60 protein-coding genes (2 of these 60 running past the window's edge) are annotated in these 55720 nt (G+C 64.7%); 29 read left to right on the forward strand and 31 right to left on the reverse strand.

Annotated features, from left to right (window positions below; genetic code table 11):
* Positions 1–1294, reverse strand: partial view of an alpha/beta fold hydrolase gene (locus BMI90_RS07750; RefSeq protein WP_246831507.1) — the 5' portion only. 494 nt of this gene lie to the left of the window's left edge; only the first 1294 of its 1788 coding nucleotides appear in the window; it begins with the start codon at positions 1292–1294; the stop codon falls past the left edge of the window.
* A 251-nt stretch (positions 1295–1545) separates the two neighbouring features.
* On the opposite strand from BMI90_RS07750, the gene BMI90_RS07755 reads away from it, so the two are divergent.
* The 6 genes from BMI90_RS07755 to BMI90_RS07780 all read left to right on the forward strand — a co-directional run bounded on the left by BMI90_RS07755 (position 1546) and on the right by BMI90_RS07780 (position 8459).
* Complete coding sequence (locus BMI90_RS07755) at positions 1546–2829, forward strand: FAD-dependent oxidoreductase (protein ID WP_078527866.1); 1284 nt, start codon at positions 1546–1548, stop codon at positions 2827–2829.
* A gap of 403 nt (positions 2830–3232) precedes the next feature.
* On the forward strand, positions 3233–3400 hold the full coding sequence (locus tag BMI90_RS07760; RefSeq protein WP_246831508.1) for a DUF3096 domain-containing protein: 168 nt from the start codon (positions 3233–3235) through the stop codon (positions 3398–3400).
* Between the two features lie 72 nt (positions 3401–3472).
* A complete protein-coding gene (locus BMI90_RS07765) occupies positions 3473–4912 on the forward strand; it encodes an MFS transporter (RefSeq protein ID WP_246831521.1) in 1440 nt (479 codons plus the stop codon).
* Positions 4913–4982: 70 nt separating this feature from the next.
* On the forward strand, positions 4983–5465 hold the full coding sequence (locus BMI90_RS07770; protein WP_078528135.1) for an Lrp/AsnC family transcriptional regulator: 483 nt from the start codon (positions 4983–4985) through the stop codon (positions 5463–5465).
* A gap of 103 nt (positions 5466–5568) precedes the next feature.
* Positions 5569–7044, forward strand: a complete 1476-nt coding sequence (locus tag BMI90_RS07775; RefSeq protein WP_078527870.1) for an NAD-dependent succinate-semialdehyde dehydrogenase — start codon at positions 5569–5571, stop codon at positions 7042–7044.
* Between the two features lie 44 nt (positions 7045–7088).
* Positions 7089–8459: an aspartate aminotransferase family protein gene (locus BMI90_RS07780; protein WP_078527872.1), complete on the forward strand. Its 1371-nt coding sequence runs from the start codon at positions 7089–7091 to the stop codon at positions 8457–8459.
* A gap of 7 nt (positions 8460–8466) precedes the next feature.
* On the opposite strand, the gene BMI90_RS07785 is transcribed toward BMI90_RS07780, so the two are convergent.
* The 14 genes from BMI90_RS07785 to pyrH form a co-directional block, all read right to left on the reverse strand.
* A complete protein-coding gene (locus tag BMI90_RS07785; protein WP_078527874.1) occupies positions 8467–8742 on the reverse strand; it encodes a hypothetical protein in 276 nt (91 codons plus the stop codon).
* Positions 8742–9893 carry a lipid-A-disaccharide synthase gene (gene lpxB / locus BMI90_RS07790; protein WP_078527876.1) on the reverse strand — a complete coding sequence of 384 codons (1152 nt, stop codon included), beginning with the start codon at positions 9891–9893 and terminating at the stop codon, positions 8742–8744. Before lpxB ends, BMI90_RS07785 begins: the two co-directional genes overlap by 1 nt.
* Entirely contained in the window at positions 9890–10705 is an 816-nt protein-coding gene (gene lpxI / locus BMI90_RS07795) for a UDP-2,3-diacylglucosamine diphosphatase LpxI (protein WP_078527877.1), read from the reverse strand. Before lpxI ends, lpxB begins: the two co-directional genes overlap by 4 nt.
* Positions 10702–11499: an acyl-ACP--UDP-N-acetylglucosamine O-acyltransferase gene (gene lpxA / locus BMI90_RS07800; protein WP_078527879.1), complete on the reverse strand. Its 798-nt coding sequence runs from the start codon at positions 11497–11499 to the stop codon at positions 10702–10704. Before lpxA ends, lpxI begins: the two co-directional genes overlap by 4 nt.
* A gap of 5 nt (positions 11500–11504) precedes the next feature.
* A complete protein-coding gene (gene fabZ / locus BMI90_RS07805; protein ID WP_078527880.1) occupies positions 11505–11966 on the reverse strand; it encodes a 3-hydroxyacyl-ACP dehydratase FabZ in 462 nt (153 codons plus the stop codon).
* A gap of 105 nt (positions 11967–12071) precedes the next feature.
* On the reverse strand, positions 12072–12893 hold the full coding sequence (locus BMI90_RS07810) for an OmpH family outer membrane protein (protein WP_078527882.1): 822 nt from the start codon (positions 12891–12893) through the stop codon (positions 12072–12074).
* 1 nt (position 12894) lies between these two features.
* Complete coding sequence (bamA, locus tag BMI90_RS07815; protein WP_078527884.1) at positions 12895–15243, reverse strand: outer membrane protein assembly factor BamA; 2349 nt, start codon at positions 15241–15243, stop codon at positions 12895–12897.
* Between the two features lie 188 nt (positions 15244–15431).
* Complete coding sequence (locus BMI90_RS18720; RefSeq protein WP_158521663.1) at positions 15432–15605, reverse strand: hypothetical protein; 174 nt, start codon at positions 15603–15605, stop codon at positions 15432–15434.
* A 126-nt stretch (positions 15606–15731) separates the two neighbouring features.
* Positions 15732–17081 carry an RIP metalloprotease RseP gene (gene rseP / locus BMI90_RS07820; protein WP_246831509.1) on the reverse strand — a complete coding sequence of 450 codons (1350 nt, stop codon included), beginning with the start codon at positions 17079–17081 and terminating at the stop codon, positions 15732–15734.
* The gene (dxr, locus tag BMI90_RS07825; protein ID WP_246831510.1) at positions 17082–18260 is read right to left on the reverse strand and encodes a 1-deoxy-D-xylulose-5-phosphate reductoisomerase; all 1179 of its coding nucleotides are present in this window, start codon (positions 18258–18260) and stop codon (positions 17082–17084) included. It abuts the gene before it with no gap.
* Positions 18261–18262: 2 nt separating this feature from the next.
* Positions 18263–19060, reverse strand: coding sequence for a phosphatidate cytidylyltransferase (locus tag BMI90_RS07830; protein ID WP_078527886.1), 798 nt, complete (start codon positions 19058–19060; stop codon positions 18263–18265).
* Positions 19057–19815 carry a polyprenyl diphosphate synthase gene (gene uppS, locus BMI90_RS07835; protein WP_078527888.1) on the reverse strand — a complete coding sequence of 253 codons (759 nt, stop codon included), beginning with the start codon at positions 19813–19815 and terminating at the stop codon, positions 19057–19059. Before uppS ends, BMI90_RS07830 begins: the two co-directional genes overlap by 4 nt.
* 42 nt (positions 19816–19857) lie before the next feature.
* Positions 19858–20421: a ribosome recycling factor gene (frr, locus tag BMI90_RS07840; protein WP_078527890.1), complete on the reverse strand. Its 564-nt coding sequence runs from the start codon at positions 20419–20421 to the stop codon at positions 19858–19860.
* A 105-nt stretch (positions 20422–20526) separates the two neighbouring features.
* On the reverse strand, positions 20527–21258 hold the full coding sequence (pyrH, locus tag BMI90_RS07845) for a UMP kinase (protein ID WP_078527892.1): 732 nt from the start codon (positions 21256–21258) through the stop codon (positions 20527–20529).
* A gap of 119 nt (positions 21259–21377) precedes the next feature.
* On the opposite strand from pyrH, the gene miaA reads away from it, so the two are divergent.
* Both miaA and BMI90_RS07855 read left to right on the forward strand, forming a co-directional pair.
* Positions 21378–22268, forward strand: coding sequence for a tRNA (adenosine(37)-N6)-dimethylallyltransferase MiaA (gene miaA / locus BMI90_RS07850; RefSeq protein WP_078527894.1), 891 nt, complete (start codon positions 21378–21380; stop codon positions 22266–22268).
* Positions 22269–22369: 101 nt separating this feature from the next.
* Positions 22370–23290, forward strand: coding sequence for an AraC family transcriptional regulator (locus BMI90_RS07855; RefSeq protein ID WP_078528137.1), 921 nt, complete (start codon positions 22370–22372; stop codon positions 23288–23290).
* 82 nt (positions 23291–23372) lie between these two features.
* Here the strand turns inward: BMI90_RS07855 and BMI90_RS07860 are convergent, their stop codons facing one another.
* The 6 genes from BMI90_RS07860 to BMI90_RS18725 all read right to left on the reverse strand — a co-directional run bounded on the left by BMI90_RS07860 (position 23373) and on the right by BMI90_RS18725 (position 31340).
* A complete protein-coding gene (locus tag BMI90_RS07860; protein ID WP_168172738.1) occupies positions 23373–25574 on the reverse strand; it encodes a methyl-accepting chemotaxis protein in 2202 nt (733 codons plus the stop codon).
* 217 nt (positions 25575–25791) lie between these two features.
* Positions 25792–27318: an aldehyde dehydrogenase gene (gene adh / locus BMI90_RS07865; protein WP_078527898.1), complete on the reverse strand. Its 1527-nt coding sequence runs from the start codon at positions 27316–27318 to the stop codon at positions 25792–25794.
* Between the two features lie 311 nt (positions 27319–27629).
* Entirely contained in the window at positions 27630–28601 is a 972-nt protein-coding gene (locus tag BMI90_RS07870) for a GAF domain-containing protein (RefSeq protein ID WP_078527900.1), read from the reverse strand.
* A gap of 123 nt (positions 28602–28724) precedes the next feature.
* Complete coding sequence (locus BMI90_RS07875) at positions 28725–29459, reverse strand: RlmE family RNA methyltransferase (protein WP_078528139.1); 735 nt, start codon at positions 29457–29459, stop codon at positions 28725–28727.
* Positions 29459–30604 carry a Ppx/GppA phosphatase family protein gene (locus BMI90_RS07880; protein WP_078528141.1) on the reverse strand — a complete coding sequence of 382 codons (1146 nt, stop codon included), beginning with the start codon at positions 30602–30604 and terminating at the stop codon, positions 29459–29461. The genes BMI90_RS07875 and BMI90_RS07880 overlap by 1 nt, the downstream gene beginning before the upstream one ends.
* 295 nt (positions 30605–30899) lie before the next feature.
* Positions 30900–31340, reverse strand: coding sequence for an EF-hand domain-containing protein (locus tag BMI90_RS18725; protein WP_158521664.1), 441 nt, complete (start codon positions 31338–31340; stop codon positions 30900–30902).
* Between the two features lie 322 nt (positions 31341–31662).
* Here BMI90_RS18725 and BMI90_RS07890 point away from each other — a divergent pair, with 322 nt between their 5' ends.
* The 11 genes from BMI90_RS07890 (at position 31663) to BMI90_RS07935 (ending at position 41637) form a co-directional block, all read left to right on the forward strand.
* Positions 31663–31971, forward strand: coding sequence for a virulence factor (locus tag BMI90_RS07890; RefSeq protein ID WP_078527904.1), 309 nt, complete (start codon positions 31663–31665; stop codon positions 31969–31971).
* Between the two features lie 13 nt (positions 31972–31984).
* The gene (locus BMI90_RS07895; RefSeq protein ID WP_078527906.1) at positions 31985–32869 is read left to right on the forward strand and encodes a 5,10-methylenetetrahydrofolate reductase; all 885 of its coding nucleotides are present in this window, start codon (positions 31985–31987) and stop codon (positions 32867–32869) included.
* A complete protein-coding gene (locus BMI90_RS07900; protein WP_078527908.1) occupies positions 32866–33849 on the forward strand; it encodes a methyltetrahydrofolate cobalamin methyltransferase in 984 nt (327 codons plus the stop codon). The genes BMI90_RS07895 and BMI90_RS07900 overlap by 4 nt, the downstream gene beginning before the upstream one ends.
* A 489-nt stretch (positions 33850–34338) precedes the next feature.
* A complete protein-coding gene (locus tag BMI90_RS07905; protein WP_246831511.1) occupies positions 34339–35817 on the forward strand; it encodes a DUF2927 domain-containing protein in 1479 nt (492 codons plus the stop codon).
* Positions 35818–35854: 37 nt separating this feature from the next.
* Positions 35855–36022: a hypothetical protein gene (locus BMI90_RS18730; protein ID WP_168172739.1), complete on the forward strand. Its 168-nt coding sequence runs from the start codon at positions 35855–35857 to the stop codon at positions 36020–36022.
* 14 nt (positions 36023–36036) lie between these two features.
* Complete coding sequence (locus BMI90_RS07910) at positions 36037–37218, forward strand: VWA domain-containing protein (protein ID WP_078527910.1); 1182 nt, start codon at positions 36037–36039, stop codon at positions 37216–37218.
* Positions 37215–37589 carry a hypothetical protein gene (locus tag BMI90_RS07915; RefSeq protein WP_078527912.1) on the forward strand — a complete coding sequence of 125 codons (375 nt, stop codon included), beginning with the start codon at positions 37215–37217 and terminating at the stop codon, positions 37587–37589. Before BMI90_RS07910 ends, BMI90_RS07915 begins: the two co-directional genes overlap by 4 nt.
* Positions 37586–38191 (forward strand): DedA family protein, encoded by a 606-nt coding sequence (locus tag BMI90_RS07920; protein WP_078527915.1) that lies wholly within the window; start codon positions 37586–37588, stop codon positions 38189–38191. Before BMI90_RS07915 ends, BMI90_RS07920 begins: the two co-directional genes overlap by 4 nt.
* A gap of 49 nt (positions 38192–38240) precedes the next feature.
* Positions 38241–38933, forward strand: a complete 693-nt coding sequence (locus BMI90_RS07925; RefSeq protein ID WP_078528145.1) for a M48 family metallopeptidase — start codon at positions 38241–38243, stop codon at positions 38931–38933.
* 56 nt (positions 38934–38989) lie between these two features.
* Positions 38990–40264, forward strand: a complete 1275-nt coding sequence (locus tag BMI90_RS07930) for a hypothetical protein (protein ID WP_078527918.1) — start codon at positions 38990–38992, stop codon at positions 40262–40264.
* Positions 40261–41637, forward strand: a complete 1377-nt coding sequence (locus tag BMI90_RS07935; RefSeq protein WP_078527920.1) for a cytochrome P450 — start codon at positions 40261–40263, stop codon at positions 41635–41637. The genes BMI90_RS07930 and BMI90_RS07935 overlap by 4 nt, the downstream gene beginning before the upstream one ends.
* 109 nt (positions 41638–41746) lie before the next feature.
* Here BMI90_RS07935 and BMI90_RS07940 read toward each other — a convergent pair whose 3' ends face one another.
* Entirely contained in the window at positions 41747–42421 is a 675-nt protein-coding gene (locus tag BMI90_RS07940; protein WP_246831512.1) for an AAA family ATPase, read from the reverse strand.
* Between the two features lie 8 nt (positions 42422–42429).
* Positions 42430–43047 (reverse strand): thiamine phosphate synthase, encoded by a 618-nt coding sequence (locus BMI90_RS07945; RefSeq protein ID WP_078527923.1) that lies wholly within the window; start codon positions 43045–43047, stop codon positions 42430–42432.
* A gap of 100 nt (positions 43048–43147) precedes the next feature.
* Here BMI90_RS07945 and BMI90_RS07950 point away from each other — a divergent pair, with 100 nt between their 5' ends.
* The 6 genes from BMI90_RS07950 to BMI90_RS07975 all read left to right on the forward strand — a co-directional run bounded on the left by BMI90_RS07950 (position 43148) and on the right by BMI90_RS07975 (position 47780).
* Positions 43148–43894: an RNA methyltransferase gene (locus BMI90_RS07950; protein WP_078527925.1), complete on the forward strand. Its 747-nt coding sequence runs from the start codon at positions 43148–43150 to the stop codon at positions 43892–43894.
* 39 nt (positions 43895–43933) lie between these two features.
* A complete protein-coding gene (locus BMI90_RS07955; protein WP_078527927.1) occupies positions 43934–44644 on the forward strand; it encodes a hypothetical protein in 711 nt (236 codons plus the stop codon).
* Between the two features lie 52 nt (positions 44645–44696).
* Positions 44697–45746, forward strand: a complete 1050-nt coding sequence (alr, locus tag BMI90_RS07960) for an alanine racemase (protein ID WP_078527929.1) — start codon at positions 44697–44699, stop codon at positions 45744–45746.
* 2 nt (positions 45747–45748) lie between these two features.
* Positions 45749–46534 carry an ABC transporter permease gene (locus BMI90_RS07965; protein ID WP_078528150.1) on the forward strand — a complete coding sequence of 262 codons (786 nt, stop codon included), beginning with the start codon at positions 45749–45751 and terminating at the stop codon, positions 46532–46534.
* Positions 46531–47277: an ATP-binding cassette domain-containing protein gene (locus tag BMI90_RS07970; RefSeq protein WP_078527931.1), complete on the forward strand. Its 747-nt coding sequence runs from the start codon at positions 46531–46533 to the stop codon at positions 47275–47277. Before BMI90_RS07965 ends, BMI90_RS07970 begins: the two co-directional genes overlap by 4 nt.
* 65 nt (positions 47278–47342) lie before the next feature.
* Entirely contained in the window at positions 47343–47780 is a 438-nt protein-coding gene (locus BMI90_RS07975; RefSeq protein ID WP_078527934.1) for a paraquat-inducible protein A, read from the forward strand.
* Between the two features lie 37 nt (positions 47781–47817).
* Here the strand turns inward: BMI90_RS07975 and BMI90_RS07980 are convergent, their stop codons facing one another.
* Both BMI90_RS07980 and BMI90_RS07985 read right to left on the reverse strand, forming a co-directional pair.
* Positions 47818–48045 carry a DUF1150 family protein gene (locus tag BMI90_RS07980; protein ID WP_078527936.1) on the reverse strand — a complete coding sequence of 76 codons (228 nt, stop codon included), beginning with the start codon at positions 48043–48045 and terminating at the stop codon, positions 47818–47820.
* A 34-nt stretch (positions 48046–48079) separates the two neighbouring features.
* A complete protein-coding gene (locus tag BMI90_RS07985; protein ID WP_078527938.1) occupies positions 48080–48490 on the reverse strand; it encodes an Hsp20 family protein in 411 nt (136 codons plus the stop codon).
* Between the two features lie 227 nt (positions 48491–48717).
* Here BMI90_RS07985 and BMI90_RS07990 point away from each other — a divergent pair, with 227 nt between their 5' ends.
* From BMI90_RS07990 to BMI90_RS08000, 3 genes are all read left to right on the forward strand, one after another.
* Positions 48718–48936: a DUF465 domain-containing protein gene (locus BMI90_RS07990; RefSeq protein ID WP_078528153.1), complete on the forward strand. Its 219-nt coding sequence runs from the start codon at positions 48718–48720 to the stop codon at positions 48934–48936.
* Between the two features lie 71 nt (positions 48937–49007).
* Positions 49008–49493, forward strand: a complete 486-nt coding sequence (purE, locus tag BMI90_RS07995) for a 5-(carboxyamino)imidazole ribonucleotide mutase (RefSeq protein ID WP_078527940.1) — start codon at positions 49008–49010, stop codon at positions 49491–49493.
* Positions 49486–50550, forward strand: a complete 1065-nt coding sequence (locus BMI90_RS08000; RefSeq protein ID WP_078527942.1) for a 5-(carboxyamino)imidazole ribonucleotide synthase — start codon at positions 49486–49488, stop codon at positions 50548–50550. Before purE ends, BMI90_RS08000 begins: the two co-directional genes overlap by 8 nt.
* A gap of 86 nt (positions 50551–50636) precedes the next feature.
* Here BMI90_RS08000 and BMI90_RS08005 read toward each other — a convergent pair whose 3' ends face one another.
* Complete coding sequence (locus BMI90_RS08005; RefSeq protein ID WP_078527944.1) at positions 50637–51440, reverse strand: VOC family protein; 804 nt, start codon at positions 51438–51440, stop codon at positions 50637–50639.
* Between the two features lie 12 nt (positions 51441–51452).
* Entirely contained in the window at positions 51453–51854 is a 402-nt protein-coding gene (locus tag BMI90_RS08010; RefSeq protein ID WP_078527946.1) for a DoxX family protein, read from the reverse strand.
* A gap of 140 nt (positions 51855–51994) precedes the next feature.
* On the opposite strand from BMI90_RS08010, the gene BMI90_RS08015 reads away from it, so the two are divergent.
* A complete protein-coding gene (locus BMI90_RS08015; RefSeq protein WP_078527948.1) occupies positions 51995–52894 on the forward strand; it encodes a LysR family transcriptional regulator in 900 nt (299 codons plus the stop codon).
* A gap of 12 nt (positions 52895–52906) precedes the next feature.
* Here the strand turns inward: BMI90_RS08015 and BMI90_RS08020 are convergent, their stop codons facing one another.
* The 4 genes from BMI90_RS08020 to trpB all read right to left on the reverse strand — a co-directional run.
* Positions 52907–53464 carry a helix-turn-helix transcriptional regulator gene (locus BMI90_RS08020; RefSeq protein ID WP_078527950.1) on the reverse strand — a complete coding sequence of 186 codons (558 nt, stop codon included), beginning with the start codon at positions 53462–53464 and terminating at the stop codon, positions 52907–52909.
* Between the two features lie 21 nt (positions 53465–53485).
* Positions 53486–53965 (reverse strand): hypothetical protein, encoded by a 480-nt coding sequence (locus BMI90_RS08025; protein ID WP_078527952.1) that lies wholly within the window; start codon positions 53963–53965, stop codon positions 53486–53488.
* Between the two features lie 73 nt (positions 53966–54038).
* Positions 54039–54524, reverse strand: coding sequence for a hypothetical protein (locus BMI90_RS08030; RefSeq protein WP_146642532.1), 486 nt, complete (start codon positions 54522–54524; stop codon positions 54039–54041).
* 149 nt (positions 54525–54673) lie between these two features.
* Positions 54674–55720: the 3' portion of a tryptophan synthase subunit beta gene (trpB, locus tag BMI90_RS08035; RefSeq protein WP_078527956.1), read on the reverse strand. 186 nt of this gene lie beyond the right edge of the window; the window shows 1047 of its 1233 coding nt (coding positions 187–1233); its start codon lies off the right edge, out of view; its stop codon occupies positions 54674–54676.

Here is a 55720-nt window from a genome sequence, read left to right on the forward strand (position 1 = left end):
CATCATGGCTCCACGAGGCCAAGGCGCTATCCTCCTCGCGCTCACCCATCAGATAGGTATGCACCGCCTGAGACCACACGAGGTCTTTCGATTTCAGCATCGAGAAGGTTCCGGCCATCGCGGATTTGTCGAGATAGCCCTCTTCCCACATCATGTCTTCGATCAGTGCGAGCTGGTCCTCGTTGGTGAAGAGGCTCAGCTCCCCGGCCTCGGTGAAATCGACCTGAGCGGCGAGCATGGTGAGCGAGGCAAGCCGCGTATCGCCGTCGCGCGCCATCGCTGCGGCGGCCACGGACAGCAAGGTGCCGCCCAGACAATAGCCCAGGCCATGCACCTTCTCGGCCCCCGTGATCTCGGTCACCGCATCAAGCGCGGCCATCACCCCAAGCTCGCGGTAATCGTCGAAACCGAGGCAACGATCTTCTTCGCCCGGATTCTTCCAGGAGACCGTGAAGACAGTAAAGCCCTGCCCCACGAGCCAGCTGATCAGCGAATTGGTCCGCTCGAGATCGAGGATGTAATATTTCATGATCCATGCCGGTACGATCAGCAGCGGCACCGGATGCACCTCCTCGGTCGTGGGCGCATATTGGATCAGCTCGATCAGCTGGTTGCGCAGCACCACCTTGCCGGGGCTGAGCGCGACATGCTCACCGGGGATCAGACTTGGTTCGGGTTCGCCATTGCCGCCCATCGCCTTGAGCATGTCTTCAAACAGGTATGTCGCCCCGCGTACGAGGTTCGCGCCCCCCTCTTTGCGGGTGCGCGCGATCAACTGCGGGTTGGTTGCGAGGAAATTCGACGGCGCCGCCATGTCGAGAAACTGGCGCGCGGTAAATTCCATCATCTGGAGATGACGATCCTCGACCCCGTGAATGCCCGTGGTCGCGTTGTGCCACCATTGCTGCGCGTGAAGGAAGCTTTGCGCATAGAGCGAGAAAGGCCAGTTCTGCCATTCGGGCGCCTTGAAGCGCCGGTCTTGCGGCAGGGGCTCGAGCGGCTGCGCCTCCGGGTCGTCGGCGCGGTGCGGCCCCATCTCGCGCATCAGGTGGAGCCATTTGCGCCCCGCCTTCCAGCCCAGCTCCGACTGTTTGCCGGGGCTCATCGCGAGATGCGTCGCCCAATCGGCCCAGGCCATCCCGAGCGCGACCGGCGAAAGACCGCCCTCTGCCCGCCCGAGAAGCGCGTGAAAAGCCCGATCAAGCCGCGCGAAGGATTCCTCTGCCGCCGCACGCGCCTCTTGCGCCTCGCGCTCTGTCGCGTCGGCGCCTGACCGTTTGCCGAAATCTTTCATCGCTGCCTCCTGCCTACTCATCGCACCCACTCCTGTCGCGCGGGGACTTTAGCACCCATGGGCTAACAGGAGTTTGACATGCAGCAAATACAATCCCTTTTTTCGGCACTGCAGCAAGACGCAGGATCGTCTGTTCACGGCCGATCCCGGCAACTCACAACGCCGGGAGAGCGCTGAAATATCGGAACTGCGACCTTCCCGCATCGGTTTTGATCCCCAGATCAGGCCGAGAAGGCAAAGGAGTAACGACGATGAACAAGCGTTTCGCCAAACCACAGGTTCTTGTTCTCGGTGGCAATTTCGCCGGGCTGGGTGCGGCCCAGAAGATCCGGGATTACGCGGGCGACGCCTGCGACATCACCGTGATCGACCGCAAGGGCTATCTCGATTTCATCCCCAATATCCCGCTCGAGGTCTTCGAGGGGCGCGACCCGGCCGTGACGATGCACATGAACCTCGTCGAGGTGCTCGCCAAGGACGATATCGCCTTCAAGCAGGCCGAGATCACCGGCATCGACATTGCGGCCAGAACGGTCTGGATGCGCCCTTCCGAGCGCCCCGGCGCGCCGGAATACACGATGAGCTACGACTATGTCGTGATCGCGCTCGGCGTGCGTCTCGCCTATGACGATATCGAGGGGTTCGCCGAATACGGCCATACCGTCTCGGACGCCTTCCACGCCAACCGGATGATCGACTACCTGAAACACGACTATCAGGGCGGGCCGATCGTCGTGGGCTCGGACCGGTTCGAACAGGGCCACAAGGGCCGCCCGGACTGGCTGCCCACCGCTCTGGCCGCCTGCGAGGGCCCACCGGTCGAGGTCTCGCTCTCGCTAGCCCATTGGCTCGAGGAAAACGGCAAGGGCGGCGCGAAGGATATCACCATTTTCACCCCGGCTGAGCTGATCGCGGAAGACGCGGGCGAGAAAGTCGTGGGGCAGCTGCTGGACGCTGCGGGCGCGATGGGGTTCGGCTATGTCAACAAGGTCGAGGGGATCAAGCGCCTGACCAAAGACACGATCGAATTCACCGATGGCCGCAGCCTGCCCGCCGAGATGAAGGTGATCTTCCCGAACTGGAAGCCGCATGACTTCCTCAAAGGGCTGCCGGTTTCCGACGAGGTGGGCTTCATCATCACCGACATGCGGATGCGCAACCCCGATCACCCAGAGGTCTTCGCCTGTGGTGACGCGGCCGCGATCACGGTGCCGAAGCTTGGCGCGATCGGCCACCAGGAATGCGATGTGGTCGGTCGTCAGATCGCGGGCGATCTGGGCAAGCTCTCGAGCGCCGAGGCCAACAAGGAATGGCACCCCGAGGTCGTCTGCATCGGAGATATGGGCGGCGGCAAGGCCTTCTACATTCACGCGAACAGCTGGTTCGGCGGCGATATCCAGGAACTCCGCATGGGCAAGATCCCCTATATGCAGAAGGTCGCCTACAAGGAGCTGTTCTTCCGCAATCACGGTCGCGTTCCGGGCTGGGGCGTGCCCCTTGCCGAATGGAGCGCGGAAAACCTGATCCGGGCCTGAGCCCGCACGGATACGGATGCGCGGGGCGGTTTCTCTCTCCCTTTCCACCCCCGGTTACCCAAGGGGACCTCGCGCGCCGTCCCGACCTGCTTCCGGGCGTCTCTCTCGCTCCTGTCTCGCGTCCGGAAGCAGGCTCTCACTCCCAACTCCCCGCCTGTGCAAAGGGCGGGGTTTTGTCCTGCCAAAGCCCTCTTGCGACACGGCTGCGCGCGGACGCACACAACGGCGTGTCCCTCGGGAACACGACCCCCGCTGACCGCTTTTCCTTTCAACACGACCAAGGCTTCGCACCAGGCGTCGGCTCACCCTCGAATCCCGTCCATGGCACAAGCGACACAGATATATCCCCTTGGCAGAAATGCATTTTCTGGCCCTCTCGGGCTGCTAGCAATGGAGTAGCAAGATGATATTCACAGGCTCGATGTTGATGGTCGCGCCGGTTATGGCGCTTTTCGCAGGGGTGCTGATCCTGATCTTCCCGAGGCTCCTAAGCTATATCGTGGCGGCCTATCTGATCGCGATCGGGCTGGCGGGTCTGTTTCCGGTGCTTGCAAGCTCCACGATGGGGTGACGGAAGCGAAAACCGCGCTAGCTTTGCCGGGTCATGCTGTGCAGGCTTCGTGAAAATATCATTCCGTTGACGGTGGCGCTTTCGCTTCTGATGGAGCTGATCGACGCCACCGTCCTGGCCACCGCGATCCCGGTCATCGCGCGTGATCTCTCCGTGCCGGTGCTGTCGCTGAAAATGGCGATGGCGACCTATCTGATTGCGCTTGCGGCCTTCGTGCCGATTTCGGGCTGGATTGCGGATCGCTTCGGCGCGCGCCGCACCTTTGTCGCGGCGATGGGTGTCTTTCTCATGGCCTCGCTGCTTTGCGCCATCCAGACGAGCTTGACCGGGTTGGTGCTCGCGCGCGCGCTGCAAGGGATCGGCGCCGCGATGATGAGCCCCGTGGGGCGTCTGATCGTATTGCGCCACACTTCCAAGACCGAGATGACGCGCGCGATGGTCTATGTCACCTTGCCCGCGATGATCGGACCTGCGATCGGGCCTTTCGTCGGCGCGACGGTGACGACTTTCCTGGGCTGGCGTTCGATCTTTCTGATGAACCTGCCCCTCGGCGCGCTGGCGATCTGGTTGACGATGCGCCACATGTCCGCCGATGGCCCGCCCGAGCCCAAACCCTTCGATTTTCCCGGTTTTCTCCTCTCCGCCCTCGGACTCGCCGCCGTCATGACCGGGTTTTCCGCCTTGGGGGAGCATATCCTCCCCTGGCAGGTGGCCGCCGGGCTGAGCGTGACGGGCGTGGGTCTGCTGATCCTCTACTGGTTGCGTGCGCGGCGCACGCCCGAGCCGCTTTTGGACCTGCGCCTCTTCCGGCACCGCACCTTCGACGTCTCGATCACAGGCGGGCTGATTTTCCGCCTGTCGAACGGAGCGATCTCGCTGCTGCTGCCGCTCTTTTTTCAGCTGGGCCTTGGGGCGTCTGTCATGCTCTCGGGCGCTCTGACCGGGCTCAACGCGTTGGGCGCGGTCAGCTTGCGCAGCTTCGTGCCGCGCATCCTTGACCGGTTCGGTTTCAAATGGGTGATGATCTGGGCGGCGGTGGTCCGCGGTGCCGCGATTTTCGGCTTCGCGACCGTCACCAGCCTCACCGACTGGCAGCTGATCCCGCTCCTGCTGATCGGAGGCGCGGCGCAATCGGTGGTCTTCACCGCCGTGAACTCCATCGGTTTCGCCGATCTCGACACGCACGAGATGAGCCCCGCCACTGCCTTCACCGCGATGAGCCGACAGGTCTCGCTCGCGCTCGGGATCGCGCTGGCGGGCGTGGTTCTCGAACTCACGGCAGGATCAGCGGCGGCGACCACGGGGGCAGAGATGATCCCGGTCTCGGCCTTCGTCTGGGGCTTTTTGATCGCGGGCGCGACCGGTCCCCTCTCGGCCGCCTATTTCCTGCGCTTGCGCCGGGGCGATGCGGACGGTCTGCGCCGCAAGCGCCAGCCGGTCGAACCCTATGGCAGTTCGCGCGAACGGTTCCGCGCACCTGCCGAGGATGAACAGCGCGAGGCGGCGGAATAATCGAGCGAGAAAATCAGGCCGGAAAATCAGGGATGCGGAACGGCTTGACCCGGTGTAGCGTGGCGCCATGATCAAGCTCGACCCCCGCGATATCGAGATCCTGCGCGTGCTGGCGCGCGAAGGCCGCATCACCAAGGCGGCGCTGGCCGAGAAGATCAACCTCTCGCCCACCCCTGCCTGGGAACGGCTGAAGAAGCTGGAAAAAGCGGGGCTCATCGCGGGCTATCGCGCAACCTTCAACCTCAAGAAACTCGGGCCGCATGTGACGCTGTTCGTGGCCGCCGAACTGGCCGATCACACCGCCGCCAGCTTCCAGACCTTCGAGCGTTCGCTCGATCAGCACCGAGAGGTGGTGGGGTGCTGGGCTTTGGGCGGCGGCTTCGATTACCTGATGCAGATCGTCACGCGCGATATCGACGCCTATCAGAGGCTGATCGACTCGATGCTCGACGCCCGGATCGGGATCGCGCGTTATTTCACCTATATCGTCACGAAAGAGGTGAAATCCGCAGCGATCCCGCCCTTCGAACTCTTTGCAGACCAAATGGACTAGGGCGGGCGCGTATTTCAGCCCAAATTGGGCGCATCGACAGCCCATTTGGCCTGATCTTCTGGCCGGGCCGGGCGAGAGTGATCTCATCAAGGAGGTCCCGCCCATGCTCGACACCGCCATTTCCGCCCGCCCCGACATTGCCGACAAGCGCCTGCTGCGCAGCTTTGCCTATGTGAACGGCCGCTGGATCGCGGGGGAGACGGGCGAGGCGATCCCGGTCACCAACCCCGCCAATGGTGAGCGCCTGGGCGACGTCACGGCGCTGAGCCGCGCCCAGTCCCGCGCGGCCGTGGACGCCGCGCAGACGGCCTTTCTCGACTGGTCGCTGACCCTGCCGCAAGAGCGCGCAAGCATCCTGCGCCGCTGGTTCGATCTGATCATTGCGGCGAAGGACGACCTCGCCCGGATCATGGTGCTCGAACAGGGCAAGCCACTGAGCGAGGCGCGCGGCGAGATCGACTATGCGGCAAGCTTCATCGAATATTACGCCGAAGAAGCGAAGCGCCCGAATATCGAGGGCGTCACCTCGCATCTGCATGATGCCGAGGTCGAGCTGTGGCTGGAACCCGTGGGCGTCGTGGGCCTCATCACCCCGTGGAATTTTCCCGCCGCGATGCTGACCCGCAAGGCTGCCGCCGCGATCGCGGCTGGCTGCACCGTGGTCGCGCATCCTTCGCATGAGACGCCCTTTTCGGCGCTGGCACTGGCGGAACTGGCCGAACGCGCGGGCCTTCCGGCGGGCGTGTTCAACGTGCTGACCGGCCATGCGCCGAACATCGTCGAGCCGTGGTGCGAAGACACCCGTGTGCGTGCGCTCTCCTTCACCGGCTCGACCGAGGTGGGCCGCCTACTCTATCGTCAATCGGCTGACACGGTGAAGCGGCTCGTGCTGGAACTGGGCGGCCACGCACCGGTGATTGTCTTCAAAGGCGCGGATCTCGATCAGGCGGTCGAGGAAGTCATCAAGGCGAAATTCGCAACCTCCGGGCAGGACTGCCTTGGCGCGAACCGGATCTATGTCGAACGGCCCGTCTATGAGGAATTTTGCCGCCGCTTCACCGAGGCCACGCAAGCGCTTACCGTCGGCATCGGCATGGACGACCCCGATATCGGCCCGCTGATGAACGAGAAAGCCATGGCCAAGCAGGAGGAACATGTCGCCGACGCGCTCGCGAAAGGCGCGAAGCTCGCCTGCGGTGGCAAGCGGCTGGATCGCGGCTCTCTGTTCTTCGCGCCGACCGTGCTTATCGACGTGCCGGACGAGGCAAAAATAATGCGCGAAGAAACCTTCGGCCCGGTCGCGCCCATCGCGCCGTTTGACACCGAAGAAGAGGTCTTCGCCAAGGCCAACGCCACCGAATACGGGCTCGTGGCCTATGTCCACTCCCAGAACCCAAAACGCATCTACCGTGCCACGCGCGCGCTGCAATTCGGCATGGTCGCGGTCAACCGCACCAAGGTCACCGGCGCGCCCATCCCGTTCGGCGGCATGAAGCAATCCGGCCTTGGCCGCGAAGGCTCCCGCCGCGGAATGGAAGAGTTCATGGAAATCAAATACGTCTGTCGAGACTGGGGCTGAAACCCCCGCCCTCCCGGACGCGATACACGAAGAAGGAGAGAAAATTGCTGACCAATGACCAACTCGACAAGTGGGATCGCGAAAGCTTCTTCCACCCCTCGACCCATCTCGCCCAGCACGCGCGCGGCGAGTCCCCGAACCGCATCGTCACCGGCGGCAAGGGTGTCTTCATCGAGGATCGCGACGGCAACAAGCTGCTCGACGGCTTCGCTGGGCTTTACTGCGTGAACGTTGGCTACGGGCGCACCGAGATCTCCGAGGCCATCGCCGAGCAGGCAAAGGAGCTGGCCTATTACCATGCCTATGTCGGCCACGGCACCGAAGCCTCGATCACGCTGGCCCATATGGTCATGGAGCGCGCGCCCGATCACATGTCGAAGGTCTATTTCGGCCTGTCAGGCTCGGATGCGAACGAGACCAACATCAAGCTGGTCTGGTATTACAACAACATCCTCAACCGCCCCGAGAAGAAGAAGATCATCTCGCGCTGGCGCGGCTATCACGGCTCCGGGCTGATGACCGGCTCGCTGACGGGGCTGGAGCTCTTCCACAAGAAGTTCGACCTGCCGCTTTCGCAGGTGATCCATACGGAGGCGCCCTATTACTTCCGCCGCCCCGATGCGGCGATGACCGAAGAGGCCTTCACCGCCTATTGCGCGAGCGAGCTCGAGCAGTTGATCGAACGCGAAGGCCCCGACACCATTGCCGCCTTCATCGGCGAGCCGGTTCTGGGCACGGGCGGCATCGTGCCCCCGCCGGCAGGCTACTGGGACGCGATCCAGAAGGTTCTGGCCAAATACGACATCCTGTTGATCGCGGACGAGGTCGTGACCGGCTTCGGGCGTCTGGGCTCGATGTTCGGCTCGGATCACTACGGCATGAAGCCCGACCTGATCACCATCGCGAAGGGGCTGACCTCGGCCTATGCGCCGCTCTCGGGAACGATTGTCAGCGACAGGATGTGGAAGGTGCTCGAGCAAGGCACCGATGAGAACGGCCCGATCGGTCACGGCTGGACCTATTCGGCCCACCCCATCGGGGCGGCGGCAGGGGTAGCGAACCTCGCGCTGATCGACAAGCTCGGGCTGGTCGAGAATGCGGGCAAGGTCGGCGCCTATCTCAACGCGCAGATGAAGGCGGCGATTGGCGAGCATGTCCATGTCGGCGACATCCGTGGCGAAGGGATGCTCTGCGCGGTCGAGTTCGTCTCGGATCGCGACAAGCGGACCTTCTTTGACGCCTCCGAGAAGGTCGGCGCGAAGATCGCGGGCGCTATGGTCGAGCGGGGCGTGATCGGCCGCGCGATGCCGCAGGGCGATATTCTGGGCCTCGCGCCGCCGCTCTGCCTCACCGAGGCCGAGGCCGACAAGATCGTTGAAGTCACCGCCGATGCGGTGAAAGCGGTTCTGGGTTAAGTCTCTCTCAGGGCTCGTCTTTTCCGGCGAGCCCTGACAGCCACGCGGCAAGCGTCGCACGATCCCCGGCCTTCGGCGAATGGTGTCTGGCGATGAACCCATCAAACCAGTCGGCCCGCGTCTCGGCGGTCTCCGTATCGGGCGCCCAGACCATCTGCGCAACCAGAGCCTCGGCGTTCTTGTGACAGCGGCTACAGGATTTCGCGAAAAGCTGCGCGGGATCGGTTTCAGCCTGTGCGAACACGCCCCAAAGTGTCAGGGAAATCGCCAGAAAGACCCTCATCACACCCTCCCGAGAAATTCCAGAACCGAACGCGCGGCACGAAGCCCCGGCGCCTCGCCGCCCTCGCCCAGACGCCGCATCGTCTCTTCCATGACCGCGAACTGTTCGCCCCGCGAGGCGTCGTCCTCCAGCAATTCGAGCATCTTCGCCGAGATCGCGCGCGGTTTGCAATCCGGACCGAGGAACTCGGGGATCACCCGGGTATCCGAAACGAGGTTCACCAGCGTGACCGTGTCGATCCGCAACATCCGCCAGATGACATGCCACGAGATGAAATTCGCGTCATATGCAATCACCATCGGCACCCGGTTCGCGGCCAGTTCCAGACTGACCGTGCCGCTCGCCGCCAGCGCGATATCTGCGGCGGCAAAGGCCGCGCGCTTGTCCTCGCTGCTCTCGACCACGATGGGCGCAACCGGCCAGCGGGCGGTCATCTCGCGTACCATCGGCGCCACGCCCCGCACCGTCGGCAGAACCACCCGCAGCCCCGGTTCGCGGTCGCGCAGCTGCATCAGCGCCTCGTCGAAACGCGGGCCGAGACGCTTCACCTCGCCCCGGCGCGAGCCCGGCAGGCAGAGCGCCAGCGGTTGATCGGCGTCGATCATGTGCGTCTCGCGGAAGGCCGCCGCGTCGGCCCGATCGGCGCGCGGCTCGGCAACGACCGGATGGCCGACGAAATCGCAGCTCATGCCGACGGCTTCCATATAGGGCGGCTCGAAAGGCAAAAGCGCCAGCACATGATCGACGACCTGCGCCATCTTCGCCGCGCGTCCCGGACGCCAGGCCCAGACCGAGGGCGCGACGTAATGGATCACCTTGAGATCGGGGCGTTTTTCCTTCGCCAGCCGCGCGACGCGCAGGCAGAAATCCGGGCTGTCGATGGTGATCAGCGCATCGGGGGCCATCTCGACCACGGCCTCAGCGGTTTCGGCGATACGGCGCTTGAGGTGGCGGTATTTCGGCAGGACCTCCATCAGGCCCATCACCGAGAGTTCCTCCATCGGAAAGAGGCTGTCGAGCCCCTGCCCGCACATTTCCTCGCCACCGATGCCGCGCCACTCTATCCCCGGCGCCAGTTCCGAAAGCCCCGCCATCAGGGCGCCGCCGAGCTTGTCGCCCGAGGCCTCGCCCGCGATGACGAAAACCCTCATGGCGCGCAGGCCCAGAGGAAGAGACCGGCCTCTTGCGCGGCCTCGACCACTGCGGCCCGGTCCAGAAGCATCACGCCGCCCGCCTCGAAGGCGATGCCGGAGAGCCCCGCAGCGGCGGCATTCGCGACGGTCTGAACCCCGATCGCAGGCAGATCGACACGGCGGTCCTGAGCGGGTTTCGGGGCCTTGTAGAAGACCCCCTTGAGCCCTTTAAGATCCGCCCGCAAGCCTTTGTGATGGCACACGAATTCCAGCATCGCATCGGTGCCCGGAAGGGTCTCGACCGCCACGCAAAGCCCGCGTGCGACGACCGCGCCCTGACCGATATCCGAGGCGCCAAGGGCGGCCACGATCTCGGCCGCGCGCTGCGCGTCATGTTCGTCCACCGCGCTCGGCTTGCCGCAAAGCACGCCTGCCTCGGGCAGCAGATCGGGCGCGATATCCTGCGCACCAATCACCTCGAACTCCCATTCCTCGAAAACCTCGATCACCGCGCGCAGCGTCGCATCATCGCCCGCCTGCATCGCCATCGCCAGACGCGGAACAAGCTGCGCCGAGCGCGGGTCGAACTGTTCGGGATCGATCGCGGGGCGCTGCATCGCGCCAGCAAAGACCACCCGCTTGATGCCGCGATCTGCCAATTCGTCGAGGAAGGGCACCAGCCGCTCGATCCGGAAGCGCAGATGATCGCCCTTCAGATCGCAGGGCGCGCCGATCATCTCGCAGACCAGAAGATCGGGTTCCGCCTCTTGCAACAGCGCGGGCAAACGGCCCGCCCCCGCGATCAGCGCGGTATGCAGCCCGCCGCTCATTTGCTCGGCGTCAGGAAGCTGCGATCCGAAGGACCGAGAATGAAATCAAGGACTTCGCGGGCCAGATCGCCCTCGACGCCCTCATCGGAGAGCTTGCGCGCGCTTTCGCGGAAACTTCCCTCGCTGAGCGCCGCCATCGTCTTGCGCAGCGCTGAGATTTCCTCGCGCGAGGTGCCGCGCCGCTTGAGACCCACGAGGTTCAACCCCTCGAGCCCCGCACGCGGCCCCGCGACCAGCGCGTGCGGGATGACATCCGCCGTCACCATCGACAGCGCCCCGATGATCGCGCCGCGCCCGATGCGCACCCATTGATGCACGCCCGACAGCCCGCCCACGATCACGTCGTCTTCCAGCACGCAATGGCCCGCGATGGCGACCGAATTCACCAGGATCACCCGATCCCCGATCTGCGCGTCATGAGCTACGTGGCAGGACGACATGAAGAGACCGTCATCGCCGACGCGCGTGATCCCGCCACCGCCCTCGGTGCCGGAGTTCATCGTCACATATTCGCGGATACGGTTGCGCTTGCCGATCACCAGCCGCGTTTTCTCGCCCTTGAATTTCAGGTCCTGCGGGATCTGGCCGAGCGAGGCGAAGGGAAACACCACGGTCTCGTCGCCGATCTCGGTCGCGCCCTGCACGACCACATGGGATTGCAGCTCGACGCCACGGCCCAGCACGACCTCGGGGCCGATCACGCAGAACGGGCCGATCCGGCACTCCGGACCGATCAGCGCCCCCGGCTCGATCACCGCCGAGGGGTGGATTTGCGCGCTTGCGTCGACGCTCACCGCGCTCAGCCCTTCAGATCCATCATCGCCATGAACTCGGCGGTGGCGGCGAGTTCGCCCTCGACCTCGGCGCGGCCCTCGAATTTCCAGACCTTGCCGCCGCCGCGCAGCACTTTCACATGCATCTTGAGCACGTCGCCCGGGACCACCATGCGGCGGAACTTGCACTTGTCGATCGCCATGAAATAGGTGCCAAGCTTCTTGTCGATCGTGTCGGTCGAGATACCCACGACGACCGCCGCCGTCTGCGCCATCGCCTCGACGATCGTCACGCCCGGCATGATCGGCTCATCGGGGAAATGGCCCTGGAAATGCGGTTCGTTGCAGGTGACGTTCTTGATGCCGACGGCACCCTCGTTCGGCACGATATCGACCACCTTGTCGATCAGCAGAAACGGGTAGCGATGCGGGATGATCCGCTTGATGAGCGAAAGGTTGGCTTCGGTATAGGGGGCGGGTTCGGTCATCAACTGTCCTCGTTATCTGGCGGAGCGCTGGAACGCTGTCCGTCGCAGCCCTCTTCTTTTGGTAAGTTGCTAGCAATCGGCGGGCGGCTTGGCAAGGATCAGGGTCTAGTTCGACCCGTCTTGAGCGTCCGGCATCGGCAAGCCGAGCGGTGTCTCGGGCGTGGGGGGCGTGCCGCCCTGAAGCACCGGATCCGCACCGGTCTCCGTGGCGCGATTGGCGCTGTCATCGACAAAGACGCCTTCCTGCTTGGCTGGCGCCGTTGCAGGGTCCGACCCATTGCCCGATGCCGCGACATCCCCGGTCGAGCCTGTGGTCGCGTCGCTCTTTGTCGACCCCGTCGCGGGCACCGAGGCGGGCACCTGCCCGGCACCGTCGCCGATTTCGGCATCGACCCGCTGAGCCAGGTCCACGGTGATATCGGCGCTCGCAAGTCCGCGAATGATCACCCGCGAATCCAGCACCACCGCCGCCCCGCGCGCGGCCAGAACTTCGTCGATCAGTGGCATCGCCGCGGCAATGAAGGCCTGCCGTTCGGCGTTGAGTTGACGCTGGATCGCATCGGCCTTCGCTTTCTGGGCGGCGCGGATTTCGGTCGCGCGCTTGTCGAAGGCCTCGGCGGCCGCCTGGAAATCGGCAGATACCATTGTCGCGCGGCGCGTCGTCAGATCCCGCTCTTCCGCTTCGAGCTGGCCCGCAATCCGGTTGTTTTCCTGGCGTAGATCGGCAGAGGCGGCGTCGATCTCCTGCGCCACGCGCTTGCCCCATTGCGACTCCGCATAGAGCCGCTCCCAATCGAGGGTCAGCACGGGGCTTTGCGAATGGGTAACGCCAGCGCTGTCGCCTTGCTGTGCAAAAGTCGCGACGGGTGCAGCGACCAGCACTGCACCCGTCAGCAAAAGCGATATCACCCGGCGCAAGCCGCCCATGTCAGAACTGCGTCGAGAGCGTCAGATCGAAGTTCTGCGTCTTGTCGTAGCTCTCTTTCTTGACAGCCTTCGAGAAGTTCAGGCGCAGCGGGCCGATGCCCGAGTCCCAGAAAATCGAGAAGCCCACCGCCGAACGGATATGCATCGAGTCGTCGACCTCGACGCCGTTTGAACCGGTCGTGTCGTCGAGACCCCAGACCGAGCCCACATCCCAGAACACGCCGCCCGTGATGCCGTATTCTTCGGGGAAGCCGATCGGGAACTGCGCCTCGACCTTGCCGACCCAGTAGTAGTTACCGCCCAAGGCATCGTCGTTGACTGCGCCGCCATTGTCGCTGCGGTCACGCGGCCCGATACCGTAGCTCTGGAAACCGCGGATCTGGCTGCCGCTGAAACGTTGCAGGATCGTGGTGCCACCAGAGGCATGCACCGCACCACCCTCGAGCGAGGCCCGCAGCGTGACCTCCTCGTTGAAGACCTTGCGCTCGCCCTGGATCTTGGCCGAGGTCACGCCGCCGGTCACGTCGCCGCCCACGCCCCAGAAATCCTGCGAGACGCTGAAGCGCCAGTCAAAGCGCGGATCGATCTGCTCGCGCTTGGTGCTGAAGCTGTAGGTGTAACCGAAGCCCGAATAGCGCTGCGTGCCCTTCTCGGCCTCCTCACGCTGGAGGATCTCCGAGGAATCGGTCGGCACGTTGTTGAGCGAGTCCTCACCGGCCTTGTAGCGCACCGCGAGGCGGCCGCGCTCGGAGACGGGGAATTCGAAGGCAGGCGAGACGCTGATGCGGCGCGTGTCGAAGCTGTTATTCGACGCCGAGCTCGTCGTGGTATAGCTCGCCCCGAAGCTGAAGCTCACGTCTCGGCCCAGGAAACGGGGCTCGACGAAACGGACGCTCGAAGTGTTGTTGTCCTTCGTCGTCCCGAGCGAGAGCCCGAGGAACTGGCCACGGCCGAGGAAGTTCGTTTCCTGCAGGCTCGCGTTGAAGCCCACGCCGTCGCTCTTGGAGAACGACGCACCGAAGCCCAGCGAACCGGTCGGCTGCTCGTCCACGTTCACGTCGACCACAACCTGATCGGGGTTGGAACCCTGATTGGCGTTCACGTCGACATTGCTGAAGAAACCCGTGTCACGCACGCGGTCGGCCGCGTTCTGGATCGCACGCGGGTTGAACGCATCACCCTCGGCGGTGTCGAACTCGCGGCGGATGACGCGGTCGAGCGTGGTGGTGTTCCCCTCGATGTCGATCCGCTGCACGAAGATGCGCGGGCCGCGCACCAGCTGGAAGGTCACGTTGACCGATTGCGTGCGCTGATCCTTGGAGATCTGCGGCTGCACGCGCACGAATTGCACGCCCTTCTTGATCGCGAGCTGCTCCATCCGGGTGACGGCATAATCGATCGCCTGGGGCGAATAAGTCTGGCCGCTGCGGATCTTCGCGAGCTTGTCGAATTCCGCCGGATCGAGACCGTCGATCTCGGAAGTGGTCGTGATCTTGTCGAAGTGGAATTTCTGACCCTCGACGATGTTGAAGGTCATGTAGAAGGCGTCACGCGCCCGCGTCATCTGCGAGGACACACCAGTGACCTGCACATCCATGAAGCCGCGCTGCTGGTAGAAGTCGATCAGCTTCTGGCGGTCGGCGGGGATGCGACGCTCGTTGAACGTGTCGTCCTTGACGAAGGTGCGGAAGATCCCGGCCTGTTTCGAAGCAAGCACCTGACGCAGGCGGCGGTCCGAATACGAGCGGTTACCGGTAAAGGTGATGCGCTCGATATTGGTGACCTTGCCTTCCTTGATCTCGAAGGCGATGTCGACGCGATTGTCGGCGCGGCGGATCACCTTCGGCGTCACGCGCGCAGCCATCCGGCCGTCATCGGAATAGGCCTGGACCAGACGCTGGGCATCGGCCTCGACCTCGGCGGGGTTGAAGACGCGGTTGGGCTTGGTCTGCACGACCTGCGAGAGCACCTCGTCCTTGACGACCTTGTTGCCCTCGAAATTGATCACGTTGACGGTCGGGTATTCGCGAACCGTGATCTCGAGCGTGGAGCCCTTGGGCGTCAGGGCCACAGTTTCGAACAGACCCGATCCTGCGATGCGCTGATAGGCGGCGTTGAGATCGGCGGCGGTCACGGGCGTGTTGCGCACGATTCTCGCGAAGGCCAGAATCGTCGCCGGTTCGATCCGTTCATTGCCGACGATCACGACCCGGGAGAAGCTGTATTGCTGCGCCTGGGCGATCGCCGGAACCGCGACACAACCCATTGCGATCGCGGGGAAAACCACGCTTGCGCGCAGGGCCTTTCGCGTTGCGCAAATCTTGAGCACCGTTTGCAAGCCGTTCGCCATCGCCCTCTCCCGCCGGAAGTTCAAATTCCCTTGCAAGGTGACTACCGAAGCGGGCGGGCCTTGTCAAAGCCGCGATGGGGCAAGTGCCGCAGGATTTTGTGGATTGAGGGAAGTAGGCCGCAGTGGATAGCGGCGACCCGACCGCCGCCTCACAGGCTGGCGACCCGGGTTCAGAGCAAAAGCGCTGCTCAGATGCGGTTGAAACCGGCCGGATCGATGGCGAACATGTCGATCAGCTGCATACCGATCAGCGCCGCGCCGAGAAGCGCGACGATCACCGCCGCGATGAAGAGCAGACGGTCGCCAAGCATGTCGACCAGCGGTCGAATGTCATGGTAGCCCTTGGCGATCAATTCGGTCATCGTCTCTCTCCTTGCACGCAACGGATGCGTCCAAGGCGAGGGATAGCCGCCGAAGATGGCTTCATTTCGGGCCAATTGCGGCGAAATTGTGGCAAGGCGCTCCAGCGACAGGCGCCCGGCCCGCGCTCAACAGGTCAGATCGTTCCACAAACCGAACAGCATCAGAGTCAGCACCAGCGCGAGCCCCACCGACATGAAGGCGTTCATCAGCCGATCCGACGGGGGCTTGCCCACGATCGCCTCATAGAGGTGGAACATCAGGTGACCACCATCGAGAACCGGGATCGGGAACAGGTTCAGGAAGCCCACGGCCGTCGAGAGCACCGCGATGAACCAGATGAAATCGACCGGACCCGATTTCGCCGCCGCCGCCGAGGTCTCGGCGATGCGCAGCGCGCCGGTGAGGTTACAGCTCGAGATCTGCTGCGCGATCATCGCCCGGATCCCCGAGATCGACTGCGTGATGATCCCCCAGGTCTGGCTCACGCCACTGTTGACGGACTCGAGCAACCCGACAGGCTCGGTCACCGGCTCGAACATGTAGCTGCCGGTGGCCCCGATCAGGAAGCGGGTCTCGAAGGTTCCGTCGCCCACAGGCAGATCGGTGCGGCGCGGCACTAGCGTCACCGAGAAACTCTCGCCCTCGGTGCCATCGCGTGACGGGCGCCAGATATCGAGCGCGACCGGCGCGCCGTTCCCCGCCCTGATCACCTCTTGGAGGTCGATGAACCGCCACGCGGGCGTGCCGTCGATCGCGGTGATCACGTCGCCGGTGCGCAGACCGGCGTCATAGGCGGCCGAACCCGGCTGGATCCCGGCAAAGCGCGAGGGGAAAAGCTGCGGCCCCGTGACGGTCAGATCCTGTCCACCGCGCTCGACCTGATAGGACAGATCCGGGCCGCCCGGCACTTTCTCGATCAGCGCACCGAGCGCTTCGTAATCAGGCGTGGGCGTGCCGTCGACCGCCTTGATCACATCGCCGCTCTCGAGCCCGCCGGGGCCTTGCGGCAATTCCACGACCGTCTGGATCGCGGGCGTATCGATCGCGCGTCCCGTCCAGAGCGAGAGGCCGGCGATTACCAGGATCGACAGGATGAAGTTGAAAACCGGCCCCGCCGCAACGGTGGCCGCCCGCGCCCAAAGCGGCGCGCCATGCATCGTGTGGCGACGCTCCTCGGCGCTCAGCTGCGCCATTTCCGCCTCGTCCGCCCCTGCCGAAGCGGCATTCGCATCACCGAGGAATTTCACATAGCCCCCGAGCGGGATCGCGGCGATCTGCCAGCGCGTGCCACGCTTGTCGACGCGGCTGATCAGCTTGGGGCCGAAACCGAGCGAGAAGACCTCCGCCTTGATCCCCGAAAGCCGCCCGATGATGTAATGGCCGTATTCATGCACCGCCACGATGATCGAAAGCGCGATGACAAAGGCCACGACGGTATACAGCAGATTGCCGAATTGGGGCAGCAGGTCCAACACTCAGATCCTTCCCTGTTCACTTATCACCAGCGCACGGGCGCGCGCTTCGGCATCGCAGTCCAGAACCATATCGAGATCGACCGCGGCAATTCCAAGACCTTGGCCTTTCGACATATCCTCGAGCACCGCCTCGACCAGCGCGGCCATCTGAAGAAAACCGATCCTACCCGCGATGAAAAGATCGAGCGCAATTTCCTTCGCGGCATTGAAGACGGTGCCCGACAGCCCACCGGTCTCCATCACCTCGCGCGCAAGGCGCAAAGCGGGGAAACGCTCGGTGTCGGGCGCGCGGAATTCGAGACTGCCGATCGCGGCAAGGTCGAGCCGCGCCACCGGCAGTTTCTGCCGCTCGGGCCAGTTCAGCGCATAACCGATCGCATGGCGCATGTCGGGCACGCCCAGATGCGCCATCAAAGCGCCATCGCGGAAGCCCACGATCGAATGAACGATGCTCTGTGGATGGACGAGCACCTCGATCTGCCCAGGCGTGAAACCGAAAAACTCTTTTGCCTCAATGATCTCCAGGGCCTTGTTGAACATGGATGCGGAATCGATCGTGATCCGCTGACCCATGTTCCAGTTGGGATGCGAGGAGGCCTCGGCGACCGTCGCCTGCGCGAGCCGCTCGAGCGGCCAGTCGCGAAACGCGCCGCCCGATGCGGTGATGATCACACGCTCGACCGCGCCGATCTCTTCGCCCACGAGTCCCTGAAAGATCGCGGAATGCTCGCTGTCCACCGGCAGGATCGTCGCGCCATGGGCGCGCGCCTCGGCCATCAGCAAAGGCCCCGCCGTGACCAGAGATTCCTTGTTGGCGAGCGCCAGAGTGGTGCCTTGCGACAGCGCCGCGAAGCCCGGCGCCAGGCCCGCCGCCCCCACGATCCCCGACATGATCCAGTCCGCGGGACGATGGGCGGCCTCGATCAGAGCCTGCGCCCCGGCCGCCGCCTCCACGCCCGATCCGGCAAGCGCCTCGCGCAGCGCGGGCAGGCTGTCTTCGAAAGCGGTCACGGCGATATCGGCCTTGAGCGCGCGCGCCTGTTCGGCCAGTCGCGCGACATTGCGCCCACCGCTCAGCGCGACCACGTCATAGGCTTCGGCCCCGCCCTGGCCCATCAACAGGTCAAAGGTGCTCTCACCGATCGAGCCGGTCGCGCCGAATACCGAAACCTTGCGCATGATCAGCTTCCCGTCAGCGGCAGGGGCATCACCTGCGAGATCAGCATCAGAACGACGACCGCCCCCGTGAGCGCATCGAACCGATCAAGCACGCCGCCATGGCCAGGGATCAGCGACGAGCTGTCCTTGACCCCGGTCGCGCGCTTGATGGCACTCTCGGCAATGTCGCCAAGCTGTCCCGCGAAGGCCAGAAGCGGCGAGATCCAGATCATCGCCAGACCGCCCCCCAGACCCGCGAAGATCGCCCCCACGATCGCCGCCCCGACCCAGCCCGCAACCGTGCCCGACCAGGTTTTCTTCGGGCTCACCTTCGGCCAGAATTTCGGACCGCCCAATGTGCGCCCGACAAAATACCCTGCAATATCAGAGACAACCACCACAGCGACGATCCAGGTGATCGCCCCGAGCCCCGCCCCTTCGCGCAGTGCCACCAGCCCGTATCCGGTGAGCATGATCGCCAGCGAATAGGCAAAGGCCACGCCGCGCCGCCCCGCCACGATGATCGCCGCAACGATCGGCACGATCAGCAGATAGACCAGCCCCAACGGCTCGTGGATGACGAAGACAAAGCCAAGCAGGACCGCCGCCACCAGCCCGAGCCCCACCGCCTTGCCCGGACGACCGGGCGCGAGCATGGTGACCAGTTCCCAGACCATGAGACCGGTGACCAGAACAGAAAGCCCCGCAAAGATGGCGCCACCCTGCCAGATCGCCGCAACGCCGATCGCGACCATGGCGAGCCCGGAGGCCAGACGCGGAAGCAGATCGCCCCATTTGCCAGAGTTTGAGCCCCCGCTCACGAGGCGACCCCGCCGAAGCGGCGTTCGCGCCCCTTGAAGCGCGCCAGAATCTCGGCAAGCTCCTCAGGTGTGAAATCGGGCCAGAGCGTCGGCGTGAATTCATATTCCGAATAGGCCGCCTGCCACGGCAGGAAATTCGAGGTGCGCGTCTCTCCCGAAGAGCGGATCACCAGATCCGGGTCAGGCATGCAGCGCGTGTCGAGCCGGGCCGAGATCGCGGCTTCATCTACCTCGTCTTCGGTAATCCGCCCCTCGGCCAGATCCCGCGCAAGTTCCAGCGCGGCACGGCGCAGCTCGTCGCGACCGCCGTAATTGATCGCGACCGCCAGCGTCAGCTTGGTGTTGCCCCTGGTGCGCGCTTCGATCGAATCCATCGTCTCGCGCAGAAGCGGGTCGAGCCGGGTGCGATCCCCGATAAAGCGCAGCTCGACACCCTGACGCGACAGCTCTGCCGCCTCGCGCTTGATCATCAGCCGGAACATCTTCATCAGCCCGAGCACTTCCTGCGTCGAGCGTTTCCAGTTCTCGGTCGAGAAGGCGTAGATCGTCATGTAACGGATGCCGAGGCCGGGCGCGGCCTGCACGATCTTCTTGATCTGCTCGGCCCCCTTGCGGTGCCCGGCGAGACGCGGCCAGCCGCGCTGGGTCGCCCAGCGGCCGTTGCCATCCATGATGATCGCGACATGAAGCGGCACGCGCCCCTCGCCCTGCGGCTCGGGCGAGGTTTCGGCAATATCCGTGGTGCTCAGCGCCATCTGCGGATCGATCCTCCCATCTGCGGGTCGAGGCCTGCGGCCTCAGACCTGCATGATCTCCGCCTGCTTGTTCTCAAGCGCCTTGTCGACCACCGCGATATGCTTCTTGGTGATTTCCTCGACCTCGGCCTCCCAGAACTTCACATCGTCTTCCGACATGCCGTTCGACTTGGCCTTCTTGATCTGGTCCATGCCGTCGCGGCGCACGTTGCGGATCGCGACGCGGGCATGCTCGGCATATTGCGCGGCGACCTTGGTGAGCTCCTTGCGGCGCTCTTCGTTGAGTTCGGGGATCGGCAGCATGATGATCGTGCCATTGGTCTGCGGGTTGATGCCCAGACCGCTCTCGCGGATCGCCTTTTCGACCACGCCCACGAGCCCCTTGTCCCAGATATTGATGGTGACCATGCGCGGCTCGGGCACGTTCACCGTGCCAAGCTGGTTGATCGGGGTGGTCTGGCCATAGGCCTCGGCGGTGATCGGTTCGACCATCGAAGCAGAGGCGCGGCCGGTGCGCAGCGAGGCGAACTCATGCTTGAGGGCCGTCATCGCGCCATCCATGCGGCGCTCGAGGTCATCGGTGTCGATCTCAATCTCGTCGGACATTGTTCTTGTTTCCGTCTTGGTTGCAGCCTCGGCTCCGAGATGTACCCCAGAGCCGCGGCGAAAACTAGCTTTTGTGACAGGCAAGCGACCCCGCGGGCGCGCGGCTTACCCCTGAACCTTGGTATAGGTGCCCTCGCCCGCGAGAATTCCGCGAAACCCGCCCGGCTCGTCGAGCGAGAAGACGATGATCGGCTTGTTGTTGTCCCGCGCGAGCGCAATCGCCGAGGCATCCATCACGCCGAGATTCTTTTGCAGCACCTCGTCGTAGCTGACCGTGTCATAGCGCTTGGCGTCGTCGAATTTCTTCGGATCCTTGTCATAGACCCCATCGACTTTCGTACCCTTGAAGATCGCTTCGCACGACATTTCGTTGGCGCGCAGCGTCGCGGCCGTGTCGGTGGTGAAATAGGGGTTGCCGGTGCCGGCAGCAAAGATGCAGACCCGTTTCTTCTCCAGATGGCGCACCGCGCGGCGGCGGATGTACGGTTCGCAGACCTGATCCATCGGGATCGCCGAGATCACGCGCGTGAACACGCCAAGCCCCTCGAGCGCCGATTGCATCGCCAGCGCATTCATCACCGTCGCCAGCATGCCCATGTAATCGGCCGTGGTGCGTTCCATCCCCTGTGCCGAGCCCGCAAGCCCGCGGAAGATGTTGCCGCCGCCGATCACCATGCAGATCTCGACGCCGAGATCGTGGACCGACTTCACCTCTTGCGCAATGCGCGCGACGGTCGGCGGGTGCAGGCCATAGCCCTGATCCCCCATCAGCGCCTCGCCCGAGATCTTCAGCAGCACGCGTTTGTATTTGGCCGCCGGATGCATCTCCGTGCTCATTCGATCCTCCTGAGGGCTGTTGTCATCGCGGCGCAAAATGTCGCAAATGGGGTCCGGGTTCAACCTCTCGCGAGAGGGCGCGGCCCATTGTCCGACCTTCCCGCCGCAAAGAGCCGCCGATGCGCCCGATCCTGCCCGAAATTCCGCCTCACCTGCCGGTCCTGATCGCCGGTCCCACGGCGAGCGGAAAATCGGCGCTGGCGCTGGAACTTGCCGAGCACGATGGCGGGGTCGTGGTGAATGCCGATGCGCTCCAGGTCTGGTCGTGCTGGCGCGTGTTGAGCGCACGCCCCTCTGCCGAGGACGAGGCCCGCGCACGCCACCGCCTATATGGTCACAAGCATCCCGGAGAGCCCTATTCGGTCGGCCATTGGCTGCGCGAAATCGCGCCACTACTGGAGGCTCATCGCGCGGGCGGCCCCCGTCCCATCATCGTCGGCGGGACGGGGCTGTATTTCACTGCCCTCACCGAAGGGCTGGCCGAAATTCCCGAAACGCCGCCCCCGATCCGCGATGAGGCCAATGCGCGTCGTCTCGCCGAGGGCCATGAGGGGATGCTGGCCGAACTCGACCCTGCGACCCGCGCGCAGATCGATCCGCTCAACCCCATGCGCGTGCAACGGGCCTGGGAGGTAATGCGCGCAACCGGCGAAGGGTTAGCCGCCTGGCAGGATCGCACCCCGCCGCCGCTTCTGCCTCTTGCCGAATGCATGCCGCTTCTCCTTGCGCCCGATCGCGACTGGCTGGCTGAACGTATCGACCGGCGCTTCGATCTGATGCTCGAGGAAGGCGCGCTCGAAGAGGCGCGCGCGATCGAGCCGATCTGGGATCCCGAGGCGCTTTGGGCGCGGGCGATCGGCGCCCCCGAACTTATCGCATATCTGCGCGGCGAACTTGATCTGGAGGCGGCGCGCATCGCTGCACAGGCGGCTTCCCGCCAATATGCCAAGCGGCAACGCACATGGTTTCGTAGCCGGATGAAGGATTGGCACAAGATCGCGTATGCGTGACCAAGCGAGCACAGCCGCATGGATGATCGTAAGAAAATCTGTTGGTTTGGAAGGGGTTGAAGGATATCCTCACACCCGAACTGGATCGGGATCAGCCAATCGTGAAGCTTTTTTCCACCCCGCCGCTGTCGCAGCTTGCGCAGTCGAAACCGTCCCTCGCGCCGCGCAAGCCCGAGAGCGTGGCGGCACCGACCTCCGCGATCACGAGTCCCCGGCAGACATCTTCTTTGAGCGATCAGACGCCCTCGACCCCGCGGCTGATGCAGATCGCGCGCCTGGCGCAAGGCGGGCGCTGGCGGGTCGAAGCGATGCGCGCGCTTTCCGAGCCCTGCCTGCTGTGGTTCACCCGCGGTCAGGGCCGGATTACGCTCGGCGGGGTCACTCGCGGATACGGGCCCAATAACGCCATCTTCATTCCATCCGGGGTCATTCACGGCTTCGAAGTCAGCGCTCAGACCCATGGCCAGGCACTGTTCTTCGGGCGCGACAGCGCACTCGAGCTGCCCCATTCCGCCCATCATCTGCGCATTCGCGAGGCGATGGCGCAGGGCGAGATCAACGCACTTCTCGAGGCAATCCAGCGGGAAATCAACAGCGAGCGGCCCGCCTCGGACCGCGCCTTGCGCAGCCATCTCGGCTTGCTCAGCGTCTGGCTCGAACGTCAGATCGAAAGCAATGCAACAGAGGCGATCCGGCCGAGCGCCGCGCGCAAGCTGGTCTCGCGTTATTCCGCGCTGGTCGAGCGCGATTTTCGCTCCGGCGTCAGCGTCGGGGATCTCGCAGCAGAACTGGGCGTTACGCCTACCCATCTTGCGCGCGCCTGTCGCGAAGCCTGTGGCAAGGGCGCGCTGGAACTGTTGCAGGATCGCCGTCTTTACGAGGCGCGCCGCCTGCTGTGCGACACGCAGACCCCCGTGAAGGAGATCGCGCGACAACTGGGCTATCGCAGTCCAGCTTATTTCACCCGCGCCTTTCAGGCGGGCACAGGGAACACACCGCTCGCGTTCCGTCGCGCAGGCTGAATGCGCGGTGCCGGGGCGCGCTGCAACGCACCCCACCGAGCCCCGCCTCATGGCGCCGCAACGCCCCCCACCGAGCCCCAACTCATGCCGCGGTCTTTTCGCGCAGCATCGATTGCTGCAACGTGAATGACGAGACAGAGCTGAGCAGACGGGCGCTCTCCCCAAGCATCGCGCGACTGGCGGCGGCACTGCGATCGAACATCGCGGCGCTGCGTTGCGCGGCCTGATCGAGTTGGTGCACGGCGGCGTTGATCTCGGAAATTCCGCTTGCCTGTTCGCCCGAGGAGGCCGCGATTTCCGACACGCGGTCGTGGATCTCGCGCACGGAGCTCACGATGCGTTGCAAAGCCTCTCCGGTCTGACCAACCAGGGTTACGCCGGAATGGACCTGGGTGTCGGATGAGGCGATGAGTTCGGAAATCTCCTTGGCCGCTTCGGAGGAGCGTTGCGCGAGCGCCCGGACCTCGGAGGCCACGACGGCAAACCCGCGTCCCGCCTCGCCCGCGCGGGCGGCTTCGACGCCTGCGTTGAGGGCGAGCAGGTTGGTCTGGAAGGCGATATCGTCGATCACCGAGGTGATACGCGAGATTGCCTTGGCAGAGGTCTCGATCTCGGCCATGGCCGCCACCGCGCTTTTTACCACCTCTGCCCCGCTTTCGGCGTGACCGCGGGCCTCGGTGGCGAGCGACCGGGCCGATTGCGCCCCTTCCGCGGCAGATTGCACCGAGACCGTCAACTCATTGAGTGCCGCCGCCGTTTCCTCGAGCGTTGCGGCATTACGCTCGGTCTGCGCGCTGAGTTCCTCGGCGGAGGAGGCAACGGATTGCGCCTCACCATCGATCAGATGCGCCCCACGTTCGATCTGGGCAAGTGACTGCGACAATTGCTCGACCGCCGCATTGAAATCGCCGCGCAATTTCTCGTATTCGCCGGTCAGCGTCTCGTCGATGGTGATCGAGAGATTGCCGTTCGCGAGCGCATCGAGACCACGGGCCAGAACGGCCACGGTATACGCCTGTTCTTCGAGGGCGCGGCGGGCCTCTTCCTCGCGGGCGCGAAGCGCGTTCTGCTCGTCGGCTTCAGCCTTGCGACGTGCGGCCTCAACCTCTTGCGCGGCATCGCGGCGCGCGGCCTCGACCTTGTCGATTTCTGCCTGCCGGGCCGCTTCCACTCGGCGCGCGTTTTCTTCTTCCTCGCGCAGAACACGTTGCATCTCTTCGTTTTTCTCACGGTTTTCTGCAAAGATGACAAGGGCGCGCGCCATGTCGCCAAGCTCGTCCTTTCGATCGACGCCGCGCACATCGGTTTGAGTGTCACCCTCCGCGATTGCGCGGGTGGCGCGGGCGAGCGCCCCGATCGGGCGCACGATGCGCCCGCCCAGAAACCAGGCCAGCAGGGCCGAGATCACGAAAGCCGCGCTCACCAACAGGGCCGATATCTTGCCGATCATCGATCGAAGGGCGGAAATTTCCGCGACGTTGAGAGATTGCGTGATCACGCCCACAACCGCGCCGGAATAGTCCCGGATCGGATCGGCGCGCATCACATGGGCTTCGCCATTGATCGTGAGCGCCTTGTCGATTGGGTCGCCAAGACGCAGCTCCTCCAGCTCTCCCGGCGAGAGAAAAGAACTGTCCCCGACGGTCGAGACGAGCCGCTTCGGCTCCCCCTCACCCACAGGCGGCAGCGCGTAATATTCGTAGATCGCACCGGTCGTTTCGGAGAGCGCATCGAGGAACCCCTGACCGATGTCGAGCCCCACCTCTACCGTACCGACCTGCTTCCCCTGATAGAAAATCGGGGCGACGCCGCGCGCGCCGATCCCGGCCTTTCCCGTTTCCAGCGCCGAGATAGGCTTGCCGCTCCTGTTGGCGTCCACCACGGTCTTGCGGAAGGCGGAGAGATCATCGCCGCGCTTGTCGAGATTGTGAATGCGGATGAGAGAGGTCGCAGGCGCGGTATGGAATTGCAGCTGCGCAATGCCGGTCCTGTCGCGCAAGACGGGCCATTCCGGCGCCAGAAGCGCCTCCAGCGCGGCATCGTCGCGCTCTGCCACCGCCTTTTGCACCGGAGGCAGGCCCGCGATCAGGAGCGCACGGTCGAGCGCCTGTATCTCGGCCGAATGCACCGCACTCATCAAACGTTCCTCGGCAGAGGAAAGCGCGCGATTGCGCGACATGTCCTCGACCCGGTTTCCGACCCAGAACAGCCCCGCGCCCATCAGCGCACAAGCGACCAGAGCGATTCCAATGGGAAGGAAAAGGATCTGACGGCGAATTGTCATGGGACAGGCTCCGAAGCTGCTTTGCCTTCGGATTAGGACCGATTCCCTAAGATCGCGTTCACATTCGACGGAAACACCCAGTCTCGGGAGCATTGGGCCGGGATTTCGCCCCCTGCGCGTCGATGTCCGAGTGCTCGGCACGTTCTGGCGCCTTCGAGACAACAAAAAAGGGCCGCGCTCGAGAGAGCGCGGCCCCGGCCTTGGGGAGGAAGACCGATCAGAAGAACCCGAGCTTGTTCGGGTTGTAGCTCACCAGCATGTTCTTGGTCTGCTGGTAATGGTCGAGCATCATTTTGTGGGTCTCGCGACCGATGCCCGACTGCTTGTAGCCACCGAAGGCCGCGTGAGCCGGATAGGCGTGGTAGTTGTTCACCCAGACGCGGCCCGCTTCGATGCCGCGACCGAAGCGATAGGCGCGCGAACCGTCACGGGTCCAGACGCCGGCGCCGAGGCCGTACATCGTGTCGTTCGCGATCTCGAGCGCTTCGGCCTCGTCCTTGAAGGTCGTGACCGAGACGACCGGCCCGAAGATCTCTTCCTGGAAGACGCGCATCTTGTTGTGGCCCTTCAGGATCGTCGGCTGGATATAGTAGCCGTTCGCCAGATCGCCGTTGAAGCGTGCGGCGTTGCCGCCGGTGAGCACTTCGGCGCCCTCTTCGCGGCCGATGGTCAGGTAGGACATGATCTTGTCATGCTGTTCCTGGCTGGCCTGGGCCCCGACCATCGTCTCCATCAGGCGCGGGTCGCCTTGCTTGATGGCTTCGACGCGGGCGATGCAGCGCTCGATGAACTTCTCGTAGATGTCTTCCTGGATGAGCGCGCGGCTCGGGCAGGTGCAGACCTCGCCCTGGTTGAAGGCAAAGAGCACAAAGCCTTCGACCGCCTTGTCGAGGAACGCATCATCCTCGGCCATCACGTCGGAGAAGAAGATGTTGGGCGACTTGCCGCCCAGTTCGAGCGTGACCGGGATCAGGTTCTCGGTCGCGGCCTGCATGATCTTGCGGCCCGTCGCGGTCGACCCGGTGAAGGCGATCTTGGCGATCCGCGAGGAGCGCGCCAGCGCCGCACCGACTTCCGCGCCGAAGCCGTTGACGATGTTGAGGGTGCCGGCGGGCAGCAGGTCGGCGATGACTTCCATCAGCACCATGATCGCCGCCGGGGTCTGCTCGGCCGGTTTCATCACGATGCAGTTGCCCGCGGCCAGCGCCGGGGCCAGCTTCCATGCCGCCATCAGGATCGAGAAGTTCCACGGGATGATCTGGCCGACGACGCCCAGCGGCTCGTGGAAGTGGTAGGCGACGGTGTCGTTGTCGATTTCCGACATCGTGCCTTCCTGGCTACGCAGGACGCCCGCGAAGTAACGGAAATGGTCAACCGCCAGCGGAATATCGGCGGCCGTGGTCTCACGGATCGGCTTGCCGTTGTCCCAGGTCTCGGCGGCCGCGATCAGGTCGAGGTTTTCCTCGATCCGGTCAGCGATCTTGAGCAGGATGTTCGAACGCTCGGCCGGCGAGGTCTTGCCCCAGGCATCCTTGGCGGCGTGCGCGGCGTCGAGCGCCAGCTCGATATCGGCTTCGGTCGACTGGGCGACTTCGCACACCTTGCCGCCGGTGATCGGGGTGATGTTGTCGAAATACTTGCCTGCGACGGGGGCAACGAACTTGCCGCCGATGAAGTTGTCGTAACGGTCGCGGAACGGCGAAACCGAAACGCCCTTGAATTCAGGTGCCATATCGTTGGCCATGGTCTTTCCTCCCTGTTGTGATCGCAACCACCTCTGTTGCGCGTCATGAGAAGGAGCATGTCCGCTCCCGCGAATCGTGCATAGCCGTCCTGATCTGGTGGAATGACTCATCTGTCTCAGCGACGAGACAGGTGCAGGCGCAGAAAGAGGTGATTTTTCGTGATAGAAAACGCTCAAAGCCAATAAAACAAGGCGATACGACTTTAGTCGTAGAGGTCCGCACCAGCCCGTGAAGGGCCGATTCACCCTCGCAATGCCGGCATGAAAACGGGGGGCGAATGCCCCCCGATCAATCTCTTGCCGGTGACGGATCAGACCCCGAGATTGAGCGCCTTGGCCTTGCGGTAGAACGTCGCCCGCCCGATCCCGAGATCGCGCGCAGCCGCCGAGACATTGCCGCCATTGCGCGCGAGCGCCCGGGCCATCTCGGAGCGCTGCGCCTCCTCCAGCCCGTTTCGGATCCCCTGTTCGAGCAGATCCGACGCGGGAAGCTGGCCGATCTGGCCCGCCTCGATCCCCAGATGACGCCGCGCCGCGCGGGTCGCCCCCACGACGAGGTCGTCGCGATCGAGAGCAAGCAGCATCACCCCCTGCGCCCCGGCCTCACCCGATCCCGTCGACAGGATGCGCGCCCCATCGTAGGAGGCGCGAAACAGATCGGCCTCGATCCGATGCGCCGCGTCCTGCACGGTCAGAGCCACGAGACGCGCATAGCCCTCTGTCATGTCCGACCGCGCGGAACTGACATCGATCACGCCCGCCAGATCACCCTGAGCGCCGAAAATGGGCGAGCCCATGCAGGTCAGAACCGTGTTGCGGGTGCGGAAATGCTGGTCGCGCCAGACGGTCACGGGGCGCGCCTCGGCCAGACAGGTTCCGATCCCGTTCGTCCCTTCGGAGCCCTCGGACCAGTCCGAACCCGGCGCGAGGTTCGAGGAATGGAAATCGTTCACATCGGCCTCGCGCAGACGCTCGTCGAGGACCAGACCGCCCGCATCCGACAAGAGCACGGTGCACCCCGCATCCCCCGCCGCCCGCGCGAGCCGGTCGAGCACCGGCGAGGCGATGCGCATCATCAGTTCGGCCTTCTCGCGCCGCTCGCGCATCTCTACCTCGGTCAGCCGGTCGTTGCGGCGGGTCGTCTCGGGGTCGATCTGGTGATGCAGGAGCGAACGCCGCCAGCTCGCGGCAAAGCCTGCCCGACCGGCGGATTTGGGCGAGGAAACGACCTCGCGAACGATATCGGCATGATGGCGAGGAACGCCCGTATGCAGTGCCGGCATGCGAAAGCCTCCCTCTCTTGCGCAGCCCCTGAGGCTGGAAAGGTTAGGCCGATTCGGACCTTTCACAACGAAAATTCGCCGTGAGGGCGGAAAAAACTGTCTCGGGGTCGAGACAGTCCGCGCTCAGTCCTCCTCGTGCCGGCGCCCCCGAAATCCTTGCGCAACCACGAATTTTTCCGAGCTGTCCGAGCGCGAGGCGGGCGGTTTCACATTCGCGACCTTGGTGAAATTTTTCTTCAGGATGTTGAGCAGACCCTGCTCCGCCCCGCCCGCGAGCACCTTGGCAACGAAGGTACCGCCCTCTTCGAGCACGTCGAAGGCGAACTCGGCCGCCGCTTCGCACAGCGCGATGATGCGCAAATGGTCGGTGTTCTGGTGGCCAGAGCTGGCCGCGGCCATGTCCGACATCACCACATCGGCATTCCCGCCAAGCCAGGCCTTCACCTTGTCGTCGGCCCCTTCGGAAAGGAAATCGAGCTGATGAATCTCGGCGCCCGCGATCGGGTCGACCTCCTGCAGGTCGACGCCCAGAACGGTGCCGACCTTCTTGCCCGACTTTTCTCCCAGAGCGTTGACCCGCTTCACGGCGACCTGGCACCAGCCGCCGGGCGCGCAGCCCAGATCGACGACCCGCGCGCCGGGCACGAGGAAGCGATACTTGTCGTCAAGCTCGAGGATCTTGAAAGCCGCACGGCCCCGGTAGCCCTCTTTCTTTGCGCGCTGCACATAAGGATCGTTGAGCTGACGCTCGAGCCAGCGGGTCGAGCTCAGCTTGCGGCCCTTCGCGGTTTTCACGCGCACGCGCAGATCGCGCTGGCCGCGCCCGGAGGTGTTCTTGCCTGTCGGTGTCTTCGTCATCATTCCATCTCTTCAAGAACGCCATCGGCGGCCATTTGGGCGTATAGCAGCCCCTCGCGCAAGCCCCGGTCCGCCACCGACATCTGGTCGGTCGGCCAGACCCGCATCAGCGCCTGCAAGATCGCAGCCCCCGACATGATCAATGTGTGCCGGTCGCGCCCGATGCGCGGATCCATGCGTCGCCCTTCGGGCCCGAGCTGCAGGAACGAGCGGATCACCGCGTCGATCTGGCCCGAATTCATCGTCAGCCCGTCCACGCGGTTGCGGTCATAGCGCTTGAGACCGAGGTGGCAGGCCGCGACCGTGGTCACGGTGCCCGAGGTGCCGATGATCTGGAAGCCGTCTTGGGGACTGCCCGCCGCATAGGGGGTGAAATCGGCCAGTTTTTCCTCGAAGAACCAGCTCATCAGCGCAAAACGCGCCGCATCATCCTCGACATCGGCGAACTGGTCCTTGAGCGTCGCAACCCCCAGCGGCACCGAGATCCAGTCCACGACCCGCGCGGCCGGCACCGGCCCGTCGGGCTGGTTGAACCCCTGCGAGAGCCGCATGATCGCGCGGGCGCGGTCGCCGGGCGGCACGTCCTCGAGGTCGATCCAGACAAGCTCGGTCGAGCCGCCGCCGATATCGACCACCAGCACCTGTTCGGACCTGGGCGAGACCAGCGAGGCGCAGGAAATCACGGCAAGCCGCGCCTCTTCCTCGGGCGGGATGATCTCCAGTGGGAGCCCCGTCTCGCGGCGCACGTAGCGCAGGAAATCGCGGGCGTTCTTGGCGCGGCGGCAGGCCTCGGTCGCAACGAGCCGCATCCGCTTCACGCCATGCGCCTCGATCTTGCGCCGGCAGATCTGGAGCGCCTGCACGGTACGGGCCATGGAGCTGCGAGAAAGCCGGCCATAGGTCTCAAGACCCTGACCGAGCTGGACCGCCTTGGAAAAGCTGTCCACGACCTGAAACTGAGAGCCCTTCGGACGGGCGATCAGCATCCGGCAACTGTTTGTACCAAGATCAAGCGCGGCATAGAGCCCCTCGCCTGTCTTGGCGGTCTGGGTCGCGGGTGGCTCGACCTGAGCCGGTTTCACCGCTTGCGCGGGGTTCACAGCTTTCGGGAGCGCGCCCGCCGACCGGCGACGCCTGGGCGCCATGATCACGCCCTCCGATTTCAAGTTGTCATAAAACTATCGGTTCGGGCGATCCGGTTCAAGGGAGCGTGACGCGGAAGTGAAGGATCTGCGGGAACCATTTGATCGACAGCGCCGCGAGGCCCGAGACGTGGCGGGGCGCAACGAGACTATCCAAAGCGCGAACATATAAGGGGGCGGACATCCGTCCGCACTCCGCCACGCAATCTTGGCCCCTGCGCCGCGCCGCCGAAAAACGCCCGGCCGAAAAGGCTTGGGCGGTGTCGCGCCATACAGCCGATGGGCCTCGGGCGGACCCTTACTGCGCGGGCTTCATCGCGAAATCGTCCAAAGTGATGCCGCCATCGCCATTCTTGTCGAGCTGAGTGAACCATTTCACGGTACTGGCCTGGAACTCGTCCAGGCTCACCAGCCGATCGCCGTTTGCGTCGGTCGCCTCCATCCGCATACCGTCCGCCATCTTCTGCATCTGCTCGCGTTGTTTGCCTTCATAGCCCGCAACGTCATTGGCACGCGCCTCGTCGAAAATCGCGTGCTCTTCGAGATCGAGCATTCCGTCCTCATTGGCATCGAAGGAGGCGAAGACATCGCCGCGCATCGCTTCGAGCTCGGCCAGCGTCGCGATGCCATTTCCGTCGCGGTCCCAGGTGGACATGAATTGCTCGGCGGGGGTCTCGGCCTGCGCCGCCAGCGGCAGGCTCAGAAGAAGGGCGGCGATCAGGGAAAAGCTCTTGGTCATGGTCTCGCTTTCTATGCGTTGCGTGAATGGGCACATGCCGGGCCATCGATTTTGCGACCGACCCCGGCCCGATCTAAGAGGCGGCGGCCGCAAAAGAATGTGCCAGATCGCCGCGCGACCAATCCGCCGCAGCCTCGCTTGAGCCCCGCTCATCATCTTGTCGCGGATTTTTCCGATCCCGCGCGGTAGCCCTGCCCCCGCCGCGCCTGCTATCACCTCTCGCACGGACAGGCTTACGTCGCTGAGCCGCGACGGAATGTCGAAATTCCACCGCGCGCCACGTCGCTTTCGCGCAATTCTGAACTCGTGAGGAGAGATTCGCATGGCACAGATCACCTTGGTCTATTGGCGCAACATCCCGGCCCAGATCATCGCGGGCAAGGGACGCCGGGGCGTCAAGAAGCCGCTCCCCGAGCGGTTCGAGCAGGCGATCGACCGTGCGGCGATGAAAGTGGGCGCACGCGACAGCGACGCCTATCTGGCCGAATGGCGCAAGGTGGTCGAGGGCGATGAGCCCGGTGACGATGCCGAAGCCGCCGAAGCGGTGCTGGCGCGAATTCTCTCCAAGTATGACGACGCGCATCTGCGCGCTTTGATTGCCAATGACGGCTGGGACCCCACGTCGTCCTAAGGGAGAGATGCGAATGGCACTTGTGAATTTCCGCCGCGAGGCGCCGCGCCCGCCGGTCAACGGCAAGATGGAGGCGCTTCTGGAAGGCGCCTCGGTCGAGGTGATGCCGCGCACCGCCGCTAAGGTGGAAAGTTTCCGTGCCCTCTTCGCGCCCGGCACCCGCGTCTATATCGCCCATATCGAGGGCACCCCGATCGAGGAAATGCTCGCCACCGCCAGGCGCCTGCGCGACGAGGGCTTCGAGCCGATGCCGCATTTTCCCGCGCGCATCATCCGCGATGCGGCCCAGCTCAACGACTGGGTGCAGCGCTACAAGGGCGAGGCCGGGGTTCAACAGGCACTGCTGCTGGGCGGCGGGGTCAAGGAGCCCGTGGGCGAGCTGCATTGCGCAATGCAGATGATCGAGAGCGGCGCGTTCGACGGCTTTGCCCGTCTGCATGTTGCCGGCCACCCCGAGGGCAATCGCGACATCGACCCCGATGGCGGCGAGGCCGAGGTGATGGCCGCGCTCAAGCTGAAACAGGATTTCGCGAACCGCACCGATGCCGATATGGCGATCGCCACCCAATTCGCCTTCGAAGCCGGTCCGATCCGCGACTGGGCCGCGCGTCTGGAGGCCAACGGGATCGAGATGCCGGTCCATCTGGGCGTGGCCGGTCCCGCCAAGCTGCAAACGCTCCTGAAATTCGCCATCGCCTGCGGCGTGGGCCCCTCGCTGAAAGTGCTGCAAAAGCGCGCCCGCGATGTGACCAAGCTGCTCCTGCCCTTCGAGCCGACCGACCTCCTGACCGATCTCGCGCTGGATCGCCCGTCGAATATCGAAGCCGTGCATTTCTTCCCGCTGGGCGGTATCACCGCGACAGCCAATTGGATCGCCGAACAGAGAGGCCATGAATGACCCGCACCGTCCTTGAGTCCAAAACCAAAACCGTCGTGATCGGCTTTGACGAGCCCTTCTGCGTCATCGGGGAGCGGATCAACCCCACGGGCCGCAAGAAGCTCGCTGCCGAGCTTGAGATGGGCGATTTCTCGACCGTCGAGAAAGACGCGCTCGAGCAGGTCGCCTGTGGCGCGACGGTTCTGGACATCAACTCGGGGGCGGTCTTCTCGAACAAGATGGCCGAGGATCCGCGCTATGCGGATAACAACTTCGTCGAACCGCCGCTGATGCGCGATCTGATCAGCCGCGTGCAGGCGGTCGTCGATGTGCCGCTGTGCATCGACAGCTCGGTGCCTGCCGCGTTGGAGGCCGGTCTGGAGGCCGCCGAAGGCCGTCCGCTGCTGAACTCGGTCACTGGCGAGGAAGAGCGGCTGGAGCTGGTTCTGCCGCTGGTGAAGAAATACAACGTGCCGGTCGTGGCGATCTCGAACGACGACACCGGGATTTCCGAAGACCCCGATGTCCGGTTCGCCGTGGCCAAGAAGATCGTCGAGCGCGCCGCCGATTTCGGCATCCCCGCGCATGACATCGTCGTGGATCCGCTGGTGATGCCGGTGGGCGCGATGGCGACCGCTGGCCGTCAGGTCTTCACGCTGGTCAACCGCCTGCGCGAGGAACTGGGCGTGAACACCACCTGCGGCGCGTCGAACATCTCCTTTGGCCTGCCCAACCGTCACGGGATCAACGGGGCTTACCTTCCGATGGCGATCGGCGCGGGCATGACGAGCGCGATCATGAACCCGGTGCGCAATCAGGAGATGGAGGCGATCCGCGCCGCCAACCTGCTGATGAACCACGATCCGAACGGGATGGAGTGGATCAAGCTCGCCAAGGTGCTCGATGCGATGAAGGAAGAAGGCGTGACCTTCGCCGAGGCCTCGGCCGCCGCAGCAGCTGCTGGCGGCGGGCGTCGCGGCGGGCGTCGTCGTCGCGGCTGATTGGTCAGGAAATTTCGCGAAATGCCCGGGTCTCGGCCCGGGCGTTTTTCTTTGTGCCGAGAGCAAAGGGCCGTCAGGCGCTGCGCGGGCCGCTCGCATCGCGGATCCCGCCTCCGACCGTTGCCCGAACGCGATCAATCCGAGCCTGTCTCACCGCCCTTTTCACGGCAAAAACGGAGCGCCCGACCCGTCAATCCAGAAAATTCGCAGAAACTTCGCTCTGTCCCGTTTCCATTTTCTTAACAAAGCGTTTCCCAACCCACGTATCGATCACAACGATTCGCTTTTTCGTGACACAAGCGTTTCCATTTTGGCGTCAATATCGCGAGGATTGGCGGAATCTGGCAACAACAAGACGTGGAAGCGGCGAGAACACGCCACTATATCTGCGACGGCCTCAAAAAATTCTAATTAACGGTCAAATATTTACTGGAAGAAGTTCATGTCCTGTGCCTAGTCTGGACCACCAACCTGGGAAGACGCACTGCCATGCGTATTACATGTCTGCCGCGCGACGCGGCCGCCTTGGTGCCTGCCAGCACCGAGGCGGCCCCGCGCAACCGCCGCGCTGTCACGCGGTCCGAGAAAGTTGTCCGCCTCCTCGCCGCCGTGATGGTGACGGGAGCGCTGTCGGCCTGCGTGCCGAGCACGCCCGAGGTGACCGCCACGCGCGGTCCCGCGCAGCTGCTCGACCTGCCGCTCGCCGATCCGGTGCCGGGGCTGTCGAATCCCGTACCCGCCGCACGGCTGCCCGACAATTCGCATCTCGGCCGCGACTTTCTCGAACTGAGCTTCTATCTCGAATCCGGTCGTCAGCTGCCGCGTTTCACGCGCTTCGAAGGCCCGGTCTCGATCACGCTTGCGGGCAACGCCCCGCCCGTCGCCCAGACCGAACTCAACCGCCTCGTGCGCCGCCTTCAAACCGAGGCCGGGTTGCGCGTCTCGGCCCAGCCGGGCAATGCCAACACGATCTCTGTGCAGTTCGTGCCGAAATCCCAGATGCGACGTGCGGTGCCCGACGTCGCCTGTTTCGTCGTCCCGAACGTCACGAGCTGGTCGGATTACCGCAGCTCGCGCGGATCGGCGCGCTCGGACTGGACGAAGCTGACCCAGCGCCATTCCGCGACCGTCTTCATCCCCGAACCCGCGACCCCGCAGGAGATCCGCGATTGCTTGCATGAAGAGGTCAGCCAGGCGCTCGGGCCGGTGAACGATCTCTACCGCCTGCCCGACACCGTCTGGAACGACGACAATTTCCATACTGTGCTCACCGGCTTCGACATGACGATTCTGCGCGCCTATTACGACCCGGCGCTGCGTTCGGGCATGAGCCGGGCCGAGGTGCAGGCCCACCTGCCCGCCATTCTTGCCCGGGTCAACCCGGCGGGCGGCCAGATGCGCGGCCTTCCCGAAGACCCGACCCCGCGCGCCTATGTCAAGGCGATCGCCACCGCGCTCGGCTCGGGCGCAAGCGATACCCGCCGCCGCGCCGCAGCCCGTCAGGCAACCCAGATCGCCGCCGCGCAGGGCTGGACCGACAGCCGCGCCGCCTTCGCGTGGTTCGCGCTGGGACGGCTGAGCATGAAGACCGATCCCGACGTGGCGATCCGCTCCTATCTCAATGCGGGCGCGATCTATGCCCGCACGCCGGGCGCGGGTATCCAGGCCGCCCATATCGACATGCAGCTCGCCGCGTTCGCGCTGGGAACGGGGCGCGCGCAGGATGCGATCGCGCTGGTGAACCGCTCGCTCTCGCCCGCCATTTCCGGCGAGAATGCCTCGCTCATGGCCACGCTCTACATGATCCGCGCCGAGGCCTATGCCCAGCTCGGCAATGCCGCCCAGGCCGAGCAGGCCCGTCTCGACATGGAGCAATGGGCACGCTATGGCTTTGGTTCGGACGCGGCGGTACGCCGCCGTGCAAGCGAAGTGGCCGCGCTGGCCGATGCGGGTGCGCGGATGAACTGAGCCGGGCGCGCCCCGGCCGAGGCCGGGAGGGGCGCGAATGTATGTTCTGGCAGGGATCGTGATCGGGCTTTTGCTCGGTGACTGGCGGGCGCGAAAGCGCGGCGGAAACGCGCTCGACCGGGCGCAATACGCAGCGGTTCACGCCATCGCCCTTGGCATGGTCGGCATCTTCATCACCATCCTCGTCAACCGCATCTGGGCCTGAGGGGGCCGGGGCGCATGTTCCTGCCATTCTTCGATGCTCTCAGACGCGCCGGGGTGCCGGTCTCCCTGCGGGAATATCTGAGCTTTCTCGAAGGGCTGGCGGCGGGGCTTTGCACCTACGATATCGACGGGTTCTACTATTTCGCCCGCGCCGCGATGGTGAAGGACGAGCGTTTCCTCGACCGTTTCGACCGCGCCTTCTCGGAGGCCTTCTCCGGCCTCGAAGCCATCACCCCCGACGACGTTCTGGAAGCGGTCGACATCCCCGAGGACTGGCTGCGCAAACAGCTCGAAAAGCACCTCACGGAAGAGGAAAAAGCCCAGATCGAGGCGCTTGGCGGGTTCGACGCGTTGATGGAGACGCTGAAGAAGCGGCTCGAGGAACAAAAGGGCCGCCATCAGGGTGGGTCCAAATGGATCGGCACGGGCGGCACCTCGCCCTTCGGCGCCTATGGCTACAACCCCGAAGGCGTGCGCATCGGCCAGAGCGAAAGCCGCCACCAGCGCGCCGTGAAGGTCTGGGACAAGCGCGAGTTCCGCGATTTCGACGACACGGTCGAACTGGGCACGCGCAACATCAAGGTGGCGCTCAAACGCCTGCGCCAATGGGTTCGGCACGGCGCGCATGAAGAACTCGACCTGCCTGGAACGATCCGCGCCTCTGCCGAGGCCGGCTATATCGATGTGAAGACCCGCCCCGAGCGGCACAACGCGGTGAAGGTGGTGCTTTTCCTCGATGTGGGCGGTTCGATGGATGCCCATGTGAAACTGGTCGAAGAGCTTTTCTCCGCCGCGAAATCCGAGTTCAAGCATCTCGAACACTGGTATTTCCACAATTGCCTCTACGAGGGCGTATGGAAATCGAACAAGCGACGCTGGAACGAGGCCACCCCCACCTGGGACGTGCTGCATCGCTACGGGCCCGATTACAAATGCATCTTCGTGGGCGACGCCTCGATGTCGCCTTACGAGATCACCCATCGCGGCGGCGCGAACGAGCATTGGAACGACGAGGCGGGCCATGTCTGGCTGACGCGCGCGCGCGATCAATGGCCAGATCACACCTGGCTGAACCCGATCCCCGAACGGCTCTGGTCCTATACCCAGTCGATCGAGATCATCCGCGAGATTTTCGCGGGTCGGATGCATCCGCTGACGCTCGAGGGGATCACGGCGGCTATGAAGGAGCTTGGATGAGCAAGCTGCGCTACCTCTGGGCCCATCACAAACCCGCCTCGATCGGCTTCATCCTCGCAGTGACGCTCGCGCTCTTTTTCGGCGGCAAGTTCGTCGCCCGTGCGGTCTACTGGTCCGACCCCGCCCATCGTCACCAAAGCCCCGAGCCCTGGATGACGCCGGGATATATCGCCAAGAGCTGGCACCTCCAGATCGAGGAGGTCGACGCGATCCTCGGCATCGAGAATGGCCCCGCCCTCGTAGGCTACGGGCGCCCGACACTCGACCGCATCGCCAAAGCCACCGGCCAGCCCGTCGGAGACCTGCTGCACAAGCTCTCGCTCGGTCTGCCAAAGGCGATCGCCGATCAAGAGGCGAATGCGCCGAAATGAGCCTGACCGAGATCACTGACTGGCTGCTGGCGCAGGTGCCGGTCTACGGGCCCTGGCTGCTCGGGCTGACGACCTTTCTCAGCTGCCTCGCAATCCCCGTGCCCTCCTCGCTGATGATGATCGCGAGCGGTGCCTTCGTGTCCTCGGGCGATCTCGATCTGATCACGGTCACAAGCGCGGCTTTCGGGGGGGCGGTGCTGGGCGATCAGGTCGGGTTCATCCTCGGGCGCAAGGCCGAACGCCTCCTGCCCCGCCCCGGCACGAAACGCGGCGCGCTGATCGAGAAGGCGCTGGCGGCGCTGCGCAAACGCGGCTCGGTGACGGTGTTCCTGTCGCGCTGGCTGTTCTCGGCGCTTGGTCCCTGGGTGAACCTCGCCGCGGGTCTGTCGGGCTATGCCCATCGCCGCTTCACCATGGCCGACATCGCGGGCGAAGCGGTCTGGGTGACCTCCTATGTCGGCCTCGGCATCGCCTTCGGCGCCAATCTCGACGCGGCCGCCGATCTTGCGGGTAACGCGCTGGGGCTGATGGCGGCGGGGGCTGCGGCTTTCGGCTTCGGCTGGTGGCTCTGGCACGCGGCCAAACGCGCGCCCAAAGCGTGATCACGGGACGCTTGATCACGGGGCCGCGAGCCGCCATATCCCTCCCATGCTGATCCGCTTCCTGCCCCTTCTGCTGCTTGTGCTCTATGGCCTTGCCATGTGGCATTTCTCGACCTGGCAACTCAAACGCCAGCTCGACGGGAATTCGCGGCGGTTGCGCGACAGCAAGCTCGACCCTTACCTCGACCGTCTCGCCGCCGCGCTCGAGGTGCCCGAGGTGCCCGTCCATGTCTATCAGATCGCCCCGGTGAACGGGCTCGCCGCCCCCGATGGCCGCGTCTTCATCACCGAAGGTTTCATGGAGAAATACCGCGCCGGTGAGGTCACCCCCGAAGAACTCACCTCGGTTGTGGCGCATGAGCTGGGCCATGTCGCCCTGGGCCATTCGCGCCGCCGCATGATCGACTTTTCCGGCCAGAACGCGCTACGTGCCGTGCTGATGACGGTGCTCGGTCGCTTCATTCCCTTCCTTGGCGTGTGGATCGCGAACATGATCACCACCGCGCTCGCCGCGCGGCTCAGCCAGCGCGACGAGTTCGAAGCCGATGAATTCGCCTCGGCGCTGCTGATCAAGGCCGGGATCGGCACCGACCCGCAGGTGAGCCTGTTTCGCAAGCTCGACGCGCTGACGAAGAATGCAGGTCAGGGCGTGCCCGCCTGGCTACTGACCCACCCCAAGACGCCGAGGCGCATCGCCGCGATCGAGGCCAACGCGCAGCGCTGGTCACGTACAGCCCCCTGATTTTCCTTACTTTCGCCGCGCGCACCCGATAATCTCCCCGCCAAGAGGGCCCGGCAATGACGAGCAGCGAAATCGGACAGGTGCGCAAACGCCGGGTGTTCTACATCCCCGGCTACGACCCGATTCACCCCCGCCGCTACCGCGAGCTCTACCGCAAGGAAGGCGCCGAACAGGCGCGCATCTCCGGCTACGAGATCGCGCTCGCCCCGAAACGCGCGGGCGGGCCCTATGGCTGGCATGTCACCTCCACCCAAGGTGGCACGGAGGTCGAGGCCGATATCGAAGTGCTCGTCTGGTCCGATATCGTGCGCTCTTCGATGGGCAAGTCGATCCCGGCGACCTACGGACAACTGATCCGCACCGCATCGACCTACATTTTCTCGGGCGCGCTCTTCCGGCTGATGCGGTTGCGCAAAGGCCCGGTGATCGCGGCGCTCTACCCGATCGTAGCGCTCATCGTGCAGGCCCTGATCGGGATCGCCCTCGGCTGGGCCGCTGCTGCGCTCGCACTGCGCCTCCTCCCCGATTTTCCGCTGAAATGGCTCGCAGGTCTCACCCTCGCGAGCGCGATCCTCGCCCTCGTGCTGCGCTGGTTCCGGGCGAAAGACGGCAGGTTCTTCGCCTATTACCTGATGCATGACTACGCCTTCACGGCACGTTGGGGCGGGGCGAACCCGCCCGAGCTCGAAACCCGCATAGGTGAATTCGCGACCCGCATCGCAGAGGCCCTGCAAGAGGACTGGGACGAGGTCCTCATCGTCGGTCATTCCTCGGGCGCCCATCTCGCGATCTCGATCCTCGCCGACCTGATCCGCGACAACCGCCTGCCCCCTTCCTCTTGGAATAAATATCCCGGGGGGCGCGCGTCAGCGCGCGGGGCAGAGCCCCCGGCGCTCTCCTTCCTCTCCCTCGGTCAGGTCGTGCCGATGGTCAGCTACCTGCCCCGCGCCACTCGGTTGCGTGCCGATCTGGCCTTCCTCTCCACCCGACCCGAGCTTTTCTGGCTCGACGTGACGGCCCCCGGTGACGGGTGCGCCTTCGCGCTTTGCGATCCGGTCGCGGTCTCGGGCGTGGCTCCCGAAGGCCAGATCCACCCGCTGGTGATCTCGGCCGCCTTCACGCAAACGCTCAGCCCCGAACGCTGGAAGGCGTTGCGATGGCGCTTCTTCCAGCTCCATTTCCAATATCTCTGCGCCTTCGACCGGCCCGGCGATTACGACTATTTCCGCCTCACCGCCGGACCGATGACACTCGCGCGGCGCTTCACCGGGCGGCCCGCGTCGAAAAGCCGGATCACCACGCCCGCAAACCGGTTTACGACCACCTCATGAGCCAGTCGCCCTATCTGCCGCCCAAACCCACACCGCGCCCCGATCGCGTTTCGCTCTGGCGTTATCTCCGGCTGTTCAAATCCGACATCCTCTCGGCCCAGCCCGCGCGGCTCTACCGTGCCTGGATGGCCGAGTTCCGCACGCCGTTCTTCCGATCCTACATGTGCAACGATCCGCAACTGGTCGATCTGGTGCTGAAAGAGCGCCCGATGGATTTCCCGAAATCCGACCGGGTCCGCGAGGGGTTGAAGCCGCTCCTGCGCGAGAGCGTCTTCATCACCAATGGCGAGCAATGGCTGCGCCAGCGCCGTATCATCGACCCGGCCTTCGAGGGAGGAAAGCTGCGCGAGACTTTCCCGGCGATGTGGGCGGCGGGTCAGGCCTGCGTCGGGCGCATGAAGGCCAAGATCGGTGCCGAGCCTATTGAAATCGAAAGCGAAACCTCACACGTCGCCGCCGATATCATCTTTCGCACCCTCTTCTCGATCCCGATCGAGGATGAGACCGCCAGCGCGGTCTTCTCCGAGTTAAAATCCCATCAGCGCGCCTCTCCCGTCGTCAATCTCGGCGCCCTGCTGCCGCTGCCGCGCTGGTTTCCACGCTTTCATGCGCGCCAGACCAAGGAGACCGCCAAACGCATCCGCGCGCTGATCGAAAAACTCACCGCCGCGCGGGCCAGGCAGATCTCGGCGGGAACCGCGCCGGACGATCTGGCGACGAAGATCATGACCACGCCCGACCCGCAGACCGGCGCGCGTTTCAGCACCGAAGAGATGATCGATCAGGTCGCGATCTTCTTTCTCGCGGGGCATGAGACCTCGGCTTCGGCGCTTGCCTGGGCGCTTTACCTGCTCGCGACGAACCCCGAATGGCAGGACCGGATCGCGGCCGAGGCGAAGACCGTATTCGAGGCAGGAAACCCCGATTTTTCGATGCTGGGCAAGTTGAAGCTCTCTCGCGCAGTGTTTCGCGAGGCGATGCGCCTCTACCCGCCCGTGCCCATGTTCGTGCGCGAGGCGCGCTGCCCCGAGAGCTTCCGCGGCCGCGCGGTCAAACCCGGCTCGCAGGTGGTGATCTCGCCCTGGCATCTACACCGCCACGAGCGGCTCTGGGACAATCCCGACGGGTTCGACCCCGCCAGGTGGGAGACGGAAAACGGCAAGGCCTGCCTGCGTGCGGCCTATATTCCCTTTTCCACCGGCCCGCGCGTCTGTCCCGGTGCGGGTTTTGCGATGGCCGAGGGGCCACTCTTGCTCTCGATGCTGGTGGGCGCGTTTCGGTTCTACCCTGTCGAGCGGCGCGCACCGGTGCCGGTCGCGCATCTGACCGTGCGTGGGAAAGACGGGATCTGGCTCAATATTTCTGAGCGTTGAGGGGGTGCCGCCCCGTCGCCGGAGGGCGACAGGAAATGGCCGAACAGGGGGCGCCGCCCCCGCTCGCGTTGCGAGCCCCCCGAGGTATTTTTCGCAAGATGAAGAGGGATCAGTCGCGGATGACCAGATCGGCGGCGCGGCTTTCGCGGGTGATCGTACGGCCGTTGGGCAGGTCGTTCTCTTCGACGCGGCGTTTCACCTCGGCGAGATCCAGCCCCTGCTCTTCCCATCGGCGGGCGAGACGTTGTCGCAGCACCTCTTCGGGCAGGTCGATGCGGATCGAGAGATCGAAAAGCGGGAAGAGATCGCGCCATCCGGGCCGGGTCAGGAGCAGGTAATTGCCCTCGACGATCAGAAACCTGGCGCTGCCCGGGACCGATGCGCCAGCGGGCACGACGGCATCGGCGGCGCGATCGAAAACCGGTACCGGCACGTCTTCTCGCGCCGTTTTCAGGCGCTGCAGAAGAGCGGCGAAACCTTCCGTATCAAAGGTTTCCGGGGCGCCCTTCACCTGACGCAGCCCGCGTTCGTCGAGCCAGTCATTGTCGCGGTGAAACCCGTCCATCGCAACGACCGCGGCATCCGGGCCGAGCGCCTCGGCCAGCTCGTGCGCGATATGGGACTTGCCCGCGCCCGGGCCGCCCACGACCGCGATCAAGAGCCGGTCACCGTCGAGCTGACGGATATGGGCGGCGAGATCGGCGCGCGGAACCTGGAGTTCGCTCTCCATGAAGGCACCGTGATCGCCCATCGGGCCATTGCTGTCGCCAAGCCAGTCGGACATGAGGTCCCTCAGCTCATCGCCGCGATCAAGCGCCCCAAAGCGCCCGACGGATCTTCCTCGCGCCAGATTTCCTCGCCCAGTGCGAACCAGTCGGTGACCGGGGCGAATTCGGCGATCAGCGCCTCGTTCAGCGCGCCCTCGGCGACGACCGGCACTTCGATCATCTCGGACCACCACTGGAAAAGATCGTGCTCGGCACGGGTGCCGGTGCCGAGCGTGGTTTCCCCCACCGGACCGAAGCAGACGTAATCGGCCCCCGCCTCGCCCGCGTTCATCCCCTCGTGGCGCGAGGCGCCGCAATGAGAGCCCACGATCGCATCCTGCCCCAGCGCCTTGCGTGCGGCGCGGATCTGGCGCGCGCCATCTGTGAAATGCACACCGTCGAGCCCATGGCGTTCGACGAGGCCCAGATGGGTCTCGATCACCAGCGCCACATCGCGGGCATGGGAAACTTCGCGCAGGGCATCGGCTGCGCGGCCGATCTCGTATTCGTCGCGGCTCGCCAGGGCCAGGCGGATGCAGGCGACCTCATGGGCGTCGAGCACCGAGGCCAGTTTCGGCGCGAACTCCGCCGCGTCGAAAGCGGGCGGGGTGATCAGGTAGATTTGCGGACGATCCTCGGCCATGATCGGGCTCCTTTGCGGCTTTGGGGCCTCTTAGCGCAAGGCGCGCGGCCTTGCCAGTGCCAGCTTGCGCGACTAGGAGGGGCGCGAAAGGACCGACCTCATGCCCGACCTGCCCGATCCCGCCCAGCCTGCCTTCATCCTCGTGCGCCCGCAGATGGGCGAGAATATCGGGGCGGCGGCACGTGCAATGCTGAATTTCTCGCTGCGCAAGATGCGGCTGGTGGATCCGCGCGATGGCTGGCCGAACCCCAAGGCGGTGGCGATGGCATCCGGCGCGGCAGGTCAGGTGCTCGATTTCGCGGGTGTCTTCGACAATGTGGCCGAGGCGGTGGCCGATTGCGACTATGTCTTCGCCACGACCGCGCGGGGACGCGAGCTGCCGAAGCCGATTTTCACGCCCGAGGCCGCGATGGTCGAGGCGCGCAAACGCATTGTCGCGGGCCAGAAGGTCGGCATCCTCTTCGGGCCCGAGCGCACGGGGCTGGAGAATGACGACATCATCCGTGCCAATGCGATCATCACCGTGCCGGTGAACCCCGAGTTCTTCTCGCTCAACCTCGCGCAGGCCGTGTTGCTGACGGCGTATGAGTATTCGCGCCATACGATCGAGGCGGTGCCGGTCGATCCGGGCCTTGCGGGGCATGACCCGGCAAGCGCCATCGAGGTCGAGAAGCTAGGCGATCATTTCGAGATGCGGCTCGAGGAGGCGGGGTTCTTCCACCCGCCCGAGAAGGCGCCGATGATGAAGCGCAACCTTCGCAACATGTGGACACGCTTTGCGATGACACGCTCGGAGGTGCAGACGCTGCATGGCGCGCTGCGACAAATTCTCCGCGGTCGCGACTGACGCTTGGTCAAATCGCGCGACTGGCCCATCTTAGGGGCCATGTGGCGAGTGATCCGTGTCTCTTTTCTGGCCTTGGCAGCGGGCGGGACCTTGGGCCTGCTGGCGCTGTTGTGGTTTTACCCGGTGCTTTCTGCGGGGATCTGCCCGCGTTGTTTCGGGCTGGACCGGGCCGCACCCGCCATCTTCGTCGACCGCGCCATGCCGCGTGACGATCGCCGCGCACTGGTCGAGACGATCGACGCCGCCCGTGCGCAAGTCGCGCGTTTCTATCCCGAGCGCGCGGCCCACAGCCGCGTTCTGGCCTGCTCCACGGAAGAGTGCGACCGGCGGCTGGGCGGGCGCGGGGCCGCCGCAGTGACCTATTCGCTGGGCCCTTGGGCCGTGGTGCGCGTGGCCCCGCGCGGGCTGACCGGGACGATCCTCGCCCATGAGCTGGCCCATACCGAGACCCATGCCCGGCTTGGCATGCTGGGACAGATCCGCGGCAAGATGCCCGCCTGGTTCGACGAGGGGCTCTCGGTGCTGGTCTCGGATGATCCGCGCTATCTCAACCCCGGCGCCGGTATCGAACGGTGCAAGGCCCTGCCCGATCAGCCCCTGCCCGTCTCGCCTTTCGAATGGGCGCCACTGGCCGGGCGCGATAACGGGCTTTATGCGCAGGCGGCCTGCGCTGTGCTGATCTGGGCGGCGCATCAGGGGGGCGACCCGGCGATCCTCGCCCGGCTCGACACCGGCACGGCCTTTCCCTGAGCGCAAGGCGGATTGCACTTGACCTTGGCGCGCCTGCGCAGAAAAAGAAGCCATGGCACAGGCATCTCTGAAAATCGACCTCGACGCCGTGGTCGCGAATTGGCGCGCTCTCGATGCGCGCTCTGGTGAGGCAACGCGCACGGCGGCGGTCGTGAAGGCCGACAGCTACGGGCTGGGGGCTGCGACGGTCGCACCCGCGCTCTATCGGGCCGGCGCGCGCGCGTTCTTCGTGGCGCTCGCCGAGGAAGGCGCGAAGCTGCGTCCGCATCTGGGCGAGGATGCGCAGATCTTCGTGCTGGGCGGCCATATGGCCGGCGATGCCGAGGCGATCCGCGCGGGACGCCTGATCCCGATGCTGAACTCGCCCGAGCAGATGGCCCGTCACCTCGAGGCCCTCCCCGAAGCCCCGTTCGGCGTGCAGCTCGACACCGGGATGAACCGTCTCGGGTTCGAGGCCGAGGATTGGGACGCGGCCGCGCCGTCCCTGCTCGAACGTGGCATCGCGCTGGTGATGAGCCACCTCGCCTGTGCCGACGAGCCCGAGCATGAGATGAACGGCCAGCAGCTGGCGGAGTTCAGGCGGATGACGGACGGGATGGCCGTAAAACGCTCCCTTTCGGCCACCGGCGGCATCCTGCTTGGCCCCGATTATCATTTCGACCTCACCCGTCCAGGCATCGGTCTCTATGGCGGACGCCCCTTCGAGGCGGCGCTAGGCGTGGCGACCCTGTCGCTCCCGGTGATCCAGACCCGCGTGGTCCAGCCCGGCGAAACGGTGGGCTACGGCAATACCTGGCAGGCCGAGCGGATCACCACGATCGCCACCCTCGCCGCCGGTTACGCGGACGGAATTCACCGGGTGCTGTCGAACATCACCGATCTTTATGCGGGCGATATCCCCTGCCCGCTGCGCGGCCGCGTCTCGATGGATCTGCTGACCGTGGATGTGACCGATCTCGACGAGGTCCCCGATACGCTCGACCTGATCGGTCCCTATCAGGGCGTCGATGCGCTGGCCGATGCCGCGGGCACGATCGGCTATGAGCTGCTGACGGCGCTCGGGCCGCGCTACAACCGGGTCTATTCGGAGCAGACCGGGTGAGCGTGCAAGCGCTCACCTCTCCCCTTGCGGCGCTCGGGCGGGCGACGCTGGCGCTTTTCGCCGCCACGGGTCGGCTGACCTTCTTCGTCGGCCAGACGCTGAGCCACCTGATCCGTCCGCCTTTCTACGCGCGTGAATTCTGGCTGGCCTGTCTCAATATCGGCTGGCTGTCACTGCCGGTAGTCGGGATGACCGCGCTTTTCACCGGCGCGGCACTGGCGCTGCAAATCTATGCGGGCGGCGCGCGCTTTTCGGCCGAACAGGTCGTGCCCTCGATCACCGCGATCGGCATGGTGCGCGAGCTTGGCCCGGTTCTGGGCGGCTTGATGGTGGCGGCGCGCGTCGCCTCCAGCATCGCAGCCGAGATCGGCACGATGAAAGTGACCGAACAGATCGACGCGCTGACCACGCTCTCCACCAACCCGATGAAATACCTTACCGTCCCGCGCGTCGTGGCGGCCACGCTTTGCGTGCCGATCCTCGTGGGCATTGGCGACATCATCGGGATCATGGGCGGCTGGATGGTCGGCACGACACGGCTTGGCTTCAACTCGGCCACCTATCTCAAGAACACCTGGGATTTCCTGGAATTCTGGGACGTGGGTTCGGGCCTCGTGAAGGGCGCGGCCTTCGGCTTCATCGTGGCCACGATGGGCTGCTATCACGGGATGAATTCGGGCCGGGGCGCGCAGGGCGTGGGCCGAGCAACGAAATCCGCCGTGGTCGCGGCCTCCGTTGCGATCCTTGCCGCGAACTACGTTCTGACGGAGGCCTTCTTCTCGGCATGATCACGCTTGAAGCCCTCACCAAGAGCTTCGGCTCCAAACATGTGCTGCGCGGCGTGGACCTCGTGGTGCCGACCGGGCAATCGACCGTGATCATCGGCGGTTCGGGCACCGGAAAATCGGTGCTGCTGAAATGCATCCTCGGGCTGATCGAGCCTGATGGCGGCACGATCACGCTGGACGGCGCGGATGTGCGGGTCGGCGACCGCGACGCCTTTCTCGCGCGCTTCGGGATGCTGTTTCAGGGAGGCGCGTTGTTCGACAGCCTCTCGGTCTGGGAAAACGTGGCCTTCCGCCTGCTGCGCGGCTCGCTCAAGCGCCCGAAACCCGAGGCACGCGAGATCGCCATCGAGAAGCTGCGCCGCGTGGGCCTGTCACCGGATGTGGCCGATCTCTTCCCGGCAGAGCTCTCGGGCGGGATGCAGAAGCGCGTAGGCCTTGCGCGCGCCATCGCCGCCGAGCCCGAGATCATCTTCTTCGACGAACCCACGACCGGGCTCGACCCGATCATGGCGGGCGTCATCAATGAGCTGATCCGCGAGATCGTAACCGAGATGGGCGCGACCGCGATGACGATCACCCATGACATGTCCTCGGTGCGCGCGATCGCCGACCGGGTCGCGATGCTGCATGCGGGCAAGATCCGCTGGGAAGGCCCGATCTCTGAAATGGACGCAACGCCAGATGCTTACGTCCAACAATTCATCCACGGACGCGCCGAGGGCCCGATCGAGACGCTGCGCTGAGAGCGCGTGACTTCGCGCCCCCTTGCGGCTAGACCAAAGGTGAAGACCGTCTCGCGAGAGGGCCCATGCTGAAATTCGCCAATCTGGCGCTGCTGATCCTGTTTCCCATCGCCTGGGCCGCGCCGCTTCTGCGCGCGGGGCTGCTGCCGTTCTTCGGGCTCGACACGATCTCGGTGCTCAGCGGGCTCCAGACGCTGTGGCAAAAGGATATCTTCCTCGCCGTCGTCGTCAGCTTCCTTGCCCTCTTCGCCCCGTATCTCAAGGTGATCGGCATCGCGCTGATCCAGTTCGACCTTGCCTCGCCCAAGCTCAAACCGGCACTGAACCTGCTGGGCAAGCTCGCCATGGCCGATGTCTTCCTGATCGCGATCTATATCGTTGTCGCGAAAGGCGTGGGCGTGGGCCGGCTCGAGACCGGCTGGGGGCTCTACTTGTTTACCGCCTGTGTCGGCGCCTCCTTCGCGATCTCGCATCTGGAGACGAAAAAGGCGCCGCAGGCCTGAGCCCCGGCGCCTTTCGGGTGTTCTTTCGGTTTCAGTCTCAGTGCACCGAGACCGGCGCCAGATCGTTCTGGCGGGCCAGCACGAAGGCCAGCTTGCGATCCTTGACCAGTGCGAGGCGCTCGCCATCGCTGTCATGGACCGCATAGAGATGATCCACGCCAGCCAGCTCCGCCTGCAATTCCTTGGGCAGATCCTGCACCGCCACTTCGCGGACATAGACGATGGGCTGCTCACCCTTGTCGCCAAAATCGAATTTCGTGTTCATGCGCGTCTCCTTTCCTGCCGTTCCTGCCGAGGCCTCATTTCCGGGCGATCGGGATGGTTTGCACAATCGTCTCGGGGTGGGCCCGCTTGAGATCGACATGCAAGAGCCCGTTCTCGGTCGTGGCCCCCGCCACCTCGACGCCATCGGCCAGAACGAAGCTGCGCTGGAAGGCGCGCGCCGCGATGCCGCGATGCAGGAAGATCCTCTCTTCCTCGTCGTCGGATTGGCGTCCCCGGATCACCAGCGCCCGATCTTCGAGCGTGATCGACAGGTCCTCCTCGCGAAAGCCCGCGACGGCCAAGGTGATGCGGAAGGCATCCTCGCCGCGCTGTTCGATATTGTAGGGGGGATAGGCGTCCGACCCTTTCGCGGTGCGCTCCACCAGCCGCTCAAGCTGATCGAAGCCCAGAAGGTAGGGATGTGCGCCAAAGCTCAGTTTCGTCATCAGGCAAGCCCTTGTTCAAGCGACGTTGCGAAAACGGACCCCGGCAACCGGCAATCCGCCTGAAACAAATATGGGCGGGGTGCCCGCGCGCCGCAAGAGGCGGAACTGTAACCAAGGCGCGGATTTTTCTCCTAAGTGTTTCGCAAACTGCTATATTGCAGGTCTCGCCCGGTCGTTTCAGTCGAGTCGGGAGATCGTTGTTTTCGTGACAGGACCGGATGCCGGACATGAATGCCCATATCGAGATGAACCACGAAGAAGTGCTGCGTGTGAAACTCGAGGTACTCAAACGCGAACATCGCGATCTCGACGAAGCGATCCACGCCCTCACCGAAACCGTCCATTCCGATCAACTGCGCTTGGTGCGCCTGAAAAAGCAGAAATTGGCGCTCAAGGACCAGATCGCACGGATCGAGGACCAGCTCACCCCCGACATCATCGCCTGAGCCCGCCGCAAGGCCTTGCCGCGACGGCACAGATTTCTATAGTGCGCGCTCCATCTGCGAGAGGGGATTTCATGGGCGTGAAAGTGGGAATCATCATGGGCAGCCAGTCGGACTGGCCCACGATGAAAGAAGCGGCGACTGTTCTCGACGAACTCGGTGTGGCCTATGAGGCGAAGATCGTCTCGGCGCATCGCACGCCCGACCGCCTCTGGGACTATGGAAAGACCGCCGTCGATCGGGGCCTGCATGTGATCATCGCGGGTGCAGGCGGCGCGGCTCACCTGCCCGGCATGATGGCCTCGAAGACCCGCGTGCCGGTGATCGGCGTGCCGGTCCAGACCCGCGCGCTCTCGGGTGTCGACAGCCTCTATTCGATCGTGCAGATGCCGAAGGGTTTCCCGGTCGCGACGATGGCGATCGGCGCGGCGGGTGCTGCCAATGCCGGCCTGATGGCGGCAGGCATCCTCGCGCTCGATGATCCCGAACTTGCCGCGCGGCTCGATGACTGGCGCGAGGCGCTTTCGGCCTCGATCCCGGAGGAACCGCAAGATGACTAATCCCCTGCCCGCCGGTGCGATCATCGGCATCCTTGGCGGCGGTCAGCTTGGCCGAATGCTCTCGGTCGCGGCCTCGCGCCTTGGCTACAAGACCCATATCTTCGAGCCCGGCGCGAACCCGCCCGCGGGCGACGTGGCTCATGCGGTGACCACAGCCCCCTATGAGGACGAGGCCGCGCTGCGCGCCTTTGCCGAAGCCGTGGACGTGATCACCTATGAGTTCGAGAACGTGCCGACCTCGGCGCTCGATCTTCTCGAAAGCCTCAAACCCATCCGTCCGAACCGCCGCGCGCTCGCAGTCAGCCAGGATCGTCTGGTCGAGAAGGCCTTCCTCAACGATCTGGGCCTGCCGACCGCACCTTTCGCCGCGGTGGATGATCTGACCGACCTGAAAGAGGCGATCGCCGAGATCGGCTGCCCCGCGATCCTCAAGACCCGCCGCTTCGGCTATGACGGCAAGGGTCAGGTGGTGATCAACGCTCCCGAAGAGGCCGAAGCGGCGCTCGCGGATATGAAAGGCGCGCCCGCGATCCTCGAAGGCTTCGTGACCTTCTTCAAGGAGGTCTCGGTGATTGGCGCGCGTGCAGAAGACGGCGCGATTTCCTGCTTCGATCCGGGCCAGAACAAGCACGAGGACGGCATCCTGCGCACGACCACCGTGCCTGCCGCGATCACCGATGCGCAGCGCACCGACGCGGTGCTGCTCGCGGCCAAGATCCTCAACAAGCTCGATTATATCGGCGTGATGGGGGTGGAGCTGTTCGTCACGCGCGACACCCTGATCGTGAACGAGATCGCTCCGCGCGTGCACAATTCGGGCCACTGGACGCAGGCGGGCTGCGCGGTCGACCAGTTCGAGCAGCATATCCGCGCCGTAACCGGCTGGCCGCTGGGCGATGGTTCGCGCTATGCCGATGTCGAGATGGAGAACCTGATCGGCGACGACATGGACCGGGTGCCCGCGCTTGCGAAACTCGCGCGCTACCAGATCCATCTCTACGGCAAGGCCGAGGTGAAACCGGGCCGCAAGATGGGACATGTGAACCACATTCTCTGAAGCCACGCTGACATAGCAAAAGCGCCGGCCCGTGCCAGCGGGCCGGCGCTTTCGTTTCTGATCCGGTCAGAGTGCTTAACGCAGGTTCACTTCGCCGCCACCGTGAAACGCGTGCCCCAGGGGTCCGTCACGCTGTCACCGAAGCGCTCGGAGAATTGCGCGAGCGCCTCGGGCTCTGCACGTAGCCCCACCTCGGCCAGACCCGTCGCGGGTTGGTGGCGTTCCTTCGCGCCGCGGCTGTTCCAGACGTTCGTCGCGAGGTGGTGGTGATAGCCGCTCCAGCCGTGGAAATTCGCCCCCGGATAGCGCGCCATCACATTGGAGCCAAGCGTATCGCGATAAAAGGGCTCGGCCGGATCGAGCGCGCCCACCTGAAGGTGCACATGCCCGATGACGGTGCCGCTCGGCGCCCCACGCCACGGCGCGCGGGCCTCGGCCATCACGTCGCGCAGATCGAGCCGCTCGGTCGCCATCAGGATCTGATCGCCCTTGCGCGGCCAGTCCTCGCGACCCCGGTCGCGGTAAATCTCGATCCCGTTGCCTTCGGGGTCCGACAGGTAGAGCGCCTCGCTCACGAGGTGATCCGAGGCCCCTTCCAGCCGCCAACCTTTCTCGGCCGCGTGGTTGAGCCAGGCGCCCAGATCTGCGCGTTCGGGCAGAAGGAAGGCGGTGTGAAAAAGCCCTGCCTCTTCGCGGCCCGATTTGCGGGCGGTCTTGTCGGCCTGGAGTTGCACGAGCACCTCGCCCCCGACCCCGTAGCGCGCCTCGGAGGCATCGCGAGAGATCCGCTCCAACCCGATCACATCCTCGTAGAAGGCGCCGACCCGATCGATGTCATGGACCACGAGGGTCACATGCCCGATCTGAACGATTGCATCACTGGTTGCCATCTTGGCCTCCTCTTATTTCCGCGTCGGGCGGAGCGCATAGGCCCCGTCCCCGAGCAGCGCGAGCGCGAATTGCACCGCAGCCCACATCATCGGGTATTCCCAGCCGCCGCCTTGGTTGGCAAAGCTGAACCCATTGGCCCAATGCGCGGTGAAGGCCGCGCCGAGCAGGATGAAGGCAAGCCCGAACGAGACGATCCGCGCGTAGATCCCCGCGATCAGGGCAAGGCCGCCCAAGATCTCGGCGATCATCGTCACCACCCCGAGCCAGCCCGGAAGGCCGAGCGACTGGAAGAAACCCATCGTGCCCGCAGGGGTGAAGACCAGCAGTTTGGTCAGCCCGTGCGTCAGGAACAGAGCGCCCGTCACGAGGCGCAGAACGAAAATGCCATAAGGCGCAAGTTTGGTATCGGTCATTTTGATCTCCCGTGGCCGCCGCCTCTCCGAACCCCTGTCCGGTGCCTTGCAGCCTTTGCATAGGCGGAAGATGATCCATCCTCTCTTCCAATGAAATGGTTATGGTATGGAATGACTTTCCACATTATGTTCCCAATGTAATGGATATCACCGATCAGCTCCGCGCCTTTGTCGCCACCGCCCAGACCGGCTCCTTCACCGCGGCCGCCGAGCGGCTGGGGATCTCGAACCGGCTTACCTCGAAATACGTGGCCGAGCTTGAGGAGCGGCTCGGCACGCGGCTCTTGCAGCGCACGACCCGGCGCGTCGGCCTGACCCCCGCAGGCGAGCGAATGCTGGCAGAGGCCCCTGCGCTGCTCGACGGGCTCGACGATCTGCTCAGCGATGTCTCCGAACAATCACGCGGGTTTTCCGGAAGCCTGCGGATCTCGGCCCCGGTCACGTTCGGCGAGGTCTATGTCGCCGAGATGCTCGCCCGCTTCGCCACCCCGCATCTGGATCTGACGATCGACCTGCAGCTTTCGGATGCGCAGACCGATCTGGCCGCCGAAGGGATCGACCTCGCTTTTCGTATCGGCACGCTGAGCGATCACAGCCTTCGCGCGCGTAAACTCTGCGATATCGGGATGCGGGTCGTGGCTTCGCCTGATTATCTCGCCCATCGCGAGCGCCCCGAACGCCCCGAGGATCTCGCGCGGCACCGCTGCATCCATGACACAAATCACGGCCCCACCCGGCGCTGGCGCTTCCGCAATGGCGGCAGTGTGCTCGACGTGCCGGTGCCTGCGCAGATCATGGTCAACAGTGCGCGCGCCACCTGCGAGCTGGCGCTGGCGGGGCACGGGATCGCCTATGGGCCCGATTTCGTGATGGCCCCCGAGATCGCGGCGGGACGACTGGTGTCGATATTCCCGCCCGAAATCCTCCATGACACCGCGCTTCACGCCGTCTATCTCGACGGGCCGAAACTGCCGCGCAAACTGCGCGCCCTGATCGAATTCGCCCGCGAGGATGCACGCAAGGCCTTCGATCCGCTCTAGGCCAGCGCCGGATCAGCCGCCAGCCGAGCGTTTGAGAGCCTGCGTGATCTGTGGCGGCTCGGGCACCTGCCCCTCCGCCCGCTGATCCATCATGTCCTCGACAAAGAGGCTCAGAAGCGCGCCGCGACCGTTCACCCCGGCCTTGCGATAGATCGCGGCGCTTTGCGCCTTCACCGTGCCTTCCGAGGTTTCGCGCAGCGCCGCGATCTCGGAGATCGACAGCCCCTTGATCGCGAAAAGCGCCACCTCGCGCTCTGCTGCCGTCAGCCCCCAATCGGCGAAACGCTGCTCGAGCAGGTCCTCGAAGGCCGAGGTCGCAAGCCGCAGCCGATCGCGGGTCCGGGCCCCGTCGCGCAACGCACTGGCAAGCGCGAAGGCCCCCAGCCCGAGCCCGAGGACAAGGCCTAGCGCCGCACCGATCTCGAGGATCTCTCGACTTTGCCAGCTGATCGGCGCGGGATAGAGGCCAAAAACAGAAAGAAGAATATCGGAAACGAAAAACAGCGCGCAGACCGCTTGAAGCAGCAGAATGGCGCCCACGACCGCCGTTCGGCGGTAACGAGACTTCATCGGCCTTTACCTGTCGCCGGCTCAATCGTCATCATCGCCGCCACCGTCATCCCCGCCGCCATCGTCGGACCCGCTATCCGAACCACTGTCGGAATCACTGTCGGAGCCGCCATCGTCAGATCCCTCCGAGCCGCCGCTGTCGCTCTCCGAGTCCGATTCGCTCCGGTCATCGGAGTCGCCGCTGTCCGAGGCTGTCCCCGGCGAGCTTCCACCCCCCTCGGAGCGCAAACGGTCGTTACCGAGGATCGGCGCACGCCCCTTGCGTGACAGATCGCGCAGGATCTCGCCGGTGCGCGGATCAAGGACGATCTCGCGCTCGATATCCTTACGCTCCGCAGTGATCCGGATCCGGCCGAGGAAGGATCGCTCGACCTCGATCTCGCGATAGCCATAGGCACGCAATTGCCGGACCACCGCCTCGGTGGCGGTTTCCGCGACGGCCCGCCCCGTCCCGGCGACCAGCGCCACGAGACCCGCGACCACGAAGCTTCGCCTCTTCATTCCCACGCTCTCCAGATCTTCCTCAAGCGTGACTATGCCCGGTGCATGATGCACCGGGCAAGCCACTCAACCATCAATCGTCGTCGCTGCCGCCCGAGTCGTGATCACCCGAGTCATGATCGCCGGAGTCGTGATCACCGGAATCGTGATCGCCCGAGTCATGATCGCTCGTCTCGTGGTCCGAACCCGAGTGATCGTCCTCGCGGTCCGAGCTGTGATCGTCATCCATCGAATCGTGATCCTCCCCGTCATCGTCGGAGAAATCCTCGGAGCGGGTCTGGACGCTCACGCCTTGGGTCATGTCCGCACCGGCCCGCGCCCGATAGGTTTCCTGGCTGCGGATCTGGCCCGTCGCGCGATCATAGATCACCTCGATCTTCGTGCCGTTCGGGTTGTAGCCCTCGGCCTTGACCTCGGTCGGGCCGACCTCAATCTCGATATTGGTGAAACCGTTCTGCTGCAGATTGGCGGCAATCCCGTCGGTCGACACCTCGGCCAGGGCGAAATGCGCACCAGCGGCCAGAATGGCCAGCGCGGCGAGCGGGGTTTTCATGGTCATCATCGTCATTCCTCCGAATATGGGCTGCCGCGATCACGGCAAGGTGAGGCCAAGATCAGGCCCCTCCCCCCACCGGTCCATCGGTCCGAAGGTTAGACAGCGGGTTTCAAACCTAAGTCGAAAGCCCATAAACCTAGGTTTATGCCGACTCAGCCCTCCATTTCGAAGCCCAAGTGACGCGCTACGGTGAACACGTCCTTGTCGCCACGACCGCACATGTTCATCACGATGATATGGTCTTTGGGCAGATCAGGCGCGATCTTCATCACATGCGCCAGCGCGTGCGAGGGCTCGAGCGCCGGGATGATCCCCTCAAGCCGGCAGGAGAACTGGAACGCCTCCAGCGCTTCCTTGTCGGTGATGTTCACATATTCCGCGCGGCCCGTGTCGTGCAGCCAGCTATGCTCGGGCCCGATGCCCGGATAGTCGAGCCCGGCCGAGATCGAGTGCCCTTCGAGGATCTGCCCGTCCTCGTCCTGCAACAGGTAGGTCCGGTTGCCATGCAGCACGCCCGGGCGCCCGCCGGTGAGCGAGGCGCAATGCTCCATCTTCTCGTCGACGCCATGGCCGCCAGCCTCGACGCCGATGATGCGCACCGAAGGATCATCGAGGAATGGGTGGAACAGGCCCATCGCGTTCGAGCCCCCGCCGATCGCCGCGATCAGCGTGTCGGGCAGACGGCCCTCGCCTTCCTGTTCTTCCAGTTGCCAGCGGACTTCCTTGCCGATGACCGACTGGAAATCGCGCACCATCGCCGGATAGGGATGCGGGCCCGCCACCGTGCCGATGCAGTAGAACGTGTCGCGCACATTGGTCACCCAGTCGCGCAGCGCATCGTTCATCGCGTCCTTAAGCGTGCCCCGGCCCGATTTCACCGGCACCACCTCGGCGCCCAGAAGGCGCATGCGGAAGACGTTGGGCGCCTGACGCTCGACATCCGTCGCGCCCATATAAACCACGCATTTCAACCCGAAGCGCGCGCAGACCGTGGCCGTCGCCACACCATGCTGACCCGCACCGGTCTCGGCGATGATCCGGGTCTTGCCCATGCGCTTTGCCAGCAGGATCTGCCCCAGCACGTTGTTGATCTTGTGCGCGCCGGTGTGGTTGAGCTCATCGCGCTTGAGATAGATCTTCGCGCCGCCCAGCTCCTCGGTGATCCGGGGGGCGAAATACAAGGGCGACGGACGGCCCAC

Origin of the sequence: Thioclava sp. L04-15 (genome assembly GCF_002020275.1) — a bacterium.
In the GTDB taxonomy this organism is placed as follows: domain Bacteria; phylum Pseudomonadota; class Alphaproteobacteria; order Rhodobacterales; family Rhodobacteraceae; genus Thioclava; species Thioclava marina.

Excerpts from the sequence above, each read along its gene's own strand:
- BMI90_RS07955 (WP_078527927.1), top strand. The coding sequence starts at position 43,934 with ATGTGGCGAGTGATCCGTGTCTCTTTTCTGGCCTTGGCAGCGGGCGGG.
- BMI90_RS08025 (WP_078527952.1), bottom strand. The coding sequence starts at position 53,965 with ATGAAGAGGCGAAGCTTCGTGGTCGCGGGTCTCGTGGCGCTGGTCGCC.
- BMI90_RS07915 (WP_078527912.1), top strand. The coding sequence starts at position 37,215 with ATGAGCAAGCTGCGCTACCTCTGGGCCCATCACAAACCCGCCTCGATC.
- adh (WP_078527898.1), bottom strand. The coding sequence starts at position 27,318 with ATGGCCAACGATATGGCACCTGAATTCAAGGGCGTTTCGGTTTCGCCG.
- BMI90_RS07895 (WP_078527906.1), top strand. The coding sequence starts at position 31,985 with ATGGCACTTGTGAATTTCCGCCGCGAGGCGCCGCGCCCGCCGGTCAAC.
- BMI90_RS07760 (WP_246831508.1), top strand. The coding sequence starts at position 3,233 with ATGATATTCACAGGCTCGATGTTGATGGTCGCGCCGGTTATGGCGCTT.
- BMI90_RS08030 (WP_146642532.1), bottom strand. The coding sequence starts at position 54,524 with ATGACCATGAAAACCCCGCTCGCCGCGCTGGCCATTCTGGCCGCTGGT.
- purE (WP_078527940.1), top strand. The coding sequence starts at position 49,008 with ATGGGCGTGAAAGTGGGAATCATCATGGGCAGCCAGTCGGACTGGCCC.
- BMI90_RS18725 (WP_158521664.1), bottom strand. The coding sequence starts at position 31,340 with ATGACCAAGAGCTTTTCCCTGATCGCCGCCCTTCTTCTGAGCCTGCCG.
- bamA (WP_078527884.1), bottom strand. The coding sequence starts at position 15,243 with ATGGCGAACGGCTTGCAAACGGTGCTCAAGATTTGCGCAACGCGAAAG.
- BMI90_RS07980 (WP_078527936.1), bottom strand. The coding sequence starts at position 48,045 with ATGAACACGAAATTCGATTTTGGCGACAAGGGTGAGCAGCCCATCGTC.
- BMI90_RS07975 (WP_078527934.1), top strand. The coding sequence starts at position 47,343 with ATGCTGAAATTCGCCAATCTGGCGCTGCTGATCCTGTTTCCCATCGCC.
- BMI90_RS07940 (WP_246831512.1), bottom strand. The coding sequence starts at position 42,421 with ATGTCCGACTGGCTTGGCGACAGCAATGGCCCGATGGGCGATCACGGT.
- pyrH (WP_078527892.1), bottom strand. The coding sequence starts at position 21,258 with ATGAGCACGGAGATGCATCCGGCGGCCAAATACAAACGCGTGCTGCTG.
- BMI90_RS07945 (WP_078527923.1), bottom strand. The coding sequence starts at position 43,047 with ATGGCCGAGGATCGTCCGCAAATCTACCTGATCACCCCGCCCGCTTTC.
- BMI90_RS08015 (WP_078527948.1), top strand. The coding sequence starts at position 51,995 with ATGGATATCACCGATCAGCTCCGCGCCTTTGTCGCCACCGCCCAGACC.
- BMI90_RS08010 (WP_078527946.1), bottom strand. The coding sequence starts at position 51,854 with ATGACCGATACCAAACTTGCGCCTTATGGCATTTTCGTTCTGCGCCTC.
- BMI90_RS07950 (WP_078527925.1), top strand. The coding sequence starts at position 43,148 with ATGCCCGACCTGCCCGATCCCGCCCAGCCTGCCTTCATCCTCGTGCGC.
- fabZ (WP_078527880.1), bottom strand. The coding sequence starts at position 11,966 with ATGACCGAACCCGCCCCCTATACCGAAGCCAACCTTTCGCTCATCAAG.
- lpxI (WP_078527877.1), bottom strand. The coding sequence starts at position 10,705 with ATGAGCGGCGGGCTGCATACCGCGCTGATCGCGGGGGCGGGCCGTTTG.
- BMI90_RS07890 (WP_078527904.1), top strand. The coding sequence starts at position 31,663 with ATGGCACAGATCACCTTGGTCTATTGGCGCAACATCCCGGCCCAGATC.
- miaA (WP_078527894.1), top strand. The coding sequence starts at position 21,378 with ATGCGCCCGATCCTGCCCGAAATTCCGCCTCACCTGCCGGTCCTGATC.
- BMI90_RS07775 (WP_078527870.1), top strand. The coding sequence starts at position 5,569 with ATGCTCGACACCGCCATTTCCGCCCGCCCCGACATTGCCGACAAGCGC.
- frr (WP_078527890.1), bottom strand. The coding sequence starts at position 20,421 with ATGTCCGACGAGATTGAGATCGACACCGATGACCTCGAGCGCCGCATG.
- BMI90_RS07920 (WP_078527915.1), top strand. The coding sequence starts at position 37,586 with ATGAGCCTGACCGAGATCACTGACTGGCTGCTGGCGCAGGTGCCGGTC.
- lpxB (WP_078527876.1), bottom strand. The coding sequence starts at position 9,893 with ATGAGGGTTTTCGTCATCGCGGGCGAGGCCTCGGGCGACAAGCTCGGC.
- BMI90_RS07970 (WP_078527931.1), top strand. The coding sequence starts at position 46,531 with ATGATCACGCTTGAAGCCCTCACCAAGAGCTTCGGCTCCAAACATGTG.
- BMI90_RS07930 (WP_078527918.1), top strand. The coding sequence starts at position 38,990 with ATGACGAGCAGCGAAATCGGACAGGTGCGCAAACGCCGGGTGTTCTAC.
- BMI90_RS07880 (WP_078528141.1), bottom strand. The coding sequence starts at position 30,604 with ATGGCGCCCAGGCGTCGCCGGTCGGCGGGCGCGCTCCCGAAAGCTGTG.
- BMI90_RS07990 (WP_078528153.1), top strand. The coding sequence starts at position 48,718 with ATGAATGCCCATATCGAGATGAACCACGAAGAAGTGCTGCGTGTGAAA.
- BMI90_RS18730 (WP_168172739.1), top strand. The coding sequence starts at position 35,855 with ATGTATGTTCTGGCAGGGATCGTGATCGGGCTTTTGCTCGGTGACTGG.
- BMI90_RS08005 (WP_078527944.1), bottom strand. The coding sequence starts at position 51,440 with ATGGCAACCAGTGATGCAATCGTTCAGATCGGGCATGTGACCCTCGTG.
- BMI90_RS07935 (WP_078527920.1), top strand. The coding sequence starts at position 40,261 with ATGAGCCAGTCGCCCTATCTGCCGCCCAAACCCACACCGCGCCCCGAT.
- dxr (WP_246831510.1), bottom strand. The coding sequence starts at position 18,260 with ATGCGCAAGGTTTCGGTATTCGGCGCGACCGGCTCGATCGGTGAGAGC.
- BMI90_RS07985 (WP_078527938.1), bottom strand. The coding sequence starts at position 48,490 with ATGACGAAACTGAGCTTTGGCGCACATCCCTACCTTCTGGGCTTCGAT.
- BMI90_RS07900 (WP_078527908.1), top strand. The coding sequence starts at position 32,866 with ATGACCCGCACCGTCCTTGAGTCCAAAACCAAAACCGTCGTGATCGGC.
- BMI90_RS18720 (WP_158521663.1), bottom strand. The coding sequence starts at position 15,605 with ATGACCGAATTGATCGCCAAGGGCTACCATGACATTCGACCGCTGGTC.
- BMI90_RS07875 (WP_078528139.1), bottom strand. The coding sequence starts at position 29,459 with ATGACGAAGACACCGACAGGCAAGAACACCTCCGGGCGCGGCCAGCGC.
- BMI90_RS08000 (WP_078527942.1), top strand. The coding sequence starts at position 49,486 with ATGACTAATCCCCTGCCCGCCGGTGCGATCATCGGCATCCTTGGCGGC.
- BMI90_RS07755 (WP_078527866.1), top strand. The coding sequence starts at position 1,546 with ATGAACAAGCGTTTCGCCAAACCACAGGTTCTTGTTCTCGGTGGCAAT.
- BMI90_RS07870 (WP_078527900.1), bottom strand. The coding sequence starts at position 28,601 with ATGCCGGCACTGCATACGGGCGTTCCTCGCCATCATGCCGATATCGTT.
- BMI90_RS08020 (WP_078527950.1), bottom strand. The coding sequence starts at position 53,464 with ATGAAGTCTCGTTACCGCCGAACGGCGGTCGTGGGCGCCATTCTGCTG.
- BMI90_RS07910 (WP_078527910.1), top strand. The coding sequence starts at position 36,037 with ATGTTCCTGCCATTCTTCGATGCTCTCAGACGCGCCGGGGTGCCGGTC.
- BMI90_RS07905 (WP_246831511.1), top strand. The coding sequence starts at position 34,339 with ATGCGTATTACATGTCTGCCGCGCGACGCGGCCGCCTTGGTGCCTGCC.
- BMI90_RS07810 (WP_078527882.1), bottom strand. The coding sequence starts at position 12,893 with ATGGGCGGCTTGCGCCGGGTGATATCGCTTTTGCTGACGGGTGCAGTG.
- uppS (WP_078527888.1), bottom strand. The coding sequence starts at position 19,815 with ATGGCGCTGAGCACCACGGATATTGCCGAAACCTCGCCCGAGCCGCAG.
- BMI90_RS07860 (WP_168172738.1), bottom strand. The coding sequence starts at position 25,574 with ATGACAATTCGCCGTCAGATCCTTTTCCTTCCCATTGGAATCGCTCTG.
- BMI90_RS07785 (WP_078527874.1), bottom strand. The coding sequence starts at position 8,742 with ATGAGGGTCTTTCTGGCGATTTCCCTGACACTTTGGGGCGTGTTCGCA.
- alr (WP_078527929.1), top strand. The coding sequence starts at position 44,697 with ATGGCACAGGCATCTCTGAAAATCGACCTCGACGCCGTGGTCGCGAAT.